The following is a 55,781-nucleotide window of genomic DNA, read 5'->3' on the forward strand; positions in this document are numbered from 1 at the left end:
ATAGCCCGGCCCCATCCGCGCCGCGGTGCCGGCCGGATAATTCAGTGCCATCACGAAGAAGAAGATCGCAAAGGCAAGAAACAATGCGCCCGATGCGAAGGCGCGCTGATCTCTGATGGTTGGCCTCGCCATCGTCGTCGACCTCCCTGCTATCCCGTTACGTCGACGGAAGACGACTTGCCTGCCGCCGGGCTGATCGCTTCCATCAGAACCGGCACCCCGATCGCGCAGGCATGCACGCCCAGATGTGCCGTCATCTGCAGCACCTGGAGGATTTCGCGCTTCTCGATCCCGAGCCGCAACGCGCGCCTGATCTGCAGGCGAAGGCCGTGTGGATTGAGGGCCGTGAAGCATCCGTTCAAGGCCAGCGAGATCAGGCAACGCGAGCGCTGGTCGAGCCCGCCGGCCTTCGCTCCCGCTGTCAGCAGGTCGAGCATCATCGCGAAATAGCCGGGATCGGCGCGCAGCCAGAGATCGCAGAAGTCCGGCCAATCGGCGAATTGCGCGACATAGGCGTCGCGAAGCGCCATCTGCTCGCGCGACAGCGGCGCCTGGTCCGAATCCAGCCCCGCCAGCGCCAGTTCTTCGGCGAGAATGCCGATGCCGAGATTACAGCCGTCGAGCCCTTGCGCCGTGGCCAGCCGCAGCACGTCGACGATCTCCTGCGTGGTCGCGCCCTGCTCGAGGGCCAGCTGCATGTGCAGCGCGAGCCCTGAGCGAAACAGATGCGCCGCCGATCCATCCAGCGCCACATAGATCAATTCGCACATCTTCCGCGACAGTGGACCGGTTTCCGCGGGATAGCCGCCATAGCGGGCATAGCTCGCAAGAAACGCCGGATCGAGCCGCAGCAGCCCCTCCGTCCACGGCCGCCAGTAACCGCGGGCGCGAATGAATTGCTGCTTCAGCGCCTGCTCATCTGCGGTGGAGAATCATATAGCGTATCCTGCAGCGGCCTCGGTGGCGCTTAGGCGATGTTGGTGAAGACAATCCCGCCGTCGACCGTCAGCACCTGCGCCGAGATGAAGCCGCTGTCGTCGCCGGCGAGGAAAGCGATTGCCTTGGCAATATCGTCCACTGTGCCGAGCCGTCCGAGCGGCGTGCGCGCGATCCGCCGTGCGTCGAGCTCGGCGTTGCGGTTGCGCATCGTTCCTTCGGTCGGAATCGCTGATGGCGCAACGGCGTTCACGCGGATCTTGCGTTCGCCGAGCTCGGCTGCCGCGGCACGCGTAATCCCCATCACGCCGGCCTTGATGCCGCTATACACGATGCTGTTCTTGGCCGAGATCAATCCGGCAACGGAGGCGACATTGACGATCGCGCCACCGCGCTCGGCATCCATCACTTCGGCCGCGGCCTGAATGCCCCAGATGATCGCCTTGAAGCCGATATTGAGCATGCGGTCGACGGTCTCCGGCGCGATGTCGGCCACCGACTGATAGCGGACCCAGGCCGCATTGTTGACGAGGATATCGAGCCGGCCCTGCCCTTCGGCAAAGCCGATCACCGCCATGCGCATTCCGTCGCGGCTGGCGACGTCCTGGGTGATCGCAACGGCCTCGCCGCCGGCCATCTTGATCGCATCGACAGTCCCGGCAACGAACTCAGGCTTGAGGTCGTTGACGCCGACGATCGCGCCGCGCGAGGCCAGCAGAAGAGCGGTCGCGCGTCCGATTCCGTTTCCGGCCCCGGTGACCAGCGCAGCACGGCCAGCGAGGGGCTTGTCCTTGGCATCAGTCATTGCGGTCTTCCTTTCTTATCCCGACACGGCGAGATCGGACGCCGGAGCTATTGCGGCGATGGTACGGCGGCCGAGCGCGGCCAGGCTTCCGCTGGCATCGCCTTGCGCCTGTAAGGCGCGGACGCGACGCAGATGCCGATGCACCGGCACGTCCCAGGTGAATCCCATGCCGCCGTGAACCTGCAGCGCGCCTTCACTGATCGCGCAACCATAGGCGGCCGCGGCGAGAAACACAGCGTCGCGTTCGAGCGGACCGGACTCGTCTTCGACGCTACGGGTGATCGCATGCCTTATGCCTTCGAGCGCCAGCTTCTGCCGCGCCAGCGAATGCCGCAGCGCCTGGTTATAGGACAGCGCTCGGCCGAACTGCCGGCGCGTCGAGGCGTGCTCTTGTGCGAGTGCGAGGCACGTCTCGGCCGAGCCGAGAATGGCGGCGGCACGCAGCACGTTGGCATCCGAGCTCAAGAGAGCCCACGTGCCGTCAGGCAATACACTTGCGGCCGGTATGGTGACGCCCTGCAAGCGAACCGAGTGTTCGGGCACGGTCAAATCCAGCCCTGCCGCGTCCTCGACAACGACTCCCTCGCTGTCAGTCGGAACCAGCGCCGCCGCGGCCGTGCCAATCCGTACCAGGATGCAATCGGCGTCGCGGGCGCAGGCCGCTCGCGCAACCCAGCCATTGAGCACGACCAATTCACCTTCGCGCTCGGCGCTCACGCTGCCTTGCCACGCGATCGTCGCCAGCATGCCGCCGGACACGACCGCATCCGCCACGCGCGGCAACGCGGCCTGCAGCGTCCGCCCAAGCAGCAGTGCTTCCATCAGCGGAAAACCGAGCAGGCCCGAGCCGGCGGCGGCCACCACCGGAACTGCAAAGGCCAGCGGCAGATCGAGCCCGCCGACGTCCTGCGAGGCAAGCACCCGAGCAATCCGTCGTCGGCGAGGTGTTTCGCCTGCTCGCGCGGCCCCAACGCCGCGCAATCCGCCACGGCTCGCGCCGCGGTGACCGCGAACTCGCTCGGCTGCAATCCTTCGCCGCTCAATGTCGTCATCACTTGCCTTTCGAGAGCTGCAGGATCCTGTCGGCGATGATGCCGAGTTGAATTTCGGTGGTACCGGCGTAGATAGTCTCGGCGCGCGCCTGCAGATAGATCGCGTCGAAACGGCGGCGCGCGACTTGCACGGCCGGAAGCTGCGGCAACGAGGCCTGCGCCAGCAGCTCGAGCGCGAGCGCGGCAAAACGCTGGTGCGCTTCACTCCAGTGCAGTTTTGCCAAACTGCCGCGTGCGCCGATCCTGTCGCCGTTTACGAGCGCGTCGACAGCTGTCTCGACGTGCGCCTTCAGCACCTCGATATCCACGACGACCTCGCCAATCTTGGCCTCGTAACATCGGTTTGCAACCAGCTGCGCCAGCGCCGGATCACTCTTGCAGACCGCAATCAGATGCCGCAGCTCATTCTCGAAGCGCCAGGCCCGGTACATGCGGTTGGTTGCGCGCTCGATCTCGAGCACGCGGATCGCCGCGTTCCAGCCTTCATCGGGCGCGCCGAGCGCATCGGATTGCAAGACCTCCACGTCGTCGAAGAAGACCTCGCAAAAGCTCTCGCGCCCATCGATCGATCTGATCGGCCGCACGCGCACGCCCTTGGCATCGAGCCGCACCGCGAACATGGCGAGGCCGCGATGCCGATCCTCCAGCGGGCCGGTCCGCGCCAGCACCAAGCAGCGCTGGGCGCGATAGGCGCCGCTGGTCCAGATCTTCTGCCCGCTGATCCGCCAGATATCACCATCGCGCGTGGCGCGCGTCCGCAGGCCCGCCAGATCGGAACCTGCTTCCGGCTCTGAAAAGCCCTGGCACCAGATGTCGCGCATCTCCAGGATTGCCGGCAGGAAGCGATGCTTCTGCTCCTCGGTGCCGACCGCGAGGATGATCGGACCGGCAAGCTCCTTGCCGATCGAATTGACGCTCTCCGGCATCGCGAGCGCGCCGATTTCCTGGTTGGCGATCAGGTGCTCGCGCAAGGTGCGGCCGTGCCCGCCATACGCTTTTGGCCAAGTGATGCCGGCCAGGCCGGCGCGATACATCGCCGCTTCCCAGGCGATCTGCTCTTGCAGGCCGGGCGCCGAGAACGCCGCGCTGTCACCGCGAAAGCTCGCCGGCAGATTGGCGCGCAGCCAGCGACGCATCGCCACCCGATAGGCCTCGCCGGATAATTCTCCGGCCGTGGCGGTTACCGGCGGCTCTGTTTCAATGACTGTCATCGTGGATCTCTCGCTTTGGCTGTACCGTCGGGCGCCAGCCATGCATCGGCCGGACGCCCTTTCTTTCCGATCACTGCGACTTGAGCAGATCGCAGGCGCTGTCCGAGGCCGGACGCCATGCGTCCTCGGGGGCAATCGTCCCCGTGATCTCGTAATAGTCGAAGGCGTATTTGGACTCGGGCGGCGTCTTGATGCGGGCCACATAGAGCGGACGCATCACCTGCCCGTCGGCGCGAATGCTGACATCCTTCATTTCGAAGTCGTTGATCGGCGTGTTCTTCATCTGCTTCATCACGGCTTCGCCATCATCCGTTCCGGTCGCCGCGACGGCCTTCAGGTAATGCGTGATGGCGCTGTAGGTGGCGGACTTGGCCTCGTTCAGAATTTGCCCGCCGGACGCCTCGGTGAAACGCTTGGCAAAGGCCCGCGTCTCCGGCGTCATGTCCCAGTAGAACGGCGTGGTCAGGCGCACGTTCTGTAGGTCGCGCAGACCGATGCCGTGGGTCTGGCTGATCATAAGTCCAAGCGGCACCAGCAGCTGCTTCTGCGATAGGCCGAACTCCTGGGCCTGCTTGATGGCATTGCCGAAGTCAGAACCAGAATTGGCAAGCGCGATCGCCCTGGCGCCACTCGCCTGCGCCGTCAGCAGGAACGAGGAAAAGTCCGACGAGTTCAGCGGATGCAGCACCGATCCCACGACCTTGCCGCCGCCGGCCTTGATGAAGTTGGTGGCATCAGCCTGCCATCCCTTGCCGAAGGCATAGTCGACAGTCAGGAAGAACCAGGTGTCGACGCCCTGCGACAGCAGCGCCTTCACCGTGGCCTTCGGCTGCGCATAGGTGTCGACCATCCATTGCGTAGTCATCGGCGAGCACTTGTCGTTGGTGAAGAACGAACCCGCTGTCCCCGCCAGCATGTAGGGCTTCTTCCGCGCCTTCATGATGTCCTGCACGCCGAGCGCAATCGACGAGGCCGAGCAGCCGACGATGGCATCGACGCCTTCATTGTCGAGCCAGCGCAGTGCCACCGCAACGCCGATGTCCGGCTTGTTCTGGTCGTCGGCGACAACGAGCTCGATCTTCTTGCCATTGACCGCACCACCGAAGTCGCTGACCGCGAGCTTTGCCGCGGCCACCGCACCGGGGCCGCAATTGTCGGCATACGGACCATTCTGGTCGTTCATGATGCCTATCTTGATCACATCGCCGGACCCACCTTGGGCGCGCAGCGGCGTCGCCAGCATCAGCAACGCTCCCAGCATCACGGCGATTTCGAGGAGACGGGTATTGAGCTTCATCACAAAATCCTCCCAGCAATCATTGAGCCGACTTCGCGGTTCTTCTTGTTGTGTTCAGTGGTGCTGCTGCGTTGCCTTGCCCGCGTGTGGGATCAGCAGCGCATCGAGCGCGAGGGCGCCCTCGCCGTCCGCTTTCAGCAGCAGCGGATTGATGTCGATTTCCGACACGGAATCGGCATGCGCGACGGCAAAACGCGAGAGCGCCGCGATCGCTTGCGCTGCGGCCTTGAGGTCGGTGCGACGCCGCCCGCGCGCGCCGTCGAGAACGGCGAACGCCTTCAGCGACCTCAGCATCGCCATTGCTTGCGTCTCGCTCACCGGCGCCGTCTGCACGGCGGTGTCCTGTACGATCTCGGCAAAGATGCCCCCCAGGCCGACCATCACAACCGGCCCGAACACAGGATCGATCCGGCTGCCGAGGATCAACTCGGACAGGCCATTCGCCATGGGAGCAACGATCGTGCCGTCGATCACCGCGCGTGGCGCCTTCTCCGCAACACGCGCCAGCAACCGGGCATAGGCCTGCCGCACCTCTTCCTCGGAGCGAAGATCCATGACAACGCCGTCCACCTCCGTCTTGTGCGGCAGATCGGGCGAAGCGATTTTCAAGACGACCGGGAAACCGATCTCGCGCGCTGCCCGCGCCGCGGCCTCGGCGTCCGATACCAGCTGCTCGGCCAGCACGGGGATGCCGGCCTCCGCCAGCGCGCGCTTGGCGCCGAGCTCATGGCGGAACGCATCAGCCGCGAGCGGTGCAGCCCTCGCAATGGCAGGCCGGCTCACAGCCTTTGGCGCAGTCGCCAGCGCCTGTAATCGCGCCAGCGCTGCGACGATGGCGCAGCAGCCGTCAAAGCTCGCAATGGTGGGATAACCCATGGCATGCAGTTCGGCGAGCGCATCGGGCGGGCCCTCCACGCACAGAATGACGGGACGATCGGGGTACTGCGCGCGGATGGTGCGCAATGTCTCCATGTAAACCGAGCGCAGGCGCGGCATGTGCAGCGAGAACGGCAGCGGCAGCACGATCGCATCGGTGCGGTCGTCGGCCACGACCGCCGACAGAATCTTCTGCAGCATATCGGGCCGGCTGGACATCTGCGCGGTGGCATCGACCGGATTGCGCGCGGACGCAAATGGCACGAGATCGAGGATCGCGCGCTGAGTCGCCTCGCTCAGTTCCGGCAACGATAGGCCGACCGCCTGCGCGGCATCCGCAAGCAGCACGCCAAAACCGCCGGATGCCGTCACGACCGCAAGGCGCCGCCCCTTCGGCAACTGATCCGGCAACAGGATGGAGGCGGCATGACCGAGATCAATCAGCTCCTCGATGCTCCGCACCCGTACGGCGCCATAGCGCTCCAACAGCGCATTAAACACCGCATCCGATCCCGCCATGGCACCAGTATGGGACGCCGCCGCGGCTTGCCCGGCCTCTGAGGTGCCGACTTTCAACGCAATGACCGGCTTGCCGGCATCGCGCGCCTCGGTCAGTGCAGCGATGAGCCGGCCGGCATCACGGCAGGCCTCGAAGCAGCAAAGAATGACTTTGGTCGCGGGATCGCGGGCCAGCCAGGCAATACCGTCGGCGATATCGATGTCGCACTCATTGCCGGTGGTCATGAAACGGCTGATGCCGGCGCCGCGATCGCTCGCCATGCGCATGGTGTAGCTGCCGAGATTGCCGCTTTGCGAGACGATGCCGAGCGAGCCGGCGGCCGGCATGCTGTGCTCGAGCACGATCGAGAATGTTGCGATGGCCTTTTCGGGAATGCTGACCGCGCCGAGGCAATTCGGGCCGAGCAGCCGCATGCCGGTGCGGCGCGCAGCCGTGCGAAGCCGATCCTGCATCGCGCGCCCCTCTTCGCCCAGCTCGGCAAAGCCGGAAGAGAACACGACGACGCTGCGGACGCCGCGATCGGCGCACTGCTCGATCGCTTCGGGCGCCCGCTCGGCATCGACGGCGATGACGGCGAGATCGGGCGCCTCGGGCAGCGCGCCCACCGACGCGTAGGCCTGCAGCCCCTGCACCATCGCGGCCTTTGGGTTGACCGGATAGATCTTGCCCGCGTAGCCGTAGCGGCGCAACAGGTCCACCGGTCGGCCCCCGATCTTGGTCGCATCCTGCGATGCGCCGATGATCGCGATCGAGCGCGGCGCCATCAGCGCGTCGAGACCTTCTCCCGGCCGCATCGTCAGCGCCCCTTGAATACCGGCGCGCGCTTCTCAAGAAACGCCATGCGCGCTTCCTTGGCATCCTCGGTCTTCGACAGCGCCATCGTGATGTTCTGCTCGAAGCGATAGGCATCACGCGGCGGCATCAGCTCGACCATGTTGGCCGCATTCTTGGCGTACTCCATCGCAATCGGGCTTTTCGCTGCGATCTCACGCGCGATCTTCATCGCTTCGGGAATGAGATCTTCCTTGCTGGTACAGGCCTCGATAATGCCAAGGCGATACAGCTCGGCCGCGGAAATCCGGACGCCGGTGAAGAACATCCGGCGCATCAGCGAACGGCCGAACAAAGTGTTGAGCATCGCCGCACCGCCGGCGAGGCCGACATTGATCTCGGGCATGCCGAATACAGCCTCTTCGGACGCGTAGAAGATGTCGCAGGATGCCATCAGACCGAGGCCGGCGCCGAGCGCGACGCCGTTGATCGCTGCGATCACCGGCTTGGAGCACTCGCGAATGCAGTTGCCGGTCTCGCGGGTGATGCGGTTGTGATCATGGAATGCACCGACCTTGGCCGGGTCTGGACGGTCCTTGAGATCGGCGCCGCTGCAAAACACCTTGCCGTTGCCAGTGAGGATCGCCACGCGAACATCGCTACGTTCCGAAATCTGATCGAACACCGCGACGATGCGATCGCGCATCGCGCGGTTGAGCGCGTTCACCGGAGGGCGGTTCAGCGTCACGATTGCGATGTGGTCGGATACTTCGAGCGTCACGATGTCATCGGACATGGCTTCCTCCTGGCGCTTGCTTGATCTTGTTTCCGCGACCTCGGACGGCAGCTTCAAGCCACCTGACCGATCGGTCAGTCGATGTGCTGATAACACCAAGCTCGTGAGCTTGCAATAGCCGCGACGTTTGACCTGTTGACTGACCGATCGGTCGGGACGTAGATTTCGACCAAATCAAATGAAGGAGGAACCGCCGTGGCACCCATCAGCCGACGTCAGGCCGCAACGCTCATGGCCGGCGCTATCGTTGCGCCGTTTGCTGCACCTGTGATCGTCAGCGCGCGCTCGTCGCAAACCGTCTTCATCATCGTGCCCTATGCGAGCGGCGGCTCGATCGACAGCCTGATGCGCGCGATCGCCAAGGGCATGTCGGAGGCGCTCGATCAGCCCGTGCTGGTCGACAACAAGCCAGGCGCGAACGGCATCGTCGGATCGCAATATGTGGCGCGTGCGGCCAAGGATGGTTCGGTGCTCCTCGCCGGCGGCACCGGTCCGATCTCTCTCAACGTGCTGCTGCGCAAGAACTTGCCGTACAAGCTTGCGGATTTCGCATCCGTCGCCATGCTCTGCAATGGCCCGCTGTCGCTGACCGTGAACGCGAAGATGCCGGTCACGGATATGAAGAGTTTTGTCGGTTACGCCAAGGGTCGCGACAAGCCGATGTTCTATGCCACACTGGGACCGGGCAGCGTGACGCACCTGTTTGGGATCATGATGGGGAAATCGATGGGCTTTGCAGTTACCGACGTCGCCTATCGCAACAATCCGGCCTCGGTGATGGAACTGCTGTCGGGCGAGTGCGACCTCAACTTTGCGACGCCGGCTGCCGTGATCGAGCACGTCAAGGCCGGCAAGCTCCGCTTGCTCGCCGTTTCCTCCGACCAGCGCAGGCCAAACCTGCCTGATATCCCGACCTTTGCCGAGTCAGGCTATCCCGAGCTTTCGGCATCGTTCTGGACTGCGCTGCACGCGCCCGCTGGCACACCGCGCGAGGCGATCGACCGGCTGAACGCCGCCGCCAACGCGGCGATGCAAAAGCCGGAGATCGCCAGGCAGCTCGCGATCGACGGCCTGCAGGCCGATCTCGGGCCGCCTCAATTGCTCGAATTCCCAGCTGAGCAAGGATGCCGCCCTGTGGGGACCGGTCATCACGGCGCAGCACATCGCGCTTGATTGAAGGCAGGCGCCTCTAGCGCGCCTTTCGCCGGGGCGACTTCGGAGGCTCGATGGTTGGCGGCCCCGCATGACCGTCGGTCCGAAGGCCGTTGAATACCATGTCAAAAAAGATGTCGGCGATCTGCTCGGGTGTTGCCGATTTGTTGGGATTGTACCAGCGATGCATCCAATTCAGCGACGACAGGATCAACCGCCCCGTCATGGCAACGTCGAGCTTGCGGATCTCGCCGGCGTCGATCGCTTCCTGGATCAATCCGCGCAGAAAGTGCTCGAACCGGTCGCGGCGCGTCATCCGCTCCTTCTGCCGGTGGCGATCGGGATCGTTCCAGAAGGCGGTCGTCGATGCGATCCATGCCCAGCGATAGCGCCGGAAATATTCCGCGGTCGCAACCATGAAGGCCCGGATCTTCTGCGACGGCGGTCCGTCGGGAATCCGGTCCCGCACGAAGAGATACAATTCCAGCGTGGAGCCGACAGCGACGCGCGCGTAGATTTCATCCTTGTTGGAGAAGTGATGATACAGCAGCGACTTCGAGATGCCGCAGGCCATCGCGATGTCGCGCATCGAGGTGCCGTCATAGCCCTTGGTGGCGAACAGACGCCCGGCCTCGCTCAGGATCTGCAGGACGCGATCGGACGCCTCCGCCTGATTGGCGACCCCGTCCTTTGTTGTCGACAATTCAACCATCGAACCCGCAAATCTGGCCGGACATCTGGGCCGGCCGAATACTGATCTTCATGTGAAAACCAACGTAGTTTTTCGCTGACCGATCGGTCAAGTCCGCTCTGCAGAAGGGATCAACGAGGTGCTCCCATGAACGCGCTCCCGCGCATCACCCGTATCGGCAAGACCAGGGACCGGCTTGGCGAGAGCCCGGTCTGGGATGATCGGACCCAGTCGCTCTACTGGATCGATTCGCTCGCCGGACTGATCCGCAGGCTATTGCCTGCGACCGGCGCAATCGATGAATTCTCGGTGCCCGCCCCGATCGGATCGCTCGCGCTCGCGCATGACGACCGCGCCGTGCTGGCGCTGCGCCACGGCTTTGCGCATTACAATTTCAGCACGCGGGAATTGGCCAAGGGCCCCTCGATCGGCCTCGATCATCCGATGCTCCGCCTGAACGACGGCAAGGCCGACCCGTTCGGGCGCTTCCTGGCGGGCACAATGCACGGCGGGCGCGCGGAGGATGAAAAGCCGCTCGGCGGCCTGTATCGCGTCGATGCGGCGGGCGCGATCGAGCAGCTCGAAACCGATCTCGCCGTGACCAACGGCCCCTGCTTCAGTCCGGACGGCCGGATATTCTATCTTGCGGACACGGCACGACGTGTGATCTGGGCCTACGACTATCACCGCGACGGCCCGCTGCGGAACAAGCGCGTGTTCGCTGAGATGGACGCGCATGGCTCGGGCGGCGACGGCGCGACCGTCGATGCGGACGGCTATCTCTGGACCGTTCTGGTGCGGATCGGCGCCATTGCACGGTTCGCACCCGACGGAGCGATGGTGCGCAAGATCGAGATGCCCGTCCGGCATCCGACCAGCGTGACCTTCGGCGGCCCCGGTCTCGACGTGCTTTATGTGACCTCGATCTCGCGCAGCACCCATCTTTTCGATGACAGCCCGGACGCCGGCGGATTGTTCGCCGTCGAGAATCTCGGTGTGACGGGACTCCCTGCCCACAGGTTTGGCACACGCTGAAGGCGGCGCGTGGTGCTAGCCGGATCGCTTGATCAGCCGAGGCACGCTCTCGGCCATATAGTCGACGAACACCCTGATTTTTTCAGGCAGATAGCTGCTCTGCTGGAACGTGGCGTAGATGCCTTCGTCAAAGGTCGAGTTGGTGACGCGAAAGCCCGGCAACAGACGTACCAGCCTCCCGCTCTTCACTTCGTCCGCGACCGTGTAGTCGTCGAGCAGCGCAATGCCGTGCCCGCGCACCGCGAGGTCGCACAGGATGATGCCATTATTGCTGCTGAACGAAGACGGCACGACGATCTCGCGCAGCCTGCTCTTGCGCATGAACTTCCAGACCACATCGTCGGGCCCCATCCAGTAGGTCAGGCAATTGTGGCCGACGAGATCATCCGGTCCGCGCAACTTTGGCTTCCGCGCGACGTAGTCGGGTGACGCCACGAGGATGCGTTCGCTCCGCACCAGCCGGCGCTGCATCAGGCCTGGATCCTTGGGCGCGGCGATCTGGAAATCGATGTCGAACTCCTCCTCGCGAAGCTGGACGCGCCGTTCCGACAGCCGCAGTTCCACCTTCAGCTCCGGGTACAGCTCCTGGAACTGCGGGATCAATGGTGACAGCACCTTGATGCCGAACAGCGTCCGAGAGTGAACGCGTAGCGTCCCCCGCGGCGCGGTCTGCAGCGCGAGCGCTGCAGCCTCCGCGTCCTCGATCCCGTGCAGCACCTGCTCGGTGCGCTGGAAGAAGATCTTGCCGGCATCGGTCAATCCGAGATGGCGCGTGCTGCGGTTGAGCAATTGCACGCCAAGCTGCGCCTCGAGCTCGCCGATATAGCGCGACACGGATGCCGGCGAGAGCCCCGCGCGGCGTCCGGCCGCGGAAAAGCTGCCCTCGCGGACGGCAGCGACGAACAATTCCATGGCTTGGAGGCGATTCATCGACCTTTTCAGATTCTGCAAAAGACATGATCAGATTACGCCAATTGTTCGAAAAATCTCAAGTCGGTAGCCTGATGAGAACAGGTCGCAAAAGCGACTAGCCATTGGCGGAGGATGCATCCATGGAATTCGGCGTATTCATCTTGGCTCAGCAGCGCGGCTATCATCAAAGCTCGCAGCAGGTCATCCACAACGCTGTCGAACAGACCGTGGCGGCTGAAGAGGCCGGCTTCGATACCGCATGGTACGCCGAGCATCACTTCAACAATTACAGCCTGTGCCCCTCGCCGCTGATGATGGTGGCGCACTGCGCCGGCCTCACCAAGCGCATCCGGCTCGGCACCGCGGTCTGCGTGCTGCCGCTGTATCATCCGGCGCGGCTGCTCGGCGAGATCGGCTTTGCCGACACCGTTTCGAACGGCCGCCTCGATCTCGGCATCGGCTCGGGCTATCAGCAATTCGAGTTCGACCGCTTCGGTGTCGACCTCAAGGATTCGCACTCGCTGTTTGCCGAGTTCTACGACGTGCTGCATGCCGGCATGCAGGAGCGGATCTTTTCCTATGCCGGCCAGCACCTGAAGATTCCGCCGACCTCGATTGCCGTGCGCACCGTGCAGACCCCGATGCCGCCGATCTGGGTAACGTCCGGCCATGCCGAGACCCTCGGCCGCGCCATCCGCGACAACCACAATCTGTTCGTGACCGCTCTCCTCAATGGCACCGATGCCATCAAGGCACTGCGCGAGCGGCTCGAAGGCATTGCGGCCCAGGAAGGCCGGTCGATCGACGCCACCCGCTTCGGCTTCCTGCGCTGCGCCTATGCCAGCGACAATGACAGCGAGGTCACCTCCTATCTCGACAATGCCCGCTTCCAGCGCCGGCTCTCCGAAAGCCTGAAATTCCGCCGCGCCCAGAGCGACGACGGCTATCTGATCAAGGAACAGGCCGGGCCCAACGACATGAGCCTGGAGACGATGCGCAAGAACCTGCCGGTCGGCAGCGTCAATCAGGTGATCGACCGCATGCTGGAGGAAATCAGCATCCTCAAGCCGTCGCATATCGCGGTGCAGACCCAACTCGGCGACTTTGACCAGCGCACCATGCTGAAGCAGATCGAGCTGTGGGGCAGCAAGATCATCCCGGCGATCCGGAAGGAACTGCGCAGCGGCCGCAAGGATGCGAAGGTCGCCGGCGAAGCGGTGTCGGCTTGACGTCGGCAAGTCCGGAGGTGTTGGCCATGGCTCACCAGAAGTTTCCGCAAGGAACCGGTCGCCACTCGGTCGATGCGGCGGAGTTTCGTCGTGCCATGGGCAATCTGGCCGGCGGCGTCGCCATCGTGGCGACCGGCACGGATGCCGACCGGCGAGGGCTGACGGTCAGCTCGGTCACCTCGCTCTGCATGGATCCGCCCTGCCTGCTGGTCGGCATCAATGCGAGCTCCGAGACTCATGACGCGATCCTCGCCAATGGCAGCTTTGCCGTCAGCCTGCTCGGCAGCGGCCAGCAGGATCTGGCCCTGCGCTTCGCCGGCCGCGACGGCGTCAAGGGCGCCCAGCGTTTTGCGACCGCGCCCTGGGACCAGGGTCTGCTCGACGTTCCGGTGCTGCGGGATGCGATCGGCGCGGTCGAATGCGAGCTCTACCAACACCAGGCGGTTGGCACTCACGGCATCTTCATCGGCCGGATCGTGGCGACGCGCGGCGGCGACGGCGGCCCTCTGGTCAATTTCCAGGGCGCGCTGCGCACCCTGCTGCATTCGTGATAGAGACGGCGCGAAAGGGCAGAACCATGATCATCGCTTGCTCGTCCAACGAGGTCCGGCTGACCGAGCCGTCCGACTTCCGCAAGTTCAAGCTGGTGCTGAAAGGCAAAGCCGCCGCGCGAGCCGCCACGACGAGCGGAATCATCTTCGTCGATGACAGCAACGTGCTTGTCCCCATCGACCTTGCCCCGACACTGCCCGGACGCCCCGACGACAGGACGTGGGACGCGGCTTACGCCGACATGGTTGCGAAGGCTCGTGAGCATGGGTGGATCGAAACGACGAGCAATGCCATCCGAGCACATGTCGAACGCGAGCCCTAGCTTCGCGCCGTGATGTTTTTTTGGAGACCTTCACCAGGGAGGAAATCGGGGAACGGCTCAGGCTCACCGGGGCACGCACCATCGCAGAACGGTCGCCAACAATTTAACGACGTCCTCGCCTTGGAAACAACCTATCGCGAATGTAGCGCGAGGTCGGAGTCAATCTCGCGCCATGCGGCTTACGCCAAACTGCTCTATCGATCTCCTTCTTGTCGCCGACCTTCAAGCGCCCTGACACCTTCTTTGCCAGGAAAATCGCATCACTCATGCGGCGACCAGACCGGCGATTCTTCGCCTTCACTTCCTTCCAGAGTTTCAGCGGCCCAAGCTTCAGCTTGGGGAGCTCCTCCTTGATCTCACGACGAAGGCAGCGCCTGTCGCTCTCGCCGGCTCGCCGGCGGCCGCCTGGAAACATCCAGAGCCCGTCGCGCCTGCGTCTTACCATCAGGACGCGGCCTTTCTTTGCGACGACCAGCTTCGACGATTTCGCCATCACGACCAGTCCTGCTGCACCCGCTCTGCCAAGCTCTAGGCAAGATCGCGCTCATCTACGGGCAAATGATCGCCTTGATGATTCCATCTCGTCGCGCGACCTGTTGCTCGAAGGCGGCAGGCGTCTGGTCGAGCGAGAAGTGGTGCGTCGCCAGCGGCGTGAGCTTGACCTGCCCTCCCTGCGCAAGCGCGATGGCCCGCGGATAAACCTCCGGCATGCGACGCGAAAACTTGATCGACAAGCCCTTTCGGCGCGAACTCCGCACCGCTCAGGATGTACTGGTTGTTCTCGGGAATGCCGACGAGAACGAGCCGGCCGCCGATACGCGCACAGCGCGCCGCATGCTCGAAACCGTGCGATGAGTTCGGTCGCCTCGATCACCAGATCGACGCCGCGGCCTTCGGTGACGTCCGCGACCCCGGCGTAGCTACGGCACGCCACATCCGCGCCGAGGTCGCACGCCAGCGCAGTACGCTGCTCGACCGGGTCGATCGCAATGATCTTTCCGGCACCGGCGAGCCGCGCGAGTTGCACCAACAACACCCCCACCGGCCCGCAACCAAGCACCGCCACGGATTCAAGAAGTCGCGGACGCGCCAGGTCCATGGCGTGGATGGCGACGCCGAGTGTCTCCAGGATTGCTGCACCGGCCGGGTCGATGCTGTCAGGCACCAAATGCACGGCGGATCTCGGCACGCAGACAAATTCGGCCATGGCGCCGTTGTGGGGCGCATAGCCGAGGAACTTCACGTTGGGGCAAAGATTGGTATGGCCGCGGTGACACCATTCACAATGGCCGCAAGGAATGGAAGGATCGACCGCCACCAGCGCATCGGCCGACAGTCCCGCCTTGCGCGCCGAGTCCGGCGTGAGGACACCCGAGAATTCATGGCCCAGGACGAACGGCTTGACGCGCGTCGGGCCCGTCGTTCCACCCTCGAGGTAGGAATGCAGATCGCTGCCGCAGACACCGACCGCTTTGACGCGGACGATGAGATCGTCCTCCGCCACCGGCCTCGGTTCGGGAATATCGAGGACGCGGATATCGCGAATGTCCTGGAGCACCGCAGCGCGCATGTCGACGCCATCTCTCATTGAGCAATTGTCGTCCTTATATTACATATGTAATCATGACGTGACAAATGCTTTTGCACCTCTCCGGGACAGCACGGTGCGATCGCGCCAGGGTACGGATTTGACACTCGTTGCGAAAACGGGGCTATTTTTGCTTGTCGATCAGCTTCAGCGCGGCGACGGCGGCGTTCTCGTCCGTCACCAGGACCTTACCGATCCGGCCGCGTAGTACCGCGGCGATGATCGGCGCCTTGTTGAGGCCCCCGGCGATCAGCATCGAGGTCGGCACGCGCGCCAACTTTTCGAGCGGCAGCGCGATGGCGCGGCTGTTGATGCCGTGATCGATCGGCCGACCAGACTTGTCGAGAAATTGCGCGAGCACGTCGCCGACGGCGCCTGCGGCCCGCAAATGCTCGATGCGTACGTCCGGCGGCAGACCGTGCCGCACCAGCAGCGACCGCGGGGTCAGATCTCCCATGCTCAACAGCGCAAGATCGATCTGCTCGACGCTGTTCAGCACCTCCTGATAGACCTCCTGGGCCAGGAACGTATCGCGCGAGCGTCGGCTGCTGGCAAAAATCGGGGCGGCCAGATAGCTGCACTGGGCGTGCAGCCGGTGCGCGAGCTCGCCCGCGATTTCGAAGGTGTTGAGCTCGAGTCCGCGCGACAGGCCGCCCATCATGGAGACGATCGAGAGCTCGGGATAGTCCGCCGGCGTGACGTAGCGGATGGTCTCGCGCAAGGTAGCGCCCCAGCCGATACCGATGATACGCGGGCGCTTCTGCTCAAGGAATTTCGACAAATACGCTCCCGCCGCCATCCCGATCAGGCTTCCGACCTGCTCGGGGTTCTCCGGGGTCGGGATGACGACTGCGTCCTCGAGGCCGCACTCGCGACGCAACCGGTGCTCCAGCTCCGTGCAGCTCGCAAAGGCGGAGTTGAGGCTGATGTTGACGATGCCGGTCTGCCGGGCATCCGACAACATGCGGTTGACGCGCGCACGCGTCAGCCCCAGCCGCTCGCCGATCTCGGCCTGGGTCATGTTCTCCATGTAGTAGAGCCAAGCGACCCGCAGGATGGTTTGATCAGTCACGGCGCAGCCCCCCGCAGCGGCCTCAAGGCATAATCAGACGTCGAAGCATTTGAGGCGATCTTTCGGTGGTCGTCAAATGCGGGGCCATGCGGACGCTCGTCATGCGGCCTTCGCCCCCGGCACGCCGTCCTCGACCACAAAGGTCGTCAGCCGGCGTACGGCGCTCTTGACGTCCTTGACGTCGTCGAGCGCCTCGAATACCTACAGTGCAATGCCGGGTGTCGAGCTCGACGGTCGCATAGCCGCGCTTGTCGCCACGCGCATAGACGAGATGTTGATTTTCCGCCAGCGCCTTGCGCACACCGGTATCGCTCGGCCCGTCCGAGCTGATGGAGGTGCCGACGAACTCGGTCGCGATGGTCGGACCATCCGGCCGGGCAAAATCATGCTTCAGATCGGCGGTAAAGAAGGCGTGACGGTCGCCGCCGATCACGATCGGATTGCGTCGGCGAGGCGTGACGAGCGAATCAAGGAGACGACGGCGGGCATTGGGATAGCCGTCCCAGCCGTCCATCCAGAAATGCGCGCCATCGTCCCCTTCCCGCTTGTCCTGCGCCATCAATGTCTGCTGCGCGACGATCGTCCAGCGGCCGCGACAGTCGCGCAGGCGCGCATCAAGCCATTGTTCCTGTCGCTCGCCCAGCATCGTCCGCGCCTCGTCCGTCCGGCCTGCACAGTCGGTCGCCCAAGTCGGACGCCTGCTTCCGACACAGGCCGATGCCGAGCGATATTGCCGGTCGTCGAGCAGCAGCACGTCGAGCATGTCGCCGAAGCGATAGTGCTCGTAGATCGTGGCATCCGCGCCCCGTGGGCGGGCCGAAGGCGGCAGTGGCATGTGCTCGTAATAGGCCTGATAGGCTGCCGCACGGATCTTCAGGAGCTGGCCGGGATCGCGCACGGTGTAGGAGCGATCATTGGCATAGTCGTCCATCACCTCATGGTCATCCCAGACCGAAAGCCAAGGAAAGGCAGCGTGCGCCGCTTGCAGGTCAAGATCGCTCTTGTAGAGCGCGTAGCGGTTCCGAAATTCCTCCAGCGTCGTCGGGACCCCGACGCCGTGCTGGCGGACGTGGTGCGATCCCCAGGATTTCTCATAGATGTAGTCGCCGAGATGCACGACCAGGTCGAGATCGCGTGCGGCCATGTCGCGGTAGGCGGTAAAATAGCCTTGCTCGTATTGCTGGCAGGATGCGAAGGCAAAACGGAAAGGACGCCCGGACTCGGCCGGTGCGGTTCGAGTGCGACCGACCGGGCTAAGTGCCGGACCGGCGCGGAAGCGGTACCAGTAGACGCGATCGGGCCGCAATCCCGTCGCCTCGGCATGCACGGAATGTCCAAGCTCTGCGGTCGCACGCACGACGCCGCGGGAGGCGATGCGCGAGAAGGCCTCGTCCTCAGCAACCTGCCACTCGACGTCCACCGGAGCGTCCCGCATGCCGCCGCCTTCGAGAGGTTGTGGCGCAAGGCGGGTCCACAGGATGACGCCATCCTGTCGCGGGCATCCGGACGCAACACCGAGAGTGAACGGATCTGCACTGAAAGAGACCGGCGCTCCCCGTACGAACCCGGCCGGCGCAGCGAAGGCGACGCTCGCCAATGATCCCGCGAGAAAGCGGCGGCGGGCAATCATGGATGCGCGGGCGCGGTTGCGAGCTTGCGGCGAATGCTCACGGCGAGATCGGGCCGGTCGGTCGTGATCTGCCGCACTGGTTGGGCAAGCCAGTAGGCGATATCCTCCGGCTCATTCGTCACCCATGCGCCGAGACGCTCGGATCCCAGCACTTTGAGGGCGAGCGGCAGCGTGAGCCCCAGAAGCGATTTTTCAACCGCGACGATGCAGCCGGGAATGGCGGCAAATTGCGCCAGCGCCGACGCTATCCCGCCCATCATCTCCGCCGAACGGCGGTCGAGCGAGGCGAGCACCCGCGCCTCCGGCCATAGCCGGCGCACGGTCTCGATCACGCCCGGCACGAAGCAGGTGATGACGGCACGCCGTTCCAGACCCCGGCGCCTGATGTCGTCGATCAGCCGCGCCTCGAGACCCGAATAGGGATTGCCGAGCGCATCCGTCTTGATCTCGATGTGGAGCTCAAGCGTCGTTTCGACGAACACGTCGAGCACGTCGTCCAAGGTCGGAATGCACTCGTCGCCGGCGTCGCGAAGACGCGTCGCCGTCAAGCGTCTCAGGCTGCGCTCGCCAACCGGCCCGCTATCGAACGTGGTGCGGTCGAGCAGCGGATCATGAATCACGACCAGCCCGCCATCCGCGCTTTGATGGACGTCGAACTCGACCGCATCGACACCCTCCCTGCATAAGTTGCGGAAGCCCGTCAGGCTGTTCTCCGGCCAAAGATTGCGCGCGCCGCGATGCCCGGCGATGAAAACCATGATCGATCCCTACTTGCTGCTGTCGATAAGACCCTTGATGAACCAGCGCTGCAACAGCAGGACGACCAGCGCCGGCGGCAACATTGTGAGGAGCGCGCCGCTCATGGCGATGTTCCAGGCCGGCTCGCTGTCGGAGCGCGGAATCAGCCCCTTCAATGCAATGACCGCTGTGGCCATGTCCTTGTCGGTCGTGAACAGCAACGGCCAGAGATACTCGATTCCAGCCGAACAGGAACAGGATGATGGCGAGCGCCACCATGTTCGGCACCGACAGCGGCAGCAGGATGCTCCAGAAGAAATGCAGCGGCGACGCACCGTCCAGCCTCGCCGCCTCGCACAGCTCGTCTGGCACCGTCAGGAAGAATTGCCGAAACAGGAAAGTGGCGGTGGCCGAGGCGATCAGCGGCAGGATCAGCCCGGGATAGGTGTTGACCATGTTCCATTCGAGCGAGATCGCGATGTCGTGACCGCTGATCCGACCCCACAGATCCGCCACATGCAGGGTGTCGACGAGCCATTGCAGAGGCAGTGCTGCATTGGCCACGGCTTCGAAGGTCGGCACGATCCGAACCTCGATTGGCAGCATCAGCGAGACGAAGATGAGCCAGAATGCGAGCATTCGGTAGCGGAATCGAAAGTAGGTGATCGCGAAGGCCGACAGCAGCGATACCGCGATCTTTCCGGCGGTGATGCCGAGCGCCACGACGATAGAGTTGGTGAAGGTGCGGCTGAAATTGCCCTTGCTCCACGCCAATTGCAGATTGTCGAAGAACTGGCTGCCCGGGAGCCACGGCAGCGGCACCTTCTGCACCTCGGCGACCGTAAGCGAGCCCGCTACGAACGCGAAATACAGCGGAATGCAGACCGTCAGCGCACCGGCGATCAGGATCGCGTGGCAGACCATGCTAAGGACCGGTGAGCGCTCGACCATACTGCTAAACTCCGTAATTGACCTTGCGGTCGAAGTAGCGGAACTGCAGCAGCGTGCAGATCAGCGCGAAGCTCATCAAAAGAACCGATTGCGCGGCCGACGAGCCGAGGTCGAGATTGACGAAGCCATCGACGAAGACTTTGTAGACCAGGATGTTGGTTGCGCCGGCCGGACCGCCTTTGGTGACGGCATCGATGATGGCGAAGGTTTCGAAGAAGCCATAGATGAAGTTCATCACGGTGAGAAAGAAGATGGTAGGCCCGAGCATCGGCAGCGCGATCGAGACGAAGCGCCGGATCGGACCGGCGCCGTCCACCGCGGCGGCCTCCGTGAGCGATACCGGCACCGCGAGCAGACCCACGACCAGGAAGATGTAGTCGTAGCAGATGTGCTTCCATGACGCTGCGAGTGTAACCAGGATCAGTGCGTCGGTCGGATTGAGGTTGGGATCCCAGGCAATGCCGAACCCGTGCAGCACCTGAGCGAGCGGGCCAACCGCCGGATTGAACAGGAAGGCCCACAGGATACCGGCGATCGCGGGCGCAATCGCATAGGGCAACAGAATGATCGTGCGATAGATCGAACGACCGCGCACGATCCTGTCAGTGGCAAAGGCGAGCACCAGCGCGCTCCCCAGCGTGAGCACGTTCTGCCCCACCGTGAACCAGAACGTCACCGCGATCGACTGGCGATACTCGGTACTCGCAAACAGCATCTTGAAATTGTCGAACCACACGAACTGGACGCTGGTTCCAAAGGGATCACTGAGCAAGACGGATTGCATCAGCGCCCGCAGCGACGGGATGAAGAAGAAGAACAGTAGGATCAGCAATTGCGGCAGCAACAGCAACGTCGGCAGGCCGGGGCCATCGCCGAAATTGGCTCGCTTCAGTCCTGCCTCTTGCTCACGGCGCCGCGCCTTTGCGGGCGCTCGGGATCCGCCAGCCGTCGCACCGGTCCCGACCTTGGACTGGCCGCCCCCGTGCCTTCTCTGAAGCACGGGTGCGCGCCCATCACGCCAAGGAATGGATAGTCGTAAAGTCATGGACGCTCGGTTTCCGAAGTCTTCCCGGCGTTGAGCTTCTCGAATTGCCGCAAGATCTCGTTGCCTCGCTTGACCGCGTCATCCATCGCCTGTTGCGGCTGCTTCTGACCGGCAAAGACGGCCTCCACCTCCTGGCGCTGGGCCAGCATCGTCTGCACGAAATTGCCGAAGCGGAAGCCGCGCGAGTTCTCATTCGGCGTGCCACGCGAGAGCTGTAGCACAGCAATTTCTCTGGTCGGGTGATCCTTGTAGTAGCCACGTTCCCACGCAAGCGCATAGGCCCGGTTCGTGGCGGGAACGTAGCCGGTTGCGCCATGCCACCACACCTGGGTTTCCGGCTGGGCGACAAAGTTCAGAAAGGCCGCGACGGCCTCGTATCGATCCGGCGTGTGGCCCTTCAGGACCCAGATGGCGCCGCCGCCGATGGTGCTGTTGAGGGGCGGATTGACATCGCTCTCGTGCGGCAGGAAGCTGGCGCTCCAGTTGATGGTCGCATTGCGCTCGATATTGCCGTGCGATGCGGTCGAATTGACGAACGTCGCGCACCGTCCCGACGTGAACAATTGTTCTGGGCTGAAGCCCTGGCCCGCGATCTGCATCACGCCGTCGTCGAGCCACTTCTTCAAGCGCGCGACTTGCGAGACCACCTTGGTTTTGTTGTAGACGAACTCGGTCCCAAGCCCGTCAAAGCCGTTTGCGAGCGTGCCGTAAGGCTGGTTGTTGATGGCGCTGTAGTTCTCAAGCAGGCTCCAGTAGAAATCGCCGGGCAGCACCGTGCCGCATTCGCTAATCCCCTTGGACTTGATGGTGTAGAGCTGCTTCTCCAACTCCTGCCAGGTGTCGGCCGGCTTGTCGAAACCGGCCTTCTGGAAGTGATCCTTGTTGTACCAGAAGATCGGCGTCGACGAGTTGAAGGGCATCGCCGACATCCGACCCTTATAGCTCCAGAAGCTTGCCACGGGCTTGATGAAGTCCGAGAAGTCGATCTTGTAACCCTTCTGGTCCATCAAGTCCTGTACGGGTACTACGGCCCCCGAGAGCAGCATCGTCATGTAACCGCGCTCGGCGATCTGCACCATTTCCGGTGGCCGCTTGGCGCGATAAGCGGCGATCACCCCGTTGGTCACCTCGTCATAGTTGCCCTTGGCGACGGCGACGACGGTGTATTTGTCCTGCGATGTGTTGAACTTCTCGACAAGCTCATTGAGCCGGTCGGCCAGGACGCCGCTCATGGCGTGCCACCATTGCACCTCGACCCGCGCCTGTACCGGACCGACCAATGCCAACGCGCCGAACAAGGCCGCAATGAATGCGACTTTCCTACCCATAGGCAGCCCTCCCTGGCCGGGCAGGACGCCCGGCTTTTACATTTGTATTCCTATCATGACATATGTGTCGCGATGATGAAAGAGGGTCGGCTCGCGCCGGGCAGCTTTCGCCCGGCCTGGCGCGGGCACAGGCGAATTAGATAAAGCTTGCAAAGGCGTCCCGTTGCGCCGCTGTCAGATGCAAGCCATGTTTGGTACGCCGATCCAGAAAGTCCTGAGGCTCTCTGGCCCACTCGCTCTCGCGTAAAAACGTGGCCTCACGTTCGTAAAAGTCTCCACCGAAATGCCGACCGAGATCGGCCGAGACGCGGGCCGAACCAAGCAGTTCGCGCGCCCGCGTGCCATACAGGCGCGCATAATGGTGGATCAGCTTGCGCGGAAGGTCGGAATATTCGCCTGCCAGCTGGACGATGAAGGCATCGAAGTCACCACCGATGTCGCCGCCGGGCAGCGGCCTTCCCGCCGTCCAGCCCGGCGACATCTTCGGAAACCATGCCTCAAGTCGCTGCAACGCATGCTCCGCGAGCCGACGGTAGGTCGTGATCTTGCCACCGAAGATCGAGAGCAGCGGCGGCACGCCCTGCTCGCCGTGAACCTCGAAAACATAGTCGCGCGTCACCGCAGACGGGTTTTCGGCATTGTCGTCATAGAGCGGCCGAACACCGGAAAATGCATGGACGATCTCCTGCTCCGACGGGGGGACACGAAAGTAACGGCCCAACACGCCGAGCAGATAGGCGATCTCGGTGTCGTCGATCTCGACGTCCTCGGCGCGGCCATCATAGGAGATGTCCGTCGTGCCGATCAGTGCGAGGTCTTTCTCGTAAGGATTGACGAAGATGACGCGACGGTCCTCGTTCTGGAGCAGATAGGCCTGCGCTCCGCTCCAGAATTTCGGCACCACGATATGGCTGCCCTTGACCAGCCGCACATTGTGCGACGAATTCAGCCCGACGACATCTTGCACAACGTCCTGGACCCACGGCCCCGCCGCGTTGACCAGCGCGCGCGCCCGGACGGTGTGCCTGCCGCCGTCATCCCCCTGCATCTCCAGCTGCCATGCGTCACCTTCCCGGCGCGCACTTAGGGCGCGGGTGCGGGGCAGGATGATGGCGCCGTTGCGCGCGGCATCAACCAGATTGAGGATCACGAGCCGTGCGTCATCGACCCAGCAATCCGAATATTCAAAGCCGCGCCTGAATTCGGAGCGCAGCGGCGCGCCCTCCGACGCATGCGCGAGATCGAGACCCCTGCTCGACGGCAGCCGCTTGCGGCCGCCGAGATGGTCGTAGAGAAACAAGCCGGTGCGGATCAGCCAGGCCGGCCGCTGCTCCGGCGAATGCGGCAGCACGAAGCGCATCGGCCAGATGATGTGCGGCGCGGACGCGAGCAGCACCTCGCGCTCGATCAAGGCTTCGCGCACCAAGCGAAATTCATAATATTCAAGATAGCGCAAACCGCCGTGAACGAGCTTGCCCGAGCGCGACGAGGTGCCTTCGGCGAAGTCACCCTTCTCGCATAGCAGGACCTTCAGGCCGCGGCCCGCCGCATCGCGCGCGATGCCGGCTCCGTTGATGCCACCGCCAATAATCGCGATGTCGACCAGCCCATGATCCCTGCCCGCGTGCGGCGCAGCCTGCGTCATCACGTCCTGCTGCGCTTCTTCTCGATCCGTTGTCGCGCGGCCGCCCTTGCCGATGCGCCTGCCTTACCCGGCTTTGCCTTCGCCGTCTTGGATTTGGGCTGCTGGAGACCGTAGGTCGAGAAGCCCTTCGCCGTGTCGGCGATCTCCGCTTCGCTGAGAATGTGCGGCGATCCCAATGCCAGCGAGAGGTAATATTGGCGTGCGATGGTCTCGAGCTCGACCGCCAGCCACATCGCCTTGTCGAGGTTGGCGCCCACCGCGATCATGCCATGATTGGCCAGCAGGCAGCCGTTGCGGCCTTCGAGCGCGGCGAGCGCCAGCTCGGATAATTCCGCCGTGCCGTAGCGCGCGTAGCCGGCGCAGCGGATGTCATTGCCCCCGAACGCTGCCATCATGTAGTGGCACGCCGGGATCGGCTTGCGCGCGATCGCAAGCACCGTCGCGTAGGTGGAATGGGTATGGACGACGCTGCCGACGTCGGGACGGCCGCGCATGATGTCGAGATGGAAGCGCCATTCGGTCGACGGCTGCAACGGCCCATCCCAGGAGCCGTAGTCACTTTCAAGCGGCATCGAGGCGATCATCTCCGGCTTCATCGCGTCATAGGGCGTCGCCGATGGCGTGATCAGCATCCGATCCTTGTACCGGGCGGAGATGTTGCCTGACGTCCCCTGATTAAGCCCTGAAGCGTTCATCCATCGGCACTTGGCGATGATCGCCTCGCGCAACTGTCGCTCCTCACGGGTCATGGCAAGATACCTTTCGTCTTCAGCACGGATTGAGTGGCGGCTCGCCGGCGAGATAGCGGCGAACCTCCTCGGCTGCCTGATCGGCAGCAATGGTGACGGTGCGCAACGAGGCCCCCGCAATGTGGGGCGTCAGCGTGACGTTGGGCAGCTGCAGGAGCGGCCAGTCGGCCGGCACCGGCTCCACGGCAAAGGTGTCGAGCATGGCCCCGCCGAGCCGCCCGGTGGAAAGCGCCTCGTAGAGCGCCGTGTAGTCGACCAAGGGCCCGCGCGCCGTATTGATGAAGATGGCGCCCGGCTTGACCTGCGCCAACGCCGCGCGATCGATGAAGCCGGTGGTCTCGGCGGTCACCCGCGCATGCAGGCTGATCACGTCGGCGCGCGCCAAGAGCTTGCTCAAGCCGACGTGCTCGACGCCGTCATTGCGATCTTGCACACTGAGCTGGACGTATGGGTCCGCCACCAGGATCCTACAGCCGAATGCCTTGAGCAGTTTCACCACGCGGGTGCCAATCGCGCCATAGCCGACGATGCCGACGGTCATCTCGCCGAGCTCGCGCCCGGTGCGATCGGCGCGGTAGAGATCGCCACGCCATTCGCCGCCGCGTAAGGATTCGTGCCCGCTGCGGATCAGGCGCGTTTCGGCGAGAATGGCGCCGATGGTGAACTCGGCCACAGCACTGGCATTGCGGCCGGGCGTGTTGACCACGAGCACCTTGTGATCGCGCGCTGCCTGCATGTCAATGTTGACCGGACCGCCGCGCGACACCGCAATGAACTTAAGCTTCGGCAGCCGCTGCAGCATCGACCGCGAGATCGGCGCGAGATGCGTGACCAGCAGCGCGGCGTCGCCGATGAAATCCGCGACCTCGTCGGGGTCGCCCATGAACTCCTTCAATCCGTCGAGCTTGGAGCCGGCATAGCCGTGCTCCATCGGCTCGTCCGGCCAGGGCTGCTCCAGGATGCGGATGTCGATGCCGTTGCTGCCGCAAGCCGCCGTGATCCGTTCGGCAAAGACGCTCGGCAGCATGAAGCGGTCACCGACGATGGCAATGATCTTAGGCATGACCGGCTCCCGCACGCACGGCCGCGAGTTGCTTCCAGACCGGCCGCGCCGCGAGCCTGGCCTCGAGATAGGCCGGAAACAGCCGCGCATAGTGCGACGCCAAGACCGCATCCGGCGTTTGCGGCGCGGCGAGATACGGCCGCACCCACACATCCGCACAGGCCGCCATGTCCGGATAGAGGCCGGTCGCCACTGCCGCGATCATGGCGGCGCCCGCAGCTCCCGCTTCGCCGCGACTACAGACACGAACGTTGCATTCCAGCGCAGCACCGAGGATCGCGCCGAGCGCCCGGCTTCGCGCCGCGCCACCGGTGATGCGCACGTCCCGCGGCAGCGCGCCCATCGCGGCGTAGCAATCACGGGCGGCGAAGGCGAGCCCTTCCATGACCGCGCGCATCAGATCCCAATAGCCGTGGCGTGTGCGCAAGCCCAGGAATTGTGCGCAGGCTTCATGGGCGACGAATGGGCCGCGCTCGCCGGCATCGGAAATGAAGGGATGGAATAGGAGCTCGCCGGGCCGCGCCTCGAGCACGTGGTCGTCGAGTCGACGGATCAGGTCGGCGCGCGAACGCGTAATGCCCTCGGCGGCGAGCAGGTCGCGCGCGAGGTCGAGGAGCCAGTCGATGTTCAGCGTCGCCGCCATGTTCGATTGCATCTGGGCATAGTGACCGGAGACCGGAAACGGCATGGTATAGCCGGTCGCCTCGGCGTTGAGGACCACCGCATCGGCGCTTGGCGCCAGCCGCATATGCATGCCGGTCGATCCGATGATGGTGCAACCGACATCCGGCGCCGGATCGTAGAGCCCGGCCCCCAGCGCGTTGCAGATGACGTCGACATAGCCGAGCGAGACCGGAACGCCCTGCGGCAGTCCGATCTCGAGCGCCGCGCTGGCATTCAGCGGATGCGTAGTCACGACGCCGTCGACGACGTCCGGAAACAGGGCCATGCAATCGGTGATACCGATCAAGCGCGCCGTTTCCGCGTCAAAGCGGCGCTTGCGGAAATCGCCGCAGGAGAACGTCGCCTCCGACGGATCGGTCGCACGCTCGCCGGTGAGCAGGAAATAGAGCCAGTCCTTGCAATGAAAGGCCGTGCGGGCGCGCGACAGGCTGTCGGGCGCATGCGCCTGCAACCAGGCCAGTTGCGGCCCCTGCTGGCAGGCGTTCAGCCCCGAGCCGGTCCGCCGATAGAGCGCCGCATTGCGCTCGCTGGCGCGGATGTCCCCGACGAGACTGGCAGCACGCGAGTCGAGCCAGAGCAGGGCCGGCGCGACGGGATGCCCATCATCGTCGATCAGCCAGGTGCCATCGCCCTGCCCTGTCACCGCGATGGCGGCGAGCCGTGAGGCAAGATCGGGTATCGCCGCTCCCAGACCGCGCAGTGCGGCGATAGTATCGTTCCAGGTCCGCGCCATGTCCTGCTCGACATGTCCGCCGGTCGACGTCGTGTAGCTGTTCGGAAGCGCGTATTCGCCGAGCTGCCGGCCATCGCGCGTGAACGCGACCGTCTTGATCAAGGACGTGCCGGCATCAATGCCGATGATGACGTCGCGACCCGGCTCGGTGCTCATGATCAAGCTGCCTCCGCGTGGCGAATGCAGTTGCCGTCGGCGCCGAACACATGAAGGTGCCGCGTCTCCAGCGCGAAGGGAATAATGTCTCCGGGTCGCGCGGCGATCTTGTTCGGCGTCACCGCGATGAGGAGACGGCCCTCGCGTTCGCCTGCGACATGCGACTGGTCGCCGAGCCACTGGTTTGAGACGACGCGCACGCGCACATCCCCGTGGCCGACGGAAATCTTCTGCGGCCTGATGCCGATCCGGACACGCGGGCTCTGCTCGAGCGCGCGGCCCGCGGCCGGGTCGAGCGTCCGCCCGTCGAGCTGGAACGCGACATCCGGGCCGATCGAGAGACGGAAGCCGCCATCGGCGCGAGCGACTTCGGTCTCGAGCAGGTTCATCGGTGGCTCGCCGATGAAGCTCGCAACGAACAAATTCGCGGGATGATCCTTCAACTCCCGTTCGCTTGCGAACTGCTGAAGCACGCCGTCTTCCATGACTGCGATACGGTCGGCGAGCGCGCTCGCCTCGGTCTGGTCATGGGTGACGAATATCGCCGTCATCCCCCGCTCGGCAAGCAGCCCCTTGATCCGGCCGCGCAGCACCGCGCGGAGCTGCGGCTCGAGCTGGCCCATCGGCTCGTCCAACAGATACAGATCGGCGTCGCGCACCAAGGCGCGCGCCAGCGAGACGCGTTGCTGGCTGCCCCCCGGAGATCGAGCGCGGATAGCTGTCGAGAATGTCCTCGATTTCCACCAGCCGCGCGATCGCTTCGACCCGGCGGGAAACCTCGCCATGCGAGAGCTGCTGCGCCTTCAAGGCGAAGGCGATGTTTTCGCGAACGGTGAGCGGCGGGTAGAGCGAATAGCCTTCAAAGGCCATCGCCACCTTGCGCCTCGCCGGCGGCAATTCGTCGATTCGGCGCTGGCCGAGCGTGATCGTCCCCGAGGTGACGCTCTCGAAGCCCGCGATCATCCGCAGGGTCGAGGTCTTGCCGCAGCCCGACGACCCCAACAGCGCGACGATCTCCCCCTTGTCGACCTCCATATCCAGCGCGCGCACGGCGTGAACCGGCGGCTTGCCGCGGCTCTGGTAGACCTTGTCGACCTTCCTGATCTCCAGCACGCCCATGCTCACAGCGCTCCCATCATGCGGCCTGCCGCCGAGGCGACAGGTCCAAACGCAGGCCTGTCGTGCGGTCAAATAAGAGAGCCGCCTCCGGCGCGAACCGAACGAAGACGCCATCCTCCGCACTTGCCATGGCGAAGTCCTGTGGCAGGGCGGCCAGCCATTCGGTCCCGTCGGAGAAGCGCAGAAGCAGCACGGCTTTCTCGTGCATCGGTGTGATGGCGACGATGCGCGCCGGAATGGCATTTTCGCTTGGTTGGCGGGTGATGACGAGATCATCCGGGCGCACACCAAGCCAGCACGCACCATGATCGACGGCCGCGCGATCGGCGGCATCGAGGCGAACGAACGTCCCCGCCACCTCCGCACCGAGACCGCCCTGCGCCGCGGCCGGCTCGACCTCTGCCAGATTGATGCTGGGATCGCCGAACAGGCGCGCGACGGCAACGGATGCCGGCCTGGCATAGATCTCCTCGGGACGCGCGACCTGCACCAGATGCCCGTCAACCAGGACCGCGATCCGGTCGGCGATCGCCATCGCCTCCCGATAGTCCTGAGTGACATAGAGAACGGCGGCCGAGCTCCGCCGGAGCAGGCTCGGCAATTCGAGCCGCATTTCGTAGCGAAGCTTGGCATCGACGTTGCGCAAGGGATCATCGAGCAGCAGCGCATCGGGATTGCCGATCAGCGCGCGGGCAAGCGCGGTGCGTTGCTTCTGCCCGTTCGACAATTCGCGGGGCATGTGGCCAAGCACATGCTCGATCTTCAGAAGCCGGCTGATCGACTTGACCCGGCTCGCGACTTCGGCCGCGCCCGCCCTGGCACGCAAGCCGCTTGCGATGTTGGCCTGCGCACTCATGTGAGGAAACAGGGCGAAGTTCTGGAAGGCCATGCCGATCCCGCGCTGCTCGGGCGGCGCCCCCACGATCGATTGACCGCCGACCAGAATGTCGCCTTCGTCCGGTTCGAACATGCCGGCGATCATGCGCAAGAGCACGGTCTTGCCGCTGCCGGACGGGCCGAACACCGCGACGATCTCGCCGGGTTCGACGGCCAAGGAAACATCCTCGGCGCAGCGGACCGGGCCGAATGACTTGCCGACGGCGTTGAGTTCAAGACGCGCCATGGCCTCAGCCTTTCACCGCACCGAGCGACAACCCCTCGACCAGATAGCGTTGCGCGTAGAGCGCGAGCAAGAGGGTCGGCGTGACGGAGAGCACGATCGCGGCTGCGATCTGGCCGTACTGAATGCCTGAGGCGGTGACGAATGCCAGCGCACCAACAGTCACTGGCTGCTTGTCGGCCGAGGCCAGGATCAGCGCGAACACGAAATTGTTCCAGCAGAAGATGAAGGAGAGCAGACCGGCCGCCGCGATGCCGGGCCCGGCGAGCGGCACCGCGATCCGTGTGAACGCCTCGCGCCAGGTATGACCGGCAAGACGATAGGCGTGCTCGATGTCCGGACTGATGTCTTCGAAATAGCCGCGCACGATCCACAGGATCAGCGGCAGTGCGATGAGCTGATAGACCCAGACGATGCCGAAATACGTGTCGTTGAGCCCGAGCTGCTGGTAGTAGAGCGACAATGGCAGCAGCACCAGCAGCGGCGGGGCGAAGCGAAACGACAACAGCGTGAATGCGATGGTTTCACCGAGCCGAAACTTGAACCGCGCAAAGGCGTAGGCCGCGGGCACGCCGAGCAGCAAGGCAAGGACCACGGCCGCGCTCGACAGCGCGAAACTATTCACGAGGTTGCGCATGAACGATATTTCGAGATTGCCGGCGGCGGTCCGGAGCTGTCCTGAAATCAGCGCCTGGTAATTGGCGAGCGTCGGCTCGAAGAGGATGCGCGGCGGAATCCGCAGGATCTGCTCATTGGTCTGGAACGACATCAGGAAGATCCAGACGATCGGAAACATGAAGAAGACCAGCACAAGCGCGAGCGCGACGCCGCGGAAGATACGACCTGCGAGACTGGAATGATCCATCGCCGTCTTCCCGTCCCTCACGCGTGGCCGTGGGCGCGCGCCCGCAGCCGCAGCCAGTTCTTGATGAAGATGTTCGAGAGGATATTGGTGATCAGCCACAGGATCATCAGCAACGCCGCCGAACGTCCGACATTGGTATATTGAAAGAATTCGAGATAGGCCTGGACCTGGAACACCATCAGCCGATCGCCGGGGCCGCCTTGTGTCATCGCGTAGACGATGTCGAATTGCTGGATCGAATCCAGCAGGCGAAACAGCGAGGCGGTGATGATGTAGGGCGCAAGCATCGGCAGCGTGATGCGGAAGAAGACAAAGCTTGCCGGCACGCCGTCCAGCGCCGCGGCTTCGAACGGCTGGCGCGGCAGCGAGCGCAGGCCCGCCAGGAGCAGGATCATGATGAAGGGCGTATAGACCCAGACATCCACCAGCACCACCGTGAACAATGCAGTCGACGGATCGGATGCCCATTTGAAATCATGCACGCCGAACAGGCTCACGAGATAGGATAGGATGCCGAAGCTCGGGTTGGTCATGAGCTTCCACATCAGCGCGGCGATCGCGGGCGCCGTCATCAGCGGCAACAGCAGGACGATCGACACTGCATTATGGAAGCGTGTGGGACGCCGCAGCAGCAAGGCGATGCCGAGGCCGAGCAGCAGTTCGAGCACCACTGTCAGTGCGGTATAGATGAGCGAGATGCGAAGCGTATTCCAGAAGGCGGGGTCGGAAGAAAATCGATGTAATTGTCGATCCCAATGAAGCCGCGCAGATATGGCAGGTTCAGGCGGTAGCGCTGGAGCGAATAAACTGCCGCCGTCACGAAGGGAACCAGGATGGCGATGCAAACGAGCAGAGCCGGCAGGCTCAGCACATAGGGCAGCATCCGCCCGCGCAGCCTCGTGGCGCGGCGCGGTAGCACATTCGTCTGGGACAATTGGACCATGCTCATGACGATACCGGATCACGCATTGGCTTCAACACCGCCGGCCCGGATCGGATAGGCGTTCCGAACCGGCGGGTTGGCGTGGCGCGGAGGAATCGGGCACCACGCGAGGCGTCGATGGCGGCAAAGTCAGCCAAGGCCTGCCTGCTTGAGCTGACGATTGATGCTGTCGGCTAGCTTGTCGAGCCCCTCGTCTACGCTGACCTCCTTCGCCACCATCTTCTGGAGCGAGGCGGCCCATTCCGTCGTCAGGTCGAAGAACAACGGCTGGGCCGTGAAGTAGATCTTGGCACCCGGCGACGACAGATCATGCTGCTCGAGATAGCCCGGATAGGACTTCGCGATGCGGTCACGGAATTCGCTGTCCTTCCACACCGACGCGCGCACCGGATTGACGAAATCCATCTTGCGGGCTCCGAACAGATCGTGCTCGGTCGAGGCTGCCCATTGCATGAACAGCCAGGCCGCGTCCTTCTGCTTGGAGAAGCTGGAGAGCGCGAGCGACCAGATCCAGACGTTCGGCGTCGGCGCCTTGGCGGCCGGATTTGCCGCGAACGGCGCGTAGCCGAGATGACCCCTCTCCTTGTTCTCGCCACCGTTCATGAAGTAGCCGAGAATATCGGCGTCGAAGATCATGCCGGAGGCGCCGGCGCCAAGGTCCGTGCCGACCTGGTACCAGGTGTAGGTCGACCAGTTCTTCGGCCCAGAGGTCTGGATCATCTTGACCCATTTCTCGTGGAACTCCTTGGAGGCCTTGGTGTTCATGGCGGCCTTCGGCTTTCCGCCTTCCATCACGAAGTCCTTCTGGCCGAAATTCGAGTAGGCCGAGAGAATCCGGGATGGATCGTGGCCCAGGAGCGTGAGCCGCGGACGCCGACGCCATAAGGCCCGCCTGCATCCTTGGTGATCTTGGCGGCGACATCGAGCATCTCGTCGAGATTCTTCGGCGGCTTGACACCAACCTTGTCGAAGATGTTGCGGTTGTAGGCGATATTGTTGAGCTCATAACCCCAGGGAATGCACCATTGCTTGGCCTTGCCCGAGCCGAGCTCGGAGCCGGCAACGCCGTCCCACGCCGTCGAGGACCGAAGGCCGGGAAGCACGTCGTCCCAAGCAAAGGCCGGGTTAGTCTTTGCGGGGTCCTTGATATAGGCGTTGAGATCCTCGATCCACCCGGCCGGACCGTAGGTCCAGGTCATGTAGGCGCCGGTCATGAAGGCGTCGTACTGGTCCGATTTCGAGGACAGCGCCGCGGTGACCTTGTCGAAATAGACATCCTCCGGGAAGATATCGTAGGCGACGTTCATCCCCGTAAGCGACTTGAAGGCTTCGATATCGCCAATCATCGCATCGACGTAGGGATGCTTGTTCAACAGCAGCTTGACGGTCTTGCCGCTATAGGCCTTCCAATTGAAGTCCGCCGCCATGGCCCGCGACATCGCGGCGACGTAGGCGGAGTTGGCGGCAACGCCGGCGATGCCGAGCTTTGCGGCACCATCCAGCAGATCACGCCGGTTGATGCGTTTGGCGGCGTAGGAATCGAATAGATTCTTCTCGCGATCGTGCATGAGCAACCTCCCGTTATGAGCGTTTACTTTCCCTTCCGACCTTTATTCCTGGTCTTGGTAGTCTTGCCGGATGTTGCCTCCGGCTTTTCCGTCGCGAGGGCCTGAGCGGTCGCCTCGTCGATGATGAGACCGTGCAGGAGACGGCTGCGCAGCACCGCGCGCAGAGCCGTGACCTTGGCCAGCCCGCCGCCGATGGCGACGATGCGATGCTTCCTGAGGTCTGCCGCTTCCATCGAGGTCGCGCGCGCCGACAGGTCGATGTCGAGCACTTCGCCATCGGCGTTGAAAAAATGTCCAAGCAGGTCGGCGCAAGCGCCGGCACGCTTCAATTCGACGACCTCGTCCGGCCTGATCATGCCGCTCGAAACCAGGAAGCCTTCGGCATGGATTTGTCCGATGCCGACGAACAGGAGCGAGGCCTTGCGCGCGAGCGCGAACACGTCCGCGATGCCATATTGCTTCATCAACACGGCACGATCGGCGACCGAATTGGCGAACACCGGCACCGGCAGAAGATAGGCCTCCGCCCCGGTGCGCTCCGCCAGCCGATGAATGACGTCGAACGGATTTGCGGCGAATTTCCGCGTCAATCCGCCGAGCAAAGAGACGAATTGCGCGTCCCGCGCCGGCGTCTGCGGCAACTGCTCGACGACCGCGGCGAGCGTGCGGCCGTGACCGACGCCGATGATCTTGTCCTCGCCGCGCTCCAGGACCTGCCGCAGGAAGCTCGCGCCTTCGAGCGCCAGCGCTTTCAGCGGCAAGTCGCCCTCGCCGAGATCCGGCGCGACGCGGCAGAAAGAAAGGCCGTAGCGCTCGGCCAATGTGTTCTCCAGCGCGACGCATTCGGCCACGGGCCCCTCGACGAAGACGCGGATCATGCCCTCGCGGCTCGCGCGCGCGATCAGCCGATGCGCCTTTGTGCTCTGGATGTTGAGGCGATCGGCGACCTCGGACTGGGTCAGCCCGGCGGCGAAATAGAGCCACGCCGCCCGCGTTGCGAGCGACGCCTCACCGTCAACCATCGGCAGCCTGTCGGAAGGTATCGCCACGCCGGAAAAGCCCGCTTGCAATTTTCTTCACATCTTGCAAAAAATTGCAGAGGCGGATTGGAACGTCAATCCCCCAAACGTGCTGCGGTGCAATCTTGTTGCGCTATCAGCAATGGTTGCCATCACGCTGTGGAGGTCGAATGGCAGGCGTGTTCCTCGGCGTCGACGTCGGAACCGGCGGCGTTCGCGCCTGCGCCGTCGATGCGCGCGGCGCCAAGCTCGGAATGGAATCGGCGCCTCTTCCCCGCCACGACAGAACGGCAACGCGATCGATCAGGATCCGGAACTCTGGTGGGATGCGACGGCTGTCGCGATCCGCAAGCTCGGCCGCACGATCGATCTCCAAGACCGTCGAGCGCGTCAGCGTCGACGGCACGTCAGGCACGCTGCTGATGATCGACGCCGCGGGTCGGCCCTGCACGCCGGGGCTGATGTACAACGATGCGCGCGCGGCAGCGGAGGCCGCCCGCATTGGGGCCGTGGCCCCCGCGGACAGCGGTGCGCACGGCGCGAGCAGCGCGTTGGCGAAGCTGCTGTATCTGTCGGATCGTGCGGAAGCGGGCCCGGCGCGTTTTGCCGTGCATCAGGCCGATTGGATCGCGGGGCGGCTCGCCGGACGTCACGGCATCAGCGACGAGAACAACGTCCTGAAGCTCGGCTACGATCCCGTGACACGCACTTGGCCGGCCTGGCTCGACGAGCTCGGCGTATCCCGCGAACTGCTGCCGAAGGTGCTGGTACCGGGAACCCCCTTTGCGGATATTGATCCCGAAATCGCAGCCACGCTGGGCCTGTCACCGGCAGTGCGCATCGCGGCCGGCACCACCGATGGTGTCGCCGCCTTCATCGCGACGCGCGCCGATACACCCGGCGATGCCGTGACCTCGCTCGGAACGACGCTGGTCGTGAAGCTGCTGGCGACCCGGCCGATTTTCGCCGCCAATCAGGGCGTCTACTCGCACCGGCTTGGCGAGCGCTGGCTCGCAGGCGGCGCCTCCAATTCCGGAGGCGGAGCACTGCTCGCGCATTTCACCGCCGCCGATATGGACCGATTGACACCGCAATTGCAGCCGGAGACGCCGACCGGGCTCGACTACTACCCACTGCCCAAGCCCGGCGAGCGCTTTCCAATCGCCGATCCGGCGTTGCCGGCAAGGGTCGCACCGCGCCCAGCGGACGACCACCGCTTCTTCCAGGCGCTACTCGAAGGCATCGCGGGGATCGAAGCGCTCGCCTATCGGCGCCTGGCCGAGCTCGGAGCGCCAAGGCTGCGACGCGTCATTAGCATCGGCGGCGGGGCGAAGAACGCGGCCTGGACCGAGATCAGGCGGCGCTCCCTTGGCGTTCCCGTGAGCGTTGCCGAAGAGACGGAGGCGAGTTACGGCGCGGCGCTATTGGCAGTGCGAGGCGGCCCACCATGATCGCCGGTATCATCGACATCGAAGGTCTCGCCATGATCGCGGACCGCTTCGATCACGTGCTGCTCGATCAATGGGGCACGCTGCACGAAGGCCAGGCCGTCTTTCCCCTGGCGCGCGACTGCGTTGTGCGGCTGCGCCAGGCCGGCAAGCGCACCCTTGTGCTGTCGAACTCCGGCAAGCGCGCGAGCAGCAACGCGGCACGGCTTGCCTCGCTGGGCCTTCCAGCGGACGCCTATGACGGCATCCTGACGTCCGGTGAGGTCACCTGGCACGGCCTGAAGGCGCGTGCGCAACAGCCCTTCATCGCATTCGGCCGCACCTGCTTCCTGGTCGCTCGCGGCGGCGATCATGCGATCGTCGATGGGCTCGACCTCAATCTCGTCGCAGACGTTGGCAAGGCCGACTTCATCCTGCTCGCGGGTCTCGACGACGCAGTCGCCGAGCCCGAGCACTGGCGCGCATGGCTGACTGAAGCCGCTGCACGCGGCTTGCCGATGCTGTGCGCCAATCCCGACCTCGCAATGTTCGGCGCCGCCGGATTGATCCCCGCCCCCGGCGTATTGGCCCGCTTCTACGAAACGCTGGGCGGCCGTGTGACCTATGTCGGCAAGCCGCACGCGCCGATCTTTACGGCAGCGCTCGAACGGTTGGGCCAACCGAATCCGGCGCGCGTGCTGATGATCGGTGACAGCCTCGACCACGATGTCGCCGGCGCCCGCCGCGCCGGGATGCTGACACTGCTGCTCAGGTCCGGCGTGCACCGCGATCAGACGCCGGGTGAATTGGTACGACAACCGCCCGGTGCGGATGCGCGGATGCCGCACTGGACGATGGACCATCTGGCCTGGTGAGAGGCGCGCGATGCAACAGCAACCTGCCCTGCTCCACGAGCTTCGCCGCATGTCGGCGCGCGTCGGCCGCAACATCCTCCTGGTCCAGGGCGCCGGCGGCAACTCCTCGATCAAGCATGACGACCTGCTGTGGGTGAAGGCCTCCGGCACCTGGCTTGCGGATGCCGAGCACAAGGACATCTTCGTGCCGGTGTCGCTCGGTGCGGCACGCGCGGCGCTGTCGCAAGGCGACGAACGGGTGCCCCTCGCGTCTGGCGCCGGCACGGCCTTGCGCGCCTCGATCGAAACCTCCCTCCATGCCCTCATGCCGCATCCGGTCGTGCTACACGTCCATTCGGTCAACACCATCGCCTGGGCGGTGCGGACCGATGCGCGCGCCGAGTTCGCCGAGCGACTGGATGGACTGGCCTGGCGCTGGCTCGATTATCATCATCCGGGACTGCCACTGGCCAAGGCCGTAGACCATGCCCTGACGCAGGACAGAGTAGATGTACTGGTCCTCGGCAATCATGGCCTGGTGGTCGGCGCCAAGACCTGTGCCGGCGCAGAGGCGCTGGTCGACGAGGTCGAGAGCCGCCTCGCGCTTGCGCCGCGCTCCGCAATTGGCGCAGATGAAGACGCGCTTCGTTCAATCTGTGGCGGCACAGGGTATCGACTGCCAAAGGATCCGCGATCCCATAGCATCGCAATCAACTCTTGCAGCCGCGCCATTGCGACCAACGGTTCGCTCTATCCGGACCATGTGGTCTTCCTCGGTCCGGCCCTACCCGTTCTGGACCAAGCCCAGGATCTTCGCGCCCAGGAATCGCTGGTGCGGCCGGACGGGCTGCCGCAGCCGGTCGCGCTGCTCGTTCCAGGTCTCGGTTGCATCGTTCGCAAGGACGCGAGCGACGGCGCTGAGGCGATGCTGAGCTGTCTCGCCCTGGTGACCGGCCGCCTACCTCTGACCGCGCAGGTTCGCTATCTGACGCGGGAGAACGAGTGCGCGCTGCTGAATTGGGATGCCGAGCGATACCGTCAGCAACTGACAGCAAATCGCTGACCGGCTGAAACGGAACAATTCCGTAACTTGCTCGCGAAGCTTCCCGCGGTATCGGCCACTCTGCGGGCTCCCACCCGCGCGGGTCTCGCTGCGCAGGTCAAGCCGACGACTGTGGAACCGCTGGCTGTGAAGTGGCCCACACCGCGCAAGACGGTTGAGGTGTATCCCTCGTGTCGGGTGGAATGGCAGACGGAGATACGCATGAAACGTCTCATGCCCTCGCTCATCGCAGCCCTGCTTCTCGCCGGTGCCGCCAGCAGCGTGCTCAGATCGCACGTGCTGCATATCGGTCAGAGCAGCATGCCATCTATCAAGGAACTGCAGACCGGTCAGGCCAGCAAGCTGCCTGAGCTGGAGATGCAGGACCGCTCTGTCCTGTTTGCGAGAGAGCCGGCTCAGTAGAACGCATCTCCGCTTTCAGGCTGTCTGCCTTACTCGGCCGCCGCGGTCGCGTGTTGAGGCTGTCCGTCGTTCGGACCCGTTCGCGCCGTCTGCTCGTCGAGCCAGAGACGGTGGTGCTCGCGGGCCCAATTGACGTCGACGTCGCCCGAACCCATGGCCTCGAACGCACCTTCCATCCCAATGGTGCCGATATAGATGTGGGCGATCATCGCCGCGACGAACAGCACAGCCACGATGGAGTGGACGATCTGGGCCAGCTGCATGCCTTCGATCCCCGTCGTGTAGAACGGGAACATGAGGACATAGCCACTCGCAGCGACGAGACCGCCGCCGATCACGACGATCCAGTAGATCGCCTTCTGGCCGGCGTTGAAGCGGTAGGCCGGCGGATGATCATGCCCGACGATGCCGCCGCCTCGTTTCATCCACGCGACGTCCACCTTGTTCGGAATATTGCCGCCGATCCACATCAGAAAGATCAGAACCACCCCAATGGTGAACGGGAAGCTCAGATAGTTGTGGGCGTACTTTGCCCATTGCGACCATTCGGAGAAAGCCTCGAAGCCGATCAGCGGCAATAGCAGCGGTCGCCCAAAGGTGATGTTTAGTCCGGAGATCGCCAGAATGATGAAGCAGGTGGCAGTCATCCAATGCACGAAACGCTCATAGATGTTAAAGCGCACGATGGTGCGGCCGGACCGTCCGCTTTCGAGGCGGACCATGCCGCGGGTGAGATAGAAGATCACGATCACCGCCAGCATGCCGATGATCGCGATGCCGCCGATCCAGCGCAGCGTGACATTGTGGAACTCGCGCCATTCCCGCCCCTGCGGCTGCTCGAGAACGCCGGACCTCTGATCAGGGATGCTGACGCGGCCCTGGATCCGGTTCAGCTCCTGCAAGAGCTGCTGCTCCTTGACCGAGCTCGCGGTCGGATTGACCTGCTGGGCGCCTACCGGTGCTGGAGCTGCCACGATGAGGAGGAGTAAAGCACCGGCCCCGACAGCCGCCCGAACGAGTTTTGCAAACGACACCATGAGCTCCTCCTCAATGTTCGCGCGACCTTCGTCAGGATTCAATCGTCTCGCGATAGGCCGTCTTCCACCCCCAGGCACCCGAACCGTAGCCGCGCTTCATCACACGCTCCTTGTAGATCTGCGCGATGATCTCGCCGTCGCCTGCGAGCAGCGATTTTGTCGAGCACATTTCGGCACACAGCGGCAGCTTGCCCTCGGCCAGCCGGTTCGCGCCGTATTTCTCGTATTCCTCCTTGCTGCCGTCCGCCTCCGGACCGCCGGCGCAATAGGTGCACTTGTCCATCTTGCCGCGGGAGCCGAAGTTGCCGACCTTCGGATATTGCGGCGCGCCGAACGGACAGGCGTAGAAGCAATAGCCGCAGCCGATGCAGAGATCCTTGGAGTGCAGCACCACGCCGTCAGCGGTGGTGTAGAAGCAGTTCACCGGGCACACCGCAGCGCACGGCGCATCGGTGCAATGCATGCAGGCCATCGTGACCGAGCGTTCGCCGGGCTTGCCGTCATTGATGGTCACAACGCGACGCCGGTTGATGCCCCAGGGCACCTCGTGCTCGTTCTTGCAGGCGGTGACGCAAGCGTTGCACTCGATGCAGCGGTCGGCGTCGCAGAGAAATTTCATACGTGCCATCGTCGTTACTCCTAAGCCGCCGCGATTTGGCAGAGAGTGACTTTGGGCTCCTGCATGCCCGTCGCGGGGTCGTATCCGTACGTAGTGATCGTGTTGGCGCTTTCGCCCAGCACGATCGGGTCGGTGCCCTTCGGGTAATTGCCGCGAAGATCCTTGCCCGCGAACCAGCCGCCGAAGTGGAATGGCATCCAGGCGACGCCCTTGCCAACGCGCTCGGTGACGAGCGCTTTCATCTTCGCCCTCGAATTATTCTCTGCACCCGTGACCCACACCCAGCCACCGTCCTTGACACCGCGCTCGGCGGCATCGGCAGGATTGATCTCGATGAACATGTCTTGCTGCAATTCGGCAAGCCACGGGTTAGTGCGGGTCTCCTCGCCGCCGCCCTCATATTCGACCAGACGGCCGGACGACAGGATGAGCGGGAACTGTTTTGCAATTCCCTTCTCTACCGCTGCCTTCTGCACGGAGAACCCGATATTCGGCATCCGGAACTGCTTGGCGTCGGGCAGCGTCGGATACTTGGCGACGAGGTCGACGCGCGGCGTGTAGATCGGCTCGCGGTGAACAGGGATAGGATCGGGCAAGCCGAAGGCATTCATGCGCGCCTTGCCGTTGCCGTAGGGAACGCAGCCATGCGCCAGCGCTACGCGCTGGATGCCTCCCGACAGGTCGAGCGCCCACGACACCGTGTCCGGATTGGCAGGATTGATCTTGTTGATCACGGCCATTTCCGCTTCGGTGAGCTCGGTGTCCCAGCCGAGCTTCTTCAGGCTTGCCAGCGTGAACTCCGGATAGCCGTCCTGAATTCCCGAACCCAACGAATACGAGCCGTCCGCGAGCAAGCTCACCTTCCGCGTCGTGCCGTCCGGCAGCTTCTCCTCACGCTCGATGCCGAACCGCGGCCGGAACGTACCGCCGCCGTCCATCACGTTCAGATTGGTGTTGTAGAGCAGCGGCGTGCCGGGATGCTTGACCTCAGGTGATCCCCAGCACGGCCAGGGCAGACCGTAATAGTCGCCGCCGACCTCGGGATCGTCCTTCGGTGCCCGCATGCTCAGCATGTCGAACTTGGCCTGGTTCTTCATGTGCGCCTTGAGGCGCTCGGGCGATTGCCCGCAATAGCCAGTCGACCAGCTGCCGCGGTTCATCTCGCGCAGCACATCCTCAGCTTCAGGAAGATTGTTTTCGACCTTGATTTTCTTGAACATCTGGTCGGCGAAGCCGAGCTTCTTCGCCATCAGATAGATGACCTCGAGATCATCCTTCGATTCAAAGATCGGCTTCACGATCTGCTCGCCCCATTGCAGCGAGCGGTTGGAGGCGACGCGCGACCCCTTGCATTCGAATTGCGTGGCGACCGGCAGAATGTAGACGCCATCCTTGCGGCCCGCCTCCACGGAGAGCGAAGCCCAGGTCGTCGGATGCGGGTCGGCAATGACGAGCAGCTCGAGGGCCTTCAGACCCTTGAGGGACTCAGGAATGCGGGTGATGCTGTTGGAGGCGTGTCCCTGCACGAACACCGCCTTCACGTTGTCTTTCTGCGCGACCTGATCCTTGGGCAATGTCACTGCCTCGAACCAGCGGGTCAGCGGAATGCCGGGGGTTTCCATGATCTGCTTGGAGTCGAAGCGGGACTTCAGGAAGTCATAGTCGACCTCCCAAACCCGCGACCAATGCTTCCAGGCGCCTTCGGCGAGGCCGTAGTAGAACGGCAGCGTGACGATATCGAGCCCGACATCGGTCGCGCCCTGCACGTTGTCATGGCCACGGAAGATGTTGGCGCCTGCGCCGGCCTTCCCGACATTGCCAGTCATCAGGAGCGCAATGCAACTTGCGCGCACGTTGGCGGTGCCGACGGTTTTCTGGGTCTGGCCCATGGCCCAGATGAGGGTTGCCGGCTTCTCGGTGGCGAACATCTTGGCGACGCGCTTGAGCTGCTCGCCGGGAATGCCGGTGACTCGCTCGACTTCTTCCGGAGGCCACTTCTCAACCTCCTTCTTGATGTCGTCGAAACCGTAAACGCGCTGCCGGATGAACTCCTTGTCCTCCCAGCCATTCTGGAGAATGTGCCACATCATGCCGTAGAGCACCGGGATGTCGGTGCCAGGGCGCATCCGCACATATTCGGTCGCGTGGGCCGCCGTACGCGTCAGGCGCGGATCGATGACGATAAAGTTGGCCTTTTGCAGCTCCTTGCCCTCGAGCAGATGTTGCAGCGAGACCGGGTGCGCTTCGGCCGGATTGCCGCCCAAGATGACCTGTGTCTTCGCATTGCGGATATCATTGTAGCTGTTGGTCATCGCGCCGTAGCCCCAGGTATTGGCGACGCCGGTCACGGTGGTCGAATGGCAGATGCGAGCCTGATGATCGGTGTTATTGGTCCCCCAGAGCGCACCGAGCTTGCGGAACAGGTAGGCGCCTTCGTTGGTCATCTTGGCCGAGCCGAGCCAATAGACGGAATCGGGGCCCGACTTCTCACGTACAGCTTGAAGCTTGTCTCCGATCTCGTTGATCGCGGAATCCCAGGAGACGCGGGTCCACTGCCCATTTACCAGCTTCATCGGATAGCGCAGCCGCCGCTCACTGTGTACGAGTTCGCGCACCGAGGCGCCCTTGGCACAATGCGAGCCGCGATTGATCGGCGAATCCCAGCTCGGCTCCTGGCCGATCCAAACGCCGTTCAAGACTTCGGCCGTCACCGTGCAGCCAACGGCGCAATGCGTGCAGATGTTCTTGCGGATGGTCGCGCCTGCGGTGAGCGGACCAGCCATTGCCGCTTCCGCTTTGCGCACGCTGCCGACCGGCAGGGTGCCGAGCGCGGCAAGCGCACCGCCGGCAAGACCGGATTTGCGCAAGAAGCTGCGGCGGTCGAGACCGCCGGCCTGCCCCGCAAGGGACTCGACAACGGAGCCGTGGCGCGGGGAATGCTGGTGTGTTCGCTTGATCAGCACGGTCAGCCTCCCTTGGCCGGATAACGATTGACGCGATAAAACGCCTTGACGTGGTCGGATTCCTTGTAGCGCGCCTTGCGCTTCTCATCGTTGGTCTCACTGTCGGCCTGCGCCGACCCGACCAACGGTGTCGCGAGTGTCGCACCGACACCGACCGTGCCGATGCTGACCTTGCGCAGGAAGTCGCGGCGTCCCACTGTGGCCTTCTTGTCTTCACTCATCGCATCTCTCCTGGACCTGCGCGTGCCGGTCAGTTGGCGAATGTGAATGCTTCCATCTCGATCTCGATAAAGGTGCGACCGAGCGCGCCGACCGCCCGATAGAAATGGGCGTTCCCGGCGCTCTCGATGTCCGCGAACAGCCGCCCCATCCAGGGCGATACGTGTTTCTCGAAGAAGGCACGCTGTGCCTCTGGCGAGGCACCGAAGTGCCCGCCGGCAAGGCCCGACATGATCTCGCAAATGATCGCGGCGTGATCCTCGGGTTCGGAATTGTTGGCAAGCCGCTCGATGCCGAGCGTCGTCAAGTCTCCTCGCAGGCGCGACAGCGGCCGTTCGTTGAGAAAGCCGGTGAGATAGTACGAGGCATAAGGCAGCAATTCGCCGCGACCGAGCCCCACGAACAGATCAAAATATTCGCGCTCGACCTTCGCCGCGACTGCGCTTGAGGCGACGTCGGCGAGCGCTGCATGCGCGCGGCCGAGTGGCGTTGCGTCGCAACTCAATGCCGCAAGCTGCTCGAGCAATCGTTTCGACGGCGGCGCGGACAGTAACGTTGCTAGCAACGCATATTCCTGCGCGCGCGCAGCATCGACGGAATCGACAAGCTCTGCTGATACGGCTTGTTCGCTGTAGAGATCGGGCCGCAAATCGTTGCGTGCAACGCCGGTCGCTGCTTCGACTGCAACCACCCGTTGTGCTGGCACGCGGGTCCAATTCGACACGGAGGGTTGGCTGATACCTATTTTGCGCGCAAGCTGAGCAATGCCGCCTGCAGCATCGATTGCGCGATCAAGCCCGTCATCCCGCACGTGGACCTCCCATCCGAGTCCCGTCTGCTTGATTATTGCTTTTGTTACAAAGCGCTAACGAAATCGTAGTCCCGGTTCCACGGATGGTCAATCATCCGTCCATAGCCTGAGCCTATATCCTTTAGTCGTGCTGCTCGCGCGGCAGTGCACCACCGTGAGTACGGCGCCTAACAGGCTCAGCGAAATCCGCAGATCTGTCCGCGACTGTCGGTTGCACCGCAACAGGGATTGCCGGCTGTTCAGTCGCGTCCGATGTCTCGACAACACCCGATGCGGCCGTCGCTTCGGCTTGATGCAGTTCCGCCGAAGAGTCCGCTGTTTCAATCGACGCCTCGGGGACGGATTGGACCACCTCACGCACCCCACCGACGATACGATCGACCAGTGCGGCCAGCTGTTCCGACGAACAATCCAGCGGCCCAAAACCCGGCATTGCGGTCGGGTCGTTGAAGTCCCATGCATTCTCCGCAAGCCCGACGAAGTCGCGAATGGCGGGGTCGGTCGCCCAGGCGCGGCGAAGAGCCGCACGGCTCAACTCCTGTGGAATACCCTTGCTCAGGAAGGCGGTGATGTCGGTCGCAGCATTGATCTCGTCGATCGACGGCAGGCTCGAGAGATCGAACGCGCTATCATCGTCCTTGGCCTCGCGCGGCAGCGTGGGCTGAGCCGGGGCAGGCGTCGCCGGCTCCGCTCGCGCTTCGCGTTTGCGGCGGGACCAACGTGCAAGGAATTCTTCCTCACTCATTCCTGTCCGCCTTCATGGTCGCGGCGCGCCAGTGCCTCCGGATCAGCGCGGCGCCGCTTGCGCTTGACGAACTCCCGTTCGACATGGTGCTCGGCGACGAACCTTTCAATTGCTTTGCGCAGTACCTCCGGCATCGGCACGGCCTCGACGAGATTGTCGGCGGCTTCGGTAAAGCCCTCGCCCTCAGCGGGGTCGGCGGTAACCGCAGCAAGGGTATAAGGCCAGGCGCCTTCCGAGGGCGACAGCACAGTCCAGATGCTCGGACTGCCGGAGGCGAGATTGTCGCGATAGCGCGCCGTCTCGGACGGATAGAGATCCACGGTCGCGCTTCCCGCATAGAACAGGGTCGTGCCGTCCTGCTCGCGGAGTACGGTCCAGGGTTGTGCCGCCGGCTCGTCCGGCAGGACGGCAATTCCGCGCCAGATGAAGTCAACCCAGGGCGAGTCGGCCTTGCGCCGCTCGACGACGACGCCGACGGAGATGGACGCTAATGGCGATACCGCCGGGCTCATGTCATCATCTCCAGGCGCTTCACCGGCAGGCCGGTCAGCAGATTTTGTGGCTTCATCCGGAGCTTCTGATCCGCCGTCATCGACAGGATCAGGTAGACAGGTTCGTCCCCGACATCGTCATGCGCGCGGCTTGAATCCGCAAAAGTCAGCCGGAACAGTGCGAGCATCCGGTCGGCACTGCGCTGGTCGAGTTCCTCGCCGTGCCACAGACGGTCGCCGAGCCCAGTGGCGTCGGCATCGAGCCCGACATACCAGGTGAGCTTTGCCTCCCGCAACGCACGCAGCGGCTCTATCGTGACGTCGAGGCCAAGCAGGTGGGAGATCCATCGCGTCATCGCCTGCGCCAGCGCAGCTGGTCCACGTCCGCCGGCCGTGAGGTCAAGGGCCATGTCGAATTGGTCGCTGCGCTGCCAATAGGCCCCGGCATTCTCGTCGCTCAACACATCGAGCACCGCATCGGTGGTGGCGCCCAGCATCGACATCAGGGAGAGCACCGGGGTCGGACTCCGGCCGCCGACTATCTCCTCGTCGCCAAGCAGCAGGGCCTGCTCATGCGGCAGAATCCGCTGGACCCGGAAGAACAGCTCGGCCGCGCGCAGCACGAACGGATCGTCGCAGCCGTCGAGCGCGTTGCGCAGGATGACATGCACCAGCTGGTTGACGAACAGCGGCGGCAGGTCGTTCGCGCCTGATCGCACCGCTGCAAGATAGGCGGCTTCGAGCGTCGGATGCCGCAACAGGAGATCGCGGAATGCCAGCACGAATTGCCAGTTCTCCCGGGCGTCAGCATCGGAAATTGCGGCAATTTCGTCGGCGCCGACCGCCTGACGCGGATCGGCGAGCAGTTCGCGGTGCAACCGGCGTTCGATCGGACATGCATCGGCCGGCGGCATCAGCTCGGGACGCGCAAAATAGGCCTTGAGGAATTCGTCGGTGACGCACAGCCCACCGCCCTCGTCGCGATCGAGCAAATGATGGCCGCAGGCGATCCAGAAATCGTTCATCTGACGGTCGGCTCCCGGCCCAGATCCGCAAGCCTGAGCTCGCCGTCAGGCTGGACGTCGTCGTCCACTTCCATGAACGAGAACGCCTTGCCATGCCCCTGCCCTTCGCGGAGCTTTAGTCGGCGGAAGGACTCGCGGACCTCGCCGCCGCTTGAAGCCCGGTGCACTGCAATAAGCGAGCTGACGGGATGGGTGCACAGCGACTGCGAGAACGCCACCTCCTCTTCCGCGGCCGTCATCGCTGTCGCCATGTCCGGCGCACCGAAACGATCGACGAGCTGCCTGGCAAGGAGATCGATCAGCCTGCGGTAATCGTCCTCGGTCGCCGGAACGATCTGCACCAGCGTCGACCAGCCCCAGGATTGCACGCCGAGGAACCCGCCGCGAAACGCCGCGCGCGCCTTGCCCTCGAGCTTCGCACTATCGCAATCCCAGAAGCGGAAAGCACCGGAGACGGCCCATTCACCCGGCTCCGCTGCCACATCGAACACGAAGGTGTCGGAGGGATCGAGCGCGATAGTACGCAAGAGCTTCACAGCCGCGGCCCTCCAAGTGCCGGATCGAGCCAGGATGGCGTCGCGAGCGCCTGCACGAGGTCGCCACGTTCGATCTCGCCCGCCCCAATCCGGCGCGTGAGGAGATCGCCGCGATCGTCGATGCGTTGGACGGTCTGCCGTTCGCGGGGCATACGGGAAAGATATTCGCGCGCGACGCCATCAAAACCGCCCGCCTGCCAGTCATCGAATGCCAGCATCAGGTGTCGGGCAAAGCTCTCCGTGATCTGCGCCGCACCAGCCTCGCCAAAGCCTTCCTGGTCGAGCGCCGAGGCGAGCGGGTGAACACCCCGTTCGTCCTCGTTCATGGCAACCGTCCGGATCATCGCGCCGAACACCAGCCATGGCGGCGGCTCCTCCTCAATGGCCGCGAGAGGCCAACCCATACGCCCGCCGCCGACCAGCCCTCCGTCGATCCTGACGGCATCCGGCCAGCCGATCGTGATGGGCTTGCTCGGCGGTGCGTAGGCACGCAAGGCATCGGTGAGCGCGACCATGCCGGCGTAGAACGCGCGCCGCGCCGTACGGAAGGGCTCTGCTGGCTCGAGCACCACGGCGAACTCCGCCAGATCAAAGCGCCCGACATAGACAAGCGTTCCGGCGCCGCTCTCCGGTGCAATGCGGCATGCGTGGGCAAAAGCGTCGCCACTCTCGCGCAGCCGCACCAATGTGAACGGCGGCGGCAGGTGGATCGGTTCCACCAGGGAAACGTGGCTGACTGGGATCGACGGCAGGCCGTCCTCCGCTTTCCTTTTCTTCCCGATAGATAATGTTCTATAGGAAGCGAAGGGCCGGCGCGAGTCCGTCGTCGGTACCGGATTGGCGGAGGGGTTAACCTGGAGCAGCCATCCAAGACCGTCCTGATCTGCTCGTGCGAAGACACGATGCGTCTCGAACTCGGCCGCGATTCAGCGTGGATGTCCCAGCTGCGAGATCAAGAGCTTTCGCCATCTCTGCGGCGCCGAGCTCGATCACTTCCGCAGCGCAGCGGCCGCTGGAGGCACACTGACGGTCGCCTGCACGCAGCAGGCCGCGCAATTCACTGACGAGGCCGGCGAACGGCCTGATGCGATCAGCTTCGTCAACATCCGCGAAACGGCCGGCTGGTCACGCGACGGCGCGCGCGCCGGCGCGAAAATGGCTGCCCTGCTCGCATCCGCCTCCATCCCGGCCCCGGACTATCCGCTCGTCACCTTGTCGAGCGAGGGCGTGGTCCTGATCTACGGGCGCGATGAGGCCGCGATCGAAGCCGGCCGCCTGCTTGCCGATCACCTCGACGTCACGGTTATGCTGAAACAGCTCGACGAGATGATGCCGTCCGCTGCAACGGTCTTCCCGATCGTGCAGGGCACGATCCGCTCCGCAAAGGGACATTTCGGCGCTTTCGAACTTGCGATCGACGATTATGCGCGTCCCCGCCCCTCCTCGCGCGATCGCTTTGTACTGGACGCACCGCGAAGCGGGGTCACCTCGCGCTGCGATATCGTGCTCGACCTTTCCGGCGGGATGCCATTGTTTCCCGCCCACGAGTTGCGCGACGGCTATCTGCGCGCAGATCCGAACGATCCCGCTGCCGTGCTCCGCGCCGTGCTGACCGCGCGCGATCTCGTCGGCAGCTTCGACAAGCCGAAATATGTCGACGTTACGCCCGCTCTTTGCGCCCATTCGCGCTCGAAGCGCACGGGCTGCCATCGCTGCCTCGATCTCTGCCCAACCGGGGCGATCACGCCCGTCGGCGATCATATCGCAATTGATCCGAACATCTGCGCGGGCTGCGGCCAATGCGCCGCTGCCTGCCCGACCGGCGCGGCATCTTATGCACTGCCGCCCGCCGATACGCAGCTTCAAAGAATTCGTGCCATGCTGCTCGCTTACCACGAGGCCGGTGGCACGGATGCGGTGCTGCTCTTTCATGACGGCCCGCACGGTACGCCCCTGATCGATGCCCTGGCGCGGTATGGCGACGGCTTGCCGGCGAACGTGCTTCCCTTTGCCGTCAACGAGATCACCCAGCTCGGGCTGGAGGCAGTCGTCGGCGCTTTCGCTTATGGCGTATCCGCTGTGCGCTTCCTGCTCCGCGCAAAGCCGCGCCACGATGTGACCGGACTTTCGCAGACGATCGCCATGTCTGAAGCGATCCTTGGCGGCCTCGGCTTTGAGGGCCACCGCGTCACCACCATCGAAACGGATGATCCCGACGCGCTCGGCGAGCATTTGGCTGCTATCGGCACGCTCGCGGCCGTCGCTGCGCCCGCGACCTTCAAGACCGTCGGCAAGCGGCGCGACCTTTTGCGGTTCGGGCTCAGCGAGTTGCATCGCCTGGCGCCGAAACCGGTCGACGTGATCGCCCTGCCGCAGGGTGCGCCTGTGGGCGCAATCAGCGTCGATACCAGCGGCTGTACCCTATGCCTCTCTTGCGTCTCGGCCTGCCCGACCGGCGCGCTTCGCGACGATCCCGAGCGGCCAGTGCTGAAGTTCGTCGAGGACGCCTGCGTGCAATGCGGCCTGTGCCAGAGCACCTGTCCGGAAAAAGTCATCAGCCTCAAGCCGCAGATCGATTTCCGCGCGGCCCGCGCTTCCGCCGTGATTATCAAGGAAGAGGAGCCCGCGCTCTGCGTCCGCTGCGGCACGGCCTTCGGCGTCAAGAGCACGATCGACCGCATCGCCGCCAAGCTCGAAGGCCGGCATTGGATGTATCCGGCGGGTGACAAGCGGATCGCGGCACTCAGGATGTGCGCTGACTGCCGCGTCATCGTCATGAGCGAACAGCAATTCGATCCCTTCAAGGGCGTGCCGGAACGAACGCCACCGCGAACGACGGATGACTATCTCCGCCAGCGCGATGGCAAGGACTAGACGAAGCGGATATCTTCGCAGGATCGGAAGCGGCAATTATCGCGACGTTGCGCGGCCCAAGAAGTCGGTCAACGCACGGCGGTCCTCGGCCGAGCCGATGCGCTGCTCGGGCATCTTGGTGCCGGGGGTGTAGGCATTCGGTCCGATCTCGAACAGCTTTGCGACCGTCTCCGGCGTCCAGACGATGTCCATCGTCTTCAGCGCTTCGGAGAAACGATAGCCCGGCAGCGAAGCGATCTTGCGGCCGTATAGTCCCGCAAGTGTCGGGCCCGCACGCTGAACCTCCTTGTCCGACAGCGTGTGACAGGCAACACATGCCCGAAATACATCGGCGCCAGGATCGCCGGCATAGGCGGCGAGCGGATCGGCCGGCGTTCCCGAGAGGTTCGAACCAATGGGATCGCCGGTGCGCGCATTCCAGCGCCTGATCTTGCCGTCCGCACCACCCGTCATCAGTGTCTCTCGATCCGGAAGGAAGGCGACCGACCATACCGGCAAGCCGGACACGACCAGCGTTCGTAGCAGGCTGCGCGACTTGCGATCGATGATCGCCACCGTGCCGCCGATGCCGGCCGCAGCAATCAACGTGCCGTCTCCCGATATCGTCAAGGCCACCACGGGTGTGGGACCGGCCGCGACCTCGCCGCTGACCTTGCCGTCGGCGGTCAGCATCCGCAGCATGCCATCAACCGCGCCCGTGACGATTTCACCATCCGGCGCCACAACTACCGCGTTGAGCGGCGCCGGCAACGTCACGACTTCAGGCTGGCCATCCGGCAAACGCCAGATGCGCAACGTGAGATCATAGCCGACGCTGAGAAGCGACCTGCCGTCCGGTGTGAAGGCGACGCCGTTGACGTTCTGCGAATGACCTTCGAGCACGCGCGACGCGCCGTCCGACAGCGACCAGAGCCGCACCGTCCGATCCCATGAACCGGATGCGAGAAGCGCACCATCGGGAGACACCGCAAGCGCGACGATTGGACCTCCATGTCCCTCGAACACCCGATCCGGCCGCTGCCGGCCCGCCGTCCATACCGCAATCCGTGCATCGGCGCCGGCCGTGACCAGGCGGCCTCCGCTCAGAAAGGCGACAGCATTGACGGCGTCAGCATGATACCGCAGCACTTGCTCTGCCGTATCCGTCTTCAAAGACCAGCGAATGGCGGCAGTATCGAAGCTTCCGGACAGGAGGCCGTTCCCATCGGGGGAAACAGCGAGGGCTCGTACGGGGCCGCCATGCCCCACCATGTCGGCGTGCACGGATGATACCGCGAAAATGGCCCACAGGGCCGCGGCGCCACGCGCGCAGAAAGGTAGCCTCATTGACCCTCACCGGCCCTGGTCACATTCACGCCCTCAAGATTGCCAGAAGAGCCACTGGAGATGAATATCCGAACCTATCTACTTGGCTGGTGCCCTCATGCTCTTGGACGAGCCTTCCGGCGCGGCCTGCATTCCAGGCGGACTCTGACCTTGGGGACTTTCGGCGGGCGCACCACCCGACCCCGTATTGATTGGACCCGTCCAGCCTTGCGGCTGTGCTTGGCCCTTCTCCTCGGGACGGGTTTGCGCCCCAGATGAGTTGGTTTGTGCGGGTTGGGCGGAGGCACTCTCGAAGAGGCAAAGTGCTGCGAAGCACACAATCGCTATCGGCAATTTCACGTCGGATCCTCCGATGCGCGTACTAAACGGGGTGACACTGCATTCCGTTCCGGAATGTGCGTTGCAACAGGCTAACCTTGCGCATCCCGCTTGAATGCCGGTGGTCCGGACACTAATCTTTGGCTGGGCACGTCAAGGATGACGGCATGCAGGGGCGAACGAGGCCATTTCTGCAGATGCTGGCGCGATTGCGCGCTTTGCGCGCGCTCGATGGATCGCAAGATCCCGATTCCCGAGACGCCTCGCCGTTCTTGATCCTCGTTGCGGTCGTGCTTGCGCTTCTTCTTGCAATATTGGAAATCGACCTGAATCGCGCCGCACTCCAGTCTCTTGGCTTGATGGGTGATGCGTTTTCGGTCGATCCCATGTTCAAGAGCCCGTAGGCCGCCTGTGCCTTGATGCGACCAACGAGTTTGCTCGCGGCAAGCCGTGTCGTATAAATGGCTTGACGTTTCGATTGAGGGAGGTTGCGGATGAAGGCTTTTGTTCTTGGCTGCGTCGCGGCCGTGGTGATCGCGATTGCGGGGATGGAGATCTTGAATCGAATTCAGGAGCCCGTCGCGCAAGCGTTTGCTACGACCGGGGTGCGCCTCTGAAACCACGCAAACTGGACAACTCGCACCTGACCGGAACAACAGTGGCGACCGAACTCCGTGCTGCAGCCATCCATCGATGCTTCACGCGCCGCACACGGTCAGCCGACCATCCGTATCGATCAGGCGCGCCTGCACATTAGGTCGTGAGGCGACGATATCCCGTATTTGAGGAATGGCCATCAGGCTGAAGGCCGTCGAGAGGGCATCTGCTTCGGTGGCGGTCGGAGCGACAACGCTCACCGTTCGATGGAGGGACGGGCTCAGTCCCGTCATTGGGTCGAACAGATGCGTGAATCGACCGGCAGCATCGAAACGGAATCCGGCGCCGGACGTCGTCGCGATCGCACGGTCGACGAGATCGATCGTCTCGGTGAGAGCCCCTGGCCTGTCCGGATCCCCAAGACCTATACGCCAAGGCCTGCCATCGGGTCGCGATCCGATTGCGCGTATCTCTCCCATATCGACCAGGGTCGTCGACAAGCCGGCCCTTCGCAGCTTGTCGACGACCTTGTCGGTCGCGAATCCCTGCGCGATGCCGTTCAGGGTTACCGCGGCCCCGCGATGCGTCAGGGCAATGCGATCTGATCTCACAAGCAATCCTCGGCGGCCGACCCTCGTCAGCACTTCGGCGAGCTTCTCCAGCGACGGGCCGTTCGGATCCGGACGCTCCGAAGAAAAATGGTCGGCATAGAGCTGCCACAACGGCTGAACGGTTGGATCGAATGCGCCGCCGGTCAGGTCGGCAAAGGCCAGGGAAGCCTCGAGCAAGGCCACCATGTCCGGATCCGGCGCGACGAGAATGCCGGTGCGGTTGAGCGTGCTGATCGCGGAGTCCTGGCGGTACAAGCTGAATTGCTGCTCCAGCCGGCGCACGTCGAGAAGACAACTGCCGACCAGTCGCGCAGCCTCGGCACGGTCTGGATGATATACCTCGATCGAGACCTGCGCCCCGAGCGCTGAACCGTGCCAGCGGACGGCCTCTTCCGCTCGAACGATGCGGGCGCCGCTCACGAAAGCCGAACCGAGCACCGTCGCCGTGATTGCGATCATCCGTCGCCGCGTGAGACTTGGATTGTGCGTCATCGAGGTCCTCAGTTTAGCCTGGCATCGCTGCGATCATGTTCGGCGGCCCCGCCCGCCGTGTCGCTGCCCAGGACATAAGTGCCGGGAATTTCCGCGAACGTCACCACCCGACCGCCGTTCTCGGCTGCGAAGCCATCAGCCGCGGCCCGGTTGCCGAACGGCACTGCTTCCGCCGCTCCCATGCCGCCCCGCTTCCGGCTTTCGATCACGAAAAACGCGGTCCGCGCATCGATCCAGTTCGTTGGGCCGAGCTCCTCCCAACTCGAAGCGCGCGCCATGTCCGAGACATAGATCGCGCGGATGTCACGCGGCTGATCCGACATCAACGTGAACGCCACGGTATCGCGGACGGAAGTGAACCAGAACGGATCGATGCGGCCCGACGTGATGATCTGCCCCTTGGGTCCGGGATGCTCCATCAGATTCATGCCGCAAAAGACGCCCATCGCATCGCGCGTGAGAGGAAGCGGCGGCGGCACGTTGGTGTTCGCCGCGTTCGGATTGCAGCCAACGAGAAACAGCGCCGCGATGATGATCGCACCGGCGGATCTTCGAGTCATAGTTCCCTCCGTGCGAAGAAGGTCGTCGCAAGCCCGAGCGGCGCCACGATCCAGAGCAGCAGGCCGAGCAATAACGCCGTAATGCCGGTCGTCGCCGTTCCGGACAACCCGGCCATGCCGGAAAATTGGCTCACATTGAATCCCGTGAGATTCGCCAACCGGTAAAGATCGGTGGGATTGAGAAACAGAAGCCATTCGAGCACCGTCGCCGAGATGATCCGCCCCTGGTCGACCACCAGCATGCCAAGCAATGCCATATCGAACACCAGCACCATCAGGAGCCAGATGCCGACAGAAAGGCCTGCCGCCGTGCCGCGGTCGCGAACCAGGCTGCTGATCAGGTAACCTATCGCCACGAATACGGCCCCCAGCATGATCGACGTCCCGAGCATCGAAGCAAACGCGTACCAGCTCGCCGCCAGCACGGAGGCGCCGGTGATCGCGAGCGCAGCAGCCGCCGCGCCGTAACCGAGGATCGTCGCAAAAGCCAGGATCAGGACATGCCCGCAGAACTTACCGAGGATGACCTGGCTGCGGCCCACCGGGTAACTCAACAGCAGGATCATCGTGCCCCGCTCCATTTCACCGACCACAGCATCGTGCGAGATCAGCAGCGCGATCAGCGGCAACAGAAAAATCGTCAGGCTGGACAGGCTGACAACCACCACGTCGAGGGCGCCGGCACCAACATTGCCCGTGGGCGCGCTGCCGAGGAACGTCAGCGACAAGGCAAGGGCCGCCAGCAGGAGCGTGGTCGCCAATACCCAGCGGTTCCGCAAGCCTTCCTGGATTTCCTTGAAGGCGATGATCCCGACTGTCCTCACGCGGCCTTCTCCTGCGTGTTGAGGAAATGTGCGTAGAGATCGTCGAGGGTCGGAGCGGCGATTTCAATGTTCCTGACACGGCGATCGCCCGCTACCGCGCGCAACAGATCCATCTTTCCTGTCTCGTCAGCCACCAACACGGTCTTGCGGCCCGAAGCCGAGACAGTTTCATCCGCGATCGGGGCGGCAATTTCTTCATCCGCGCCGACCGCCAGATCGAGTGAGACCCGGATCGGCAACTGCGAGAGTGAGCGCAATTCGGCCAACGTGCCTTGAGCGACCAGCCGGCCGCGATTCATGATCAGCACGTGCTCCGCGCGATCTTCGAGTTCGTTGAGCGCGTGGGACGAGATCAGGACGGTGGCGCCGCCGTCGCGCAATTCGTTGAGAATCTCGTAGAACGTTTGCCGGAGCGCTGGATCGAGGCCCGTGGTCGGCTCATCCAGCAACAGCACGCGTGGTTGTCCAAGCAACGCCTGGGCCAGACCCAGTCGCTGCCGCATACCCTTGGAATAAGTCCCGACGCGGCGATCGGCTGCATCGCTCAGTCCGACGCGGTCGAGCAGCGCCCAAGCCGAGACTGGCTTGATCCGCTTCAGACGGGCATAGAACGCCAGCGTTTCGCGTCCCGTGAGGGCTGCGTTGAACGCGACGTTTTCGGGGAGGTAGCCAAGCAGCCGGCGTTCGGAGAATTCGCCCGCTGCCGGATCCTGCCCCATCACGCGAATTTCGCCGCGGTCGGACCGGATCAAGCCCAGCATCAATTTGATCAGCGTGGTCTTGCCGGCGCCGTTGTGGCCGACCAGCGCGCTCAGCCGCCCGGGCACGAGAGAGAACGAGACGTCACGCAGCGCGCGCACCTTGCGATAGTTCTTGTCGACACCGGTCACGGACACGGTAACGGTCATCTGGAGCTCCATTCGGGCGAAGGCTTCGGCGGTGGCGCGACCAGAGGATGGCTATCGACGACGCCGCCGGGATAGAGAGCCGGAAACTGCGCCTGCGCCCAGCGCAGCACTTGCACCGCGGGGCTGTTGATCAAGACCTTGGCGGATGGCGCCGTCCACAGCACGCGATCGACCAGATCGTTGGGCCGATAAGCTGTGTCAGCAATGCCATCACCGTTCAGGTCGAATGCCGGGTTATCGCTCCAGTAATTGCCGCTGCCACCCTTCGACCAGTCGAGATCACGTGTGCCGACATATTTGACCTGGTTGCGATTGCCGACGAAGGCATTGCCCGCAATCTCGTTGCCTTCCGAGCCGGCGGTGAAGTGGACGCCGATGCCGCAACGTTCGAACCAGTTGTTGCGGAACCTGTTGTGGTTGGTGTTGTAGATGAACACGCATTTTTCCGGTCCGCTGCGGACGTCCCGGGTTGGCCTTATGTCGGGCACCATCTCCTTCTCGTCATCCGGACCTTGGCTGCCGACTGCGACGTTGTCCAGCGATCCGCCAACGACCCGGTTGCCGTCGATCTCGGCATAATTGGCGTAGTTGAACAGTATCCCGTAGTCACGATCGCGATCCGATACATTATTGCGGACCACAAGTCGGTTCGAATACATGATGGCGTAGCCAACCGTATTGCGCACTGAAACGTTGCCGCGGACCTCGCTGTCGTTGGTGTACATGTAGTGAACCGCGAAGCGCACCTGTTCGAAACGGTTGTTGATGAAGTGGTCCTTGCGACTGCTGATCGTGAAGATGCCGTCTCGGCCGTAGCGGAAGGTGTTTTCCGCGATGGTGACGTCGGGCGCGTTCCAGACCGACACGCCATTCCCGCTCTCGCTGCGGCGCCCCTCGCGCAATCCT

The 55,781-nt window shown here is 63.9% G+C and carries 54 protein-coding genes and 3 pseudogenes (2 of these 57 only partly in view); 12 read left to right on the top strand and 45 right to left on the bottom strand.

Annotated elements, in window-relative coordinates; genetic code table 11:
* From ACSKB8_RS37165 to ACSKB8_RS37200, 8 genes are all read right to left on the bottom strand, one after another.
* Nucleotides 1-132 carry the beginning of a tripartite tricarboxylate transporter TctB family protein gene (locus ACSKB8_RS37165; protein WP_370988497.1) on the bottom strand. Its footprint begins 336 nt before the window's first position, so only the first 132 of its 468 coding nucleotides appear in the window; its start codon is at nucleotides 130-132; the stop codon falls past the left edge of the window.
* Nucleotides 133-149: 17 nt separating this feature from the next.
* Nucleotides 150-908, bottom strand: a complete 759-nt coding sequence (locus ACSKB8_RS37170; protein WP_438110828.1) for a carboxymuconolactone decarboxylase family protein — start codon at nucleotides 906-908, stop codon at nucleotides 150-152.
* A gap of 59 nt (nucleotides 909-967) precedes the next feature.
* Nucleotides 968-1,741 (bottom strand): SDR family NAD(P)-dependent oxidoreductase, encoded by a 774-nt coding sequence (locus ACSKB8_RS37175; protein WP_370988499.1) that lies wholly within the window; start codon nucleotides 1,739-1,741, stop codon nucleotides 968-970.
* 15 nt (nucleotides 1,742-1,756) lie between these two features.
* Nucleotides 1,757-2,662 carry an acyl-CoA dehydrogenase family protein gene (locus ACSKB8_RS37180; protein WP_438109467.1) on the bottom strand — a complete coding sequence of 302 codons (906 nt, stop codon included), beginning with the start codon at nucleotides 2,660-2,662 and terminating at the stop codon, nucleotides 1,757-1,759.
* Between the two features lie 130 nt (nucleotides 2,663-2,792).
* A complete protein-coding gene (locus ACSKB8_RS37185) occupies nucleotides 2,793-4,004 on the bottom strand; it encodes an acyl-CoA dehydrogenase family protein (RefSeq protein ID WP_438109468.1) in 1,212 nt (403 codons plus the stop codon).
* Between the two features lie 70 nt (nucleotides 4,005-4,074).
* Complete coding sequence (locus ACSKB8_RS37190; RefSeq protein ID WP_438109469.1) at nucleotides 4,075-5,301, bottom strand: ABC transporter substrate-binding protein; 1,227 nt, start codon at nucleotides 5,299-5,301, stop codon at nucleotides 4,075-4,077.
* 54 nt (nucleotides 5,302-5,355) lie between these two features.
* Complete coding sequence (locus tag ACSKB8_RS37195) at nucleotides 5,356-7,491, bottom strand: acetate--CoA ligase family protein (protein WP_438109470.1); 2,136 nt, start codon at nucleotides 7,489-7,491, stop codon at nucleotides 5,356-5,358.
* A 2-nt stretch (nucleotides 7,492-7,493) separates the two neighbouring features.
* Nucleotides 7,494-8,264, bottom strand: coding sequence for an enoyl-CoA hydratase/isomerase family protein (locus tag ACSKB8_RS37200; RefSeq protein ID WP_091887778.1), 771 nt, complete (start codon nucleotides 8,262-8,264; stop codon nucleotides 7,494-7,496).
* 195 nt (nucleotides 8,265-8,459) lie between these two features.
* Between ACSKB8_RS37200 and ACSKB8_RS37205 the strand changes: the two genes are divergently transcribed.
* Complete coding sequence (locus tag ACSKB8_RS37205) at nucleotides 8,460-9,437, top strand: tripartite tricarboxylate transporter substrate binding protein (protein WP_438109471.1); 978 nt, start codon at nucleotides 8,460-8,462, stop codon at nucleotides 9,435-9,437.
* A 16-nt stretch (nucleotides 9,438-9,453) separates the two neighbouring features.
* Here the strand turns inward: ACSKB8_RS37205 and ACSKB8_RS37210 are convergent, their stop codons facing one another.
* Nucleotides 9,454-10,128, bottom strand: coding sequence for a TetR/AcrR family transcriptional regulator (locus ACSKB8_RS37210; RefSeq protein ID WP_438109472.1), 675 nt, complete (start codon nucleotides 10,126-10,128; stop codon nucleotides 9,454-9,456).
* Between the two features lie 126 nt (nucleotides 10,129-10,254).
* On the opposite strand from ACSKB8_RS37210, the gene ACSKB8_RS37215 reads away from it, so the two are divergent.
* A complete protein-coding gene (locus ACSKB8_RS37215; RefSeq protein WP_438109473.1) occupies nucleotides 10,255-11,142 on the top strand; it encodes an SMP-30/gluconolactonase/LRE family protein in 888 nt (295 codons plus the stop codon).
* Between the two features lie 15 nt (nucleotides 11,143-11,157).
* Here the strand turns inward: ACSKB8_RS37215 and ACSKB8_RS37220 are convergent, their stop codons facing one another.
* Nucleotides 11,158-12,072 carry a LysR family transcriptional regulator gene (locus ACSKB8_RS37220; protein WP_438109474.1) on the bottom strand — a complete coding sequence of 305 codons (915 nt, stop codon included), beginning with the start codon at nucleotides 12,070-12,072 and terminating at the stop codon, nucleotides 11,158-11,160.
* A 122-nt stretch (nucleotides 12,073-12,194) separates the two neighbouring features.
* Between ACSKB8_RS37220 and ACSKB8_RS37225 the strand changes: the two genes are divergently transcribed.
* Genes ACSKB8_RS37225 through ACSKB8_RS37235 form a run of 3 tightly spaced genes read left to right on the top strand, consistent with a single transcriptional unit; the run spans nucleotide 12,195 to nucleotide 14,157 of the window.
* Entirely contained in the window at nucleotides 12,195-13,283 is a 1,089-nt protein-coding gene (locus ACSKB8_RS37225; RefSeq protein ID WP_438109475.1) for an LLM class flavin-dependent oxidoreductase, read from the top strand.
* 26 nt (nucleotides 13,284-13,309) lie between these two features.
* The gene (locus tag ACSKB8_RS37230; RefSeq protein WP_438109476.1) at nucleotides 13,310-13,834 is read left to right on the top strand and encodes a flavin reductase family protein; all 525 of its coding nucleotides are present in this window, start codon (nucleotides 13,310-13,312) and stop codon (nucleotides 13,832-13,834) included.
* A 26-nt stretch (nucleotides 13,835-13,860) separates the two neighbouring features.
* A complete protein-coding gene (locus ACSKB8_RS37235; protein WP_438109477.1) occupies nucleotides 13,861-14,157 on the top strand; it encodes a hypothetical protein in 297 nt (98 codons plus the stop codon).
* A 103-nt stretch (nucleotides 14,158-14,260) separates the two neighbouring features.
* Here the strand turns inward: ACSKB8_RS37235 and ACSKB8_RS37240 are convergent, their stop codons facing one another.
* From ACSKB8_RS37240 to ACSKB8_RS37330, 19 genes and pseudogenes are all read right to left on the bottom strand, one after another.
* Nucleotides 14,261-14,650: an NUDIX hydrolase gene (locus tag ACSKB8_RS37240; RefSeq protein ID WP_128934670.1), complete on the bottom strand. Its 390-nt coding sequence runs from the start codon at nucleotides 14,648-14,650 to the stop codon at nucleotides 14,261-14,263.
* Between the two features lie 51 nt (nucleotides 14,651-14,701).
* Nucleotides 14,702-15,727 carry a zinc-dependent alcohol dehydrogenase gene (locus tag ACSKB8_RS37245; protein WP_438109478.1) on the bottom strand — a complete coding sequence of 342 codons (1,026 nt, stop codon included), beginning with the start codon at nucleotides 15,725-15,727 and terminating at the stop codon, nucleotides 14,702-14,704.
* Nucleotides 15,728-15,869: 142 nt separating this feature from the next.
* Nucleotides 15,870-16,817 carry a sugar-binding transcriptional regulator gene (locus ACSKB8_RS37250; RefSeq protein ID WP_438109479.1) on the bottom strand — a complete coding sequence of 316 codons (948 nt, stop codon included), beginning with the start codon at nucleotides 16,815-16,817 and terminating at the stop codon, nucleotides 15,870-15,872.
* Between the two features lie 22 nt (nucleotides 16,818-16,839).
* A complete protein-coding gene (locus ACSKB8_RS37255) occupies nucleotides 16,840-18,447 on the bottom strand; it encodes an alkaline phosphatase D family protein (RefSeq protein ID WP_438109480.1) in 1,608 nt (535 codons plus the stop codon).
* Entirely contained in the window at nucleotides 18,444-19,205 is a 762-nt protein-coding gene (locus ACSKB8_RS37260) for a glycerophosphodiester phosphodiesterase family protein (protein ID WP_370988515.1), read from the bottom strand. The genes ACSKB8_RS37255 and ACSKB8_RS37260 overlap by 4 nt, the downstream gene beginning before the upstream one ends.
* 9 nt (nucleotides 19,206-19,214) lie before the next feature.
* Nucleotides 19,215-20,136, bottom strand: a pseudogene (locus ACSKB8_RS37265) (ABC transporter permease subunit).
* A gap of 4 nt (nucleotides 20,137-20,140) precedes the next feature.
* Nucleotides 20,141-21,028: an ABC transporter permease subunit gene (locus ACSKB8_RS37270; protein ID WP_438110830.1), complete on the bottom strand. Its 888-nt coding sequence runs from the start codon at nucleotides 21,026-21,028 to the stop codon at nucleotides 20,141-20,143.
* A gap of 149 nt (nucleotides 21,029-21,177) precedes the next feature.
* Entirely contained in the window at nucleotides 21,178-22,509 is a 1,332-nt protein-coding gene (locus tag ACSKB8_RS37275; protein ID WP_438109481.1) for an extracellular solute-binding protein, read from the bottom strand.
* 136 nt (nucleotides 22,510-22,645) lie between these two features.
* Nucleotides 22,646-24,154: a glycerol-3-phosphate dehydrogenase gene (locus ACSKB8_RS37280; RefSeq protein ID WP_438109482.1), complete on the bottom strand. Its 1,509-nt coding sequence runs from the start codon at nucleotides 24,152-24,154 to the stop codon at nucleotides 22,646-22,648.
* A complete protein-coding gene (locus ACSKB8_RS37285) occupies nucleotides 24,154-24,903 on the bottom strand; it encodes a class II aldolase/adducin family protein (RefSeq protein ID WP_438109483.1) in 750 nt (249 codons plus the stop codon). The genes ACSKB8_RS37280 and ACSKB8_RS37285 overlap by 1 nt, the downstream gene beginning before the upstream one ends.
* Before the next feature lie 19 nt (nucleotides 24,904-24,922).
* A complete protein-coding gene (locus ACSKB8_RS37290) occupies nucleotides 24,923-25,966 on the bottom strand; it encodes a 2-hydroxyacid dehydrogenase (RefSeq protein WP_438109484.1) in 1,044 nt (347 codons plus the stop codon).
* The gene (locus tag ACSKB8_RS37295) at nucleotides 25,959-27,539 is read right to left on the bottom strand and encodes an FGGY family carbohydrate kinase (RefSeq protein ID WP_438109485.1); all 1,581 of its coding nucleotides are present in this window, start codon (nucleotides 27,537-27,539) and stop codon (nucleotides 25,959-25,961) included. Before ACSKB8_RS37295 ends, ACSKB8_RS37290 begins: the two co-directional genes overlap by 8 nt.
* Before the next feature lie 2 nt (nucleotides 27,540-27,541).
* Nucleotides 27,542-28,090: a TOBE domain-containing protein gene (locus tag ACSKB8_RS37300; RefSeq protein WP_438109486.1), complete on the bottom strand. Its 549-nt coding sequence runs from the start codon at nucleotides 28,088-28,090 to the stop codon at nucleotides 27,542-27,544.
* Nucleotides 28,065-28,658 (bottom strand): ATP-binding cassette domain-containing protein, encoded by a 594-nt coding sequence (locus ACSKB8_RS37305; RefSeq protein WP_438110832.1) that lies wholly within the window; start codon nucleotides 28,656-28,658, stop codon nucleotides 28,065-28,067. The genes ACSKB8_RS37300 and ACSKB8_RS37305 overlap by 26 nt, the downstream gene beginning before the upstream one ends.
* Before the next feature lie 16 nt (nucleotides 28,659-28,674).
* A complete protein-coding gene (locus ACSKB8_RS37310; RefSeq protein ID WP_438109487.1) occupies nucleotides 28,675-29,781 on the bottom strand; it encodes an ABC transporter ATP-binding protein in 1,107 nt (368 codons plus the stop codon).
* Between the two features lie 4 nt (nucleotides 29,782-29,785).
* The gene (locus tag ACSKB8_RS37315) at nucleotides 29,786-30,643 is read right to left on the bottom strand and encodes a carbohydrate ABC transporter permease (protein ID WP_091887484.1); all 858 of its coding nucleotides are present in this window, start codon (nucleotides 30,641-30,643) and stop codon (nucleotides 29,786-29,788) included.
* A 17-nt stretch (nucleotides 30,644-30,660) separates the two neighbouring features.
* Nucleotides 30,661-31,586: pseudogene (locus ACSKB8_RS37320) on the bottom strand (carbohydrate ABC transporter permease).
* A 129-nt stretch (nucleotides 31,587-31,715) separates the two neighbouring features.
* Nucleotides 31,716-33,154 (bottom strand): annotated as a pseudogene (locus ACSKB8_RS37325) (extracellular solute-binding protein).
* 23 nt (nucleotides 33,155-33,177) lie between these two features.
* Nucleotides 33,178-34,176, bottom strand: a complete 999-nt coding sequence (locus tag ACSKB8_RS37330; protein ID WP_438109488.1) for a sugar-binding transcriptional regulator — start codon at nucleotides 34,174-34,176, stop codon at nucleotides 33,178-33,180.
* 167 nt (nucleotides 34,177-34,343) lie between these two features.
* Between ACSKB8_RS37330 and ACSKB8_RS37335 the strand changes: the two genes are divergently transcribed.
* From ACSKB8_RS37335 to ACSKB8_RS37350, 4 genes are all read left to right on the top strand, one after another.
* Entirely contained in the window at nucleotides 34,344-35,624 is a 1,281-nt protein-coding gene (locus ACSKB8_RS37335) for an FGGY-family carbohydrate kinase (protein WP_438109489.1), read from the top strand.
* The gene (locus tag ACSKB8_RS37340; RefSeq protein ID WP_438109490.1) at nucleotides 35,621-36,475 is read left to right on the top strand and encodes a TIGR01459 family HAD-type hydrolase; all 855 of its coding nucleotides are present in this window, start codon (nucleotides 35,621-35,623) and stop codon (nucleotides 36,473-36,475) included. The genes ACSKB8_RS37335 and ACSKB8_RS37340 overlap by 4 nt, the downstream gene beginning before the upstream one ends.
* A gap of 10 nt (nucleotides 36,476-36,485) precedes the next feature.
* Nucleotides 36,486-37,517, top strand: a complete 1,032-nt coding sequence (locus ACSKB8_RS37345; RefSeq protein WP_438109491.1) for a class II aldolase/adducin family protein — start codon at nucleotides 36,486-36,488, stop codon at nucleotides 37,515-37,517.
* A 201-nt stretch (nucleotides 37,518-37,718) separates the two neighbouring features.
* The gene (locus ACSKB8_RS37350; protein ID WP_245473177.1) at nucleotides 37,719-37,919 is read left to right on the top strand and encodes a hypothetical protein; all 201 of its coding nucleotides are present in this window, start codon (nucleotides 37,719-37,721) and stop codon (nucleotides 37,917-37,919) included.
* A gap of 29 nt (nucleotides 37,920-37,948) precedes the next feature.
* Here ACSKB8_RS37350 and ACSKB8_RS37355 read toward each other — a convergent pair whose 3' ends face one another.
* From ACSKB8_RS37355 to ACSKB8_RS37400, 10 genes are all read right to left on the bottom strand, one after another.
* Complete coding sequence (locus tag ACSKB8_RS37355; protein ID WP_438109492.1) at nucleotides 37,949-38,956, bottom strand: formate dehydrogenase subunit gamma; 1,008 nt, start codon at nucleotides 38,954-38,956, stop codon at nucleotides 37,949-37,951.
* A gap of 31 nt (nucleotides 38,957-38,987) precedes the next feature.
* Nucleotides 38,988-39,584, bottom strand: a complete 597-nt coding sequence (gene fdh3B, locus ACSKB8_RS37360; RefSeq protein ID WP_091887497.1) for a formate dehydrogenase FDH3 subunit beta — start codon at nucleotides 39,582-39,584, stop codon at nucleotides 38,988-38,990.
* An 11-nt stretch (nucleotides 39,585-39,595) separates the two neighbouring features.
* Nucleotides 39,596-42,538: a formate dehydrogenase subunit alpha gene (locus ACSKB8_RS37365; RefSeq protein ID WP_438109493.1), complete on the bottom strand. Its 2,943-nt coding sequence runs from the start codon at nucleotides 42,536-42,538 to the stop codon at nucleotides 39,596-39,598.
* 2 nt (nucleotides 42,539-42,540) lie between these two features.
* Complete coding sequence (locus ACSKB8_RS37370) at nucleotides 42,541-42,759, bottom strand: twin-arginine translocation signal domain-containing protein (RefSeq protein WP_091887502.1); 219 nt, start codon at nucleotides 42,757-42,759, stop codon at nucleotides 42,541-42,543.
* A 29-nt stretch (nucleotides 42,760-42,788) separates the two neighbouring features.
* A complete protein-coding gene (locus ACSKB8_RS37375; protein ID WP_438109494.1) occupies nucleotides 42,789-43,568 on the bottom strand; it encodes a molecular chaperone TorD family protein in 780 nt (259 codons plus the stop codon).
* A 121-nt stretch (nucleotides 43,569-43,689) separates the two neighbouring features.
* Nucleotides 43,690-44,313 (bottom strand): DUF3306 domain-containing protein, encoded by a 624-nt coding sequence (locus ACSKB8_RS37380; RefSeq protein WP_438109495.1) that lies wholly within the window; start codon nucleotides 44,311-44,313, stop codon nucleotides 43,690-43,692.
* Entirely contained in the window at nucleotides 44,310-44,825 is a 516-nt protein-coding gene (locus tag ACSKB8_RS37385) for a DUF3305 domain-containing protein (protein ID WP_438109496.1), read from the bottom strand. The genes ACSKB8_RS37380 and ACSKB8_RS37385 overlap by 4 nt, the downstream gene beginning before the upstream one ends.
* Nucleotides 44,822-45,829 (bottom strand): DUF6352 family protein, encoded by a 1,008-nt coding sequence (locus ACSKB8_RS37390; protein ID WP_438109497.1) that lies wholly within the window; start codon nucleotides 45,827-45,829, stop codon nucleotides 44,822-44,824. Before ACSKB8_RS37390 ends, ACSKB8_RS37385 begins: the two co-directional genes overlap by 4 nt.
* Complete coding sequence (locus tag ACSKB8_RS37395; protein WP_091887511.1) at nucleotides 45,826-46,365, bottom strand: DUF6505 family protein; 540 nt, start codon at nucleotides 46,363-46,365, stop codon at nucleotides 45,826-45,828. The genes ACSKB8_RS37390 and ACSKB8_RS37395 overlap by 4 nt, the downstream gene beginning before the upstream one ends.
* Nucleotides 46,362-47,084: a biotin/lipoate--protein ligase family protein gene (locus ACSKB8_RS37400; protein WP_438109498.1), complete on the bottom strand. Its 723-nt coding sequence runs from the start codon at nucleotides 47,082-47,084 to the stop codon at nucleotides 46,362-46,364. Before ACSKB8_RS37400 ends, ACSKB8_RS37395 begins: the two co-directional genes overlap by 4 nt.
* 436 nt (nucleotides 47,085-47,520) lie before the next feature.
* On the opposite strand from ACSKB8_RS37400, the gene ACSKB8_RS37405 reads away from it, so the two are divergent.
* A complete protein-coding gene (locus tag ACSKB8_RS37405; protein WP_438109499.1) occupies nucleotides 47,521-49,239 on the top strand; it encodes a 4Fe-4S binding protein in 1,719 nt (572 codons plus the stop codon).
* A gap of 36 nt (nucleotides 49,240-49,275) precedes the next feature.
* Here the strand turns inward: ACSKB8_RS37405 and ACSKB8_RS37410 are convergent, their stop codons facing one another.
* Nucleotides 49,276-50,565, bottom strand: a complete 1,290-nt coding sequence (locus tag ACSKB8_RS37410) for a c-type cytochrome (RefSeq protein ID WP_438109500.1) — start codon at nucleotides 50,563-50,565, stop codon at nucleotides 49,276-49,278.
* Between the two features lie 485 nt (nucleotides 50,566-51,050).
* Here ACSKB8_RS37410 and ACSKB8_RS37415 point away from each other — a divergent pair, with 485 nt between their 5' ends.
* Nucleotides 51,051-51,287 carry a hypothetical protein gene (locus ACSKB8_RS37415; protein ID WP_438109501.1) on the top strand — a complete coding sequence of 79 codons (237 nt, stop codon included), beginning with the start codon at nucleotides 51,051-51,053 and terminating at the stop codon, nucleotides 51,285-51,287.
* 90 nt (nucleotides 51,288-51,377) lie between these two features.
* On the top strand, nucleotides 51,378-51,500 hold the full coding sequence (locus ACSKB8_RS37420) for a hypothetical protein (protein WP_438109502.1): 123 nt from the start codon (nucleotides 51,378-51,380) through the stop codon (nucleotides 51,498-51,500).
* A gap of 81 nt (nucleotides 51,501-51,581) precedes the next feature.
* Here the strand turns inward: ACSKB8_RS37420 and ACSKB8_RS37425 are convergent, their stop codons facing one another.
* The 5 genes in view from ACSKB8_RS37425 to ACSKB8_RS37445 are tightly spaced (at most 8 nt apart) and all read right to left on the bottom strand, a layout consistent with a single transcriptional unit that may run on beyond the window.
* Nucleotides 51,582-52,583 carry an FAD:protein FMN transferase gene (locus tag ACSKB8_RS37425; protein ID WP_438109503.1) on the bottom strand — a complete coding sequence of 334 codons (1,002 nt, stop codon included), beginning with the start codon at nucleotides 52,581-52,583 and terminating at the stop codon, nucleotides 51,582-51,584.
* An 8-nt stretch (nucleotides 52,584-52,591) separates the two neighbouring features.
* Nucleotides 52,592-53,143, bottom strand: a complete 552-nt coding sequence (locus tag ACSKB8_RS37430; RefSeq protein WP_370988542.1) for a nitrous oxide reductase accessory protein NosL — start codon at nucleotides 53,141-53,143, stop codon at nucleotides 52,592-52,594.
* Nucleotides 53,140-53,967 carry an ABC transporter permease subunit gene (locus tag ACSKB8_RS37435; RefSeq protein WP_438109504.1) on the bottom strand — a complete coding sequence of 276 codons (828 nt, stop codon included), beginning with the start codon at nucleotides 53,965-53,967 and terminating at the stop codon, nucleotides 53,140-53,142. Before ACSKB8_RS37435 ends, ACSKB8_RS37430 begins: the two co-directional genes overlap by 4 nt.
* Nucleotides 53,964-54,875 carry an ABC transporter ATP-binding protein gene (locus ACSKB8_RS37440; RefSeq protein ID WP_438109505.1) on the bottom strand — a complete coding sequence of 304 codons (912 nt, stop codon included), beginning with the start codon at nucleotides 54,873-54,875 and terminating at the stop codon, nucleotides 53,964-53,966. Before ACSKB8_RS37440 ends, ACSKB8_RS37435 begins: the two co-directional genes overlap by 4 nt.
* A protein-coding gene (locus tag ACSKB8_RS37445; RefSeq protein ID WP_370988546.1) for a nitrous oxide reductase family maturation protein NosD crosses the window boundary here: on the bottom strand, nucleotides 54,872-55,781 show its 3' portion. The gene runs 449 nt beyond the window's last position; the window shows 910 of its 1,359 coding nt (coding positions 450-1,359); its start codon lies beyond the right edge, outside the window — the gene reads right to left on this strand; the stop codon is at nucleotides 54,872-54,874. Before ACSKB8_RS37445 ends, ACSKB8_RS37440 begins: the two co-directional genes overlap by 4 nt.

This window comes from Bradyrhizobium sp. BR 1432, assembly GCF_051547705.1.
Taxonomy (GTDB): domain Bacteria; phylum Pseudomonadota; class Alphaproteobacteria; order Rhizobiales; family Xanthobacteraceae; genus Bradyrhizobium; species Bradyrhizobium zhanjiangense.

What these genes read in the sequence shown, in the direction of transcription:
- ACSKB8_RS37240 (WP_128934670.1), bottom strand. Translation starts at nt 14,650, where the DNA reads ATGGCGAAATCGTCGAAGCTGGTCGTCGCAAAGAAAGGCCGCGTCCTG.
- ACSKB8_RS37385 (WP_438109496.1), bottom strand. Translation starts at nt 44,825, where the DNA reads ATGAGCCCGGCGGTATCGCCATTAGCGTCCATCTCCGTCGGCGTCGTC.
- ACSKB8_RS37255 (WP_438109480.1), bottom strand. Translation starts at nt 18,447, where the DNA reads ATGATTGCCCGCCGCCGCTTTCTCGCGGGATCATTGGCGAGCGTCGCC.
- ACSKB8_RS37440 (WP_438109505.1), bottom strand. Translation starts at nt 54,875, where the DNA reads ATGACCGTTACCGTGTCCGTGACCGGTGTCGACAAGAACTATCGCAAG.
- ACSKB8_RS37430 (WP_370988542.1), bottom strand. Translation starts at nt 53,143, where the DNA reads ATGACTCGAAGATCCGCCGGTGCGATCATCATCGCGGCGCTGTTTCTC.
- ACSKB8_RS37190 (WP_438109469.1), bottom strand. Translation starts at nt 5,301, where the DNA reads ATGAAGCTCAATACCCGTCTCCTCGAAATCGCCGTGATGCTGGGAGCG.
- ACSKB8_RS37415 (WP_438109501.1), top strand. Translation starts at nt 51,051, where the DNA reads ATGCAGGGGCGAACGAGGCCATTTCTGCAGATGCTGGCGCGATTGCGC.
- ACSKB8_RS37295 (WP_438109485.1), bottom strand. Translation starts at nt 27,539, where the DNA reads ATGAGCACCGAGCCGGGTCGCGACGTCATCATCGGCATTGATGCCGGC.
- ACSKB8_RS37200 (WP_091887778.1), bottom strand. Translation starts at nt 8,264, where the DNA reads ATGTCCGATGACATCGTGACGCTCGAAGTATCCGACCACATCGCAATC.
- ACSKB8_RS37225 (WP_438109475.1), top strand. Translation starts at nt 12,195, where the DNA reads ATGGAATTCGGCGTATTCATCTTGGCTCAGCAGCGCGGCTATCATCAA.
- ACSKB8_RS37420 (WP_438109502.1), top strand. Translation starts at nt 51,378, where the DNA reads ATGAAGGCTTTTGTTCTTGGCTGCGTCGCGGCCGTGGTGATCGCGATT.
- ACSKB8_RS37280 (WP_438109482.1), bottom strand. Translation starts at nt 24,154, where the DNA reads ATGACGCAGGCTGCGCCGCACGCGGGCAGGGATCATGGGCTGGTCGAC.
- ACSKB8_RS37260 (WP_370988515.1), bottom strand. Translation starts at nt 19,205, where the DNA reads ATGGTTTTCATCGCCGGGCATCGCGGCGCGCGCAATCTTTGGCCGGAG.
- ACSKB8_RS37275 (WP_438109481.1), bottom strand. Translation starts at nt 22,509, where the DNA reads ATGGGTAGGAAAGTCGCATTCATTGCGGCCTTGTTCGGCGCGTTGGCA.
- ACSKB8_RS37185 (WP_438109468.1), bottom strand. Translation starts at nt 4,004, where the DNA reads ATGACAGTCATTGAAACAGAGCCGCCGGTAACCGCCACGGCCGGAGAA.
- fdh3B (WP_091887497.1), bottom strand. Translation starts at nt 39,584, where the DNA reads ATGGCACGTATGAAATTTCTCTGCGACGCCGACCGCTGCATCGAGTGC.
- ACSKB8_RS37335 (WP_438109489.1), top strand. Translation starts at nt 34,344, where the DNA reads ATGGCAGGCGTGTTCCTCGGCGTCGACGTCGGAACCGGCGGCGTTCGC.
- ACSKB8_RS37340 (WP_438109490.1), top strand. Translation starts at nt 35,621, where the DNA reads ATGATCGCCGGTATCATCGACATCGAAGGTCTCGCCATGATCGCGGAC.
- ACSKB8_RS37230 (WP_438109476.1), top strand. Translation starts at nt 13,310, where the DNA reads ATGGCTCACCAGAAGTTTCCGCAAGGAACCGGTCGCCACTCGGTCGAT.
- ACSKB8_RS37215 (WP_438109473.1), top strand. Translation starts at nt 10,255, where the DNA reads ATGAACGCGCTCCCGCGCATCACCCGTATCGGCAAGACCAGGGACCGG.
- ACSKB8_RS37175 (WP_370988499.1), bottom strand. Translation starts at nt 1,741, where the DNA reads ATGACTGATGCCAAGGACAAGCCCCTCGCTGGCCGTGCTGCGCTGGTC.
- ACSKB8_RS37220 (WP_438109474.1), bottom strand. Translation starts at nt 12,072, where the DNA reads ATGAATCGCCTCCAAGCCATGGAATTGTTCGTCGCTGCCGTCCGCGAG.
- ACSKB8_RS37300 (WP_438109486.1), bottom strand. Translation starts at nt 28,090, where the DNA reads ATGACGGCGATATTCGTCACCCATGACCAGACCGAGGCGAGCGCGCTC.
- ACSKB8_RS37355 (WP_438109492.1), bottom strand. Translation starts at nt 38,956, where the DNA reads ATGGTGTCGTTTGCAAAACTCGTTCGGGCGGCTGTCGGGGCCGGTGCT.
- ACSKB8_RS37350 (WP_245473177.1), top strand. Translation starts at nt 37,719, where the DNA reads ATGAAACGTCTCATGCCCTCGCTCATCGCAGCCCTGCTTCTCGCCGGT.
- ACSKB8_RS37210 (WP_438109472.1), bottom strand. Translation starts at nt 10,128, where the DNA reads ATGGTTGAATTGTCGACAACAAAGGACGGGGTCGCCAATCAGGCGGAG.
- ACSKB8_RS37425 (WP_438109503.1), bottom strand. Translation starts at nt 52,583, where the DNA reads ATGACGCACAATCCAAGTCTCACGCGGCGACGGATGATCGCAATCACG.
- ACSKB8_RS37235 (WP_438109477.1), top strand. Translation starts at nt 13,861, where the DNA reads ATGATCATCGCTTGCTCGTCCAACGAGGTCCGGCTGACCGAGCCGTCC.
- ACSKB8_RS37370 (WP_091887502.1), bottom strand. Translation starts at nt 42,759, where the DNA reads ATGAGTGAAGACAAGAAGGCCACAGTGGGACGCCGCGACTTCCTGCGC.
- ACSKB8_RS37390 (WP_438109497.1), bottom strand. Translation starts at nt 45,829, where the DNA reads ATGAACGATTTCTGGATCGCCTGCGGCCATCATTTGCTCGATCGCGAC.
- ACSKB8_RS37330 (WP_438109488.1), bottom strand. Translation starts at nt 34,176, where the DNA reads ATGGTTGACGGTGAGGCGTCGCTCGCAACGCGGGCGGCGTGGCTCTAT.
- ACSKB8_RS37315 (WP_091887484.1), bottom strand. Translation starts at nt 30,643, where the DNA reads ATGGATCATTCCAGTCTCGCAGGTCGTATCTTCCGCGGCGTCGCGCTC.
- ACSKB8_RS37245 (WP_438109478.1), bottom strand. Translation starts at nt 15,727, where the DNA reads ATGCGCGCTGCGGTGCTCCAGGACATTCGCGATATCCGCGTCCTCGAT.
- ACSKB8_RS37380 (WP_438109495.1), bottom strand. Translation starts at nt 44,313, where the DNA reads ATGAGTGAGGAAGAATTCCTTGCACGTTGGTCCCGCCGCAAACGCGAA.
- ACSKB8_RS37405 (WP_438109499.1), top strand. Translation starts at nt 47,521, where the DNA reads ATGGCTGCCCTGCTCGCATCCGCCTCCATCCCGGCCCCGGACTATCCG.
- ACSKB8_RS37195 (WP_438109470.1), bottom strand. Translation starts at nt 7,491, where the DNA reads ATGCGGCCGGGAGAAGGTCTCGACGCGCTGATGGCGCCGCGCTCGATC.
- ACSKB8_RS37310 (WP_438109487.1), bottom strand. Translation starts at nt 29,781, where the DNA reads ATGGCGCGTCTTGAACTCAACGCCGTCGGCAAGTCATTCGGCCCGGTC.
- ACSKB8_RS37410 (WP_438109500.1), bottom strand. Translation starts at nt 50,565, where the DNA reads ATGAGGCTACCTTTCTGCGCGCGTGGCGCCGCGGCCCTGTGGGCCATT.
- ACSKB8_RS37305 (WP_438110832.1), bottom strand. Translation starts at nt 28,658, where the DNA reads ATGGGCGTGCTGGAGATCAGGAAGGTCGACAAGGTCTACCAGAGCCGC.
- ACSKB8_RS37345 (WP_438109491.1), top strand. Translation starts at nt 36,486, where the DNA reads ATGCAACAGCAACCTGCCCTGCTCCACGAGCTTCGCCGCATGTCGGCG.
- ACSKB8_RS37285 (WP_438109483.1), bottom strand. Translation starts at nt 24,903, where the DNA reads ATGACCCGTGAGGAGCGACAGTTGCGCGAGGCGATCATCGCCAAGTGC.
- ACSKB8_RS37290 (WP_438109484.1), bottom strand. Translation starts at nt 25,966, where the DNA reads ATGCCTAAGATCATTGCCATCGTCGGTGACCGCTTCATGCTGCCGAGC.